Raw genomic sequence first — 56,493 nt, 5'->3', positions numbered from 1 at the left:
CCTTCTCGGCCAGCCCCATGCGCTTGAGCAGTTCCATGGATTTTTCGTTGGCCTCGTCGCGGCTTCGCCCAAGCACCCGTTCCTGGGGCAAACTGATGTTCCGCAGGACCGTCATGTGGGGGAAGAGATTGAAGTGCTGGAAGACCATGCCGGCGCTGCGGCGAAGGGCCGCAAGATTCTTGGGGTTGGGCTTTCGGCCGGCATTGATGCGGTGTCCATCGATCTCGATTTCACCGCTGTCCGGCTGCTCCAGCAAGTTCATGCAGCGCAGGACGGTGCTCTTTCCGGCGCCGCTGGGCCCGATCATGGCCGTGACAGATCCCTCCGGCACTGTCAGGGAGACGTCACGAAGCACCACGTTCGAACCGTAGGCCTTGGCGAGATTCGTCACCCGGACCACGGGGGTGCCGGTCCGGATATTCGGCTCAATCATCAGTTCTTCCATTTCTAAGAGTTGTGCCGGGTCGGTCAATGCTGCGCCCCGGTCCCGTCCGGGGCACCGTCTGCATCTCCAGCCCGCCGTGCCGGTGATCGCTGCCGCCGGCGGTGCAGGCTTCGAAGAGCGCGGTGGCTACCGCTAGGTCCTCCCACGGCATGCCGGTTGTCTTGAACACCGCCGGCCGGTCCGCGGCGACCTCCCGGCGTTTTAGGACCAGGTCCGCAAGGGTGATGAGTTGGGCGGGCCCGGCAATGGCACCCGATTCCATGGCCTGGATGACGTCGCCCGCCTCGCGCGCCGCAGACTCCTTTGACTCCACGCACACCGTGGCCCGGGCGAGGAGACTGTCATCAAGCTCGCGGTGCTCCCGGTCATGCGCGCCAATGGCCACGACGACGGCGGAAGCCTTGACCATGGCCCCGTCAAAAAGTGCCGTGGGCGAAGCCGTGGCACAAACGATGAGGTCGGCCTCCCGCACGGCTTCCGGACCGGCCAGGGCGGCAGCCAGACCGATTGCTTCGGCCTTCTTTACCAGCCGTTCCGCTGCCTCCACGTTGCGGCCGACAATGTCCACGCAGGCCAACTCAAAGAGCTCGGCAAACGCCACGATGTGGGCCCACGCCTGCACCCCGGTGCCAAAGACGACCAGACGCTTGGGCCCAGGCCCAGCCAGGAGCATGGCGCCCATCGCAGAAACAGACGACGTCCGCAGTTCGGTCAGCGCGACACCGTCCAGCACAGCCAGCGGCCGCTGGTCGTGGCCACCGAACAGGACATAGAGTCCCTGGATGACCGGCGACTCAGACGTCGCGTTGCCCGGCGTAATTGTCAGGAGTTTGGTTCCGACGTACTGGCCGTTACTCGCCGGCATCTGCATGAACGTCCCGGCGGCCGTTTCTACCCTGGTCCGTGGGGCGCCCATTTCGGGATCGAACCCAAATGCCAGGACCGATTCCATGGCGGCCACCGCCTCGCGCACTGTCAGTGCCGCGGCTACGGTCCCGCCGTCGATGAACAGGGGTGCTGGCGGTTGCCCCGAAGGGCCGGTCGGTGAATCCATGGAATCGATCCTTAGCTCGCAGTTCCGGACGTTGGTGTCAGGGTTCGCTCCTACTTCACGAGGCGCGGTTCCCCGGTTTCGACGGCTGACTGGGGCAGGCCGTAGGACTTCACGACCTCCGCGATCTTGCCGCTGGTCTTCATGGCCTTGATGGAGGAATTCACGGCCTTGGTCATGTCCGTGTTGTCCTTCCCGATCGGGAATCCGATCTGCGCGGGTTCCTTGGATGCAATGACCCGGGAGTCCGCACTGGCTCCGGCAACCTTGTACTTGGCATCGGCCTTGTACATCTGGACGGCCGAGCCGAATCCGTCGATTCCGGCCTGGATGCGTCCGGCCTTGAGGTCGGCCTGCATCTCCACTGCGCTGGGGTAGATGGTCAGTTTTTCACCCATGACCTTCTTCATGTCCGGCACCCACAGGTAGCCGTCGACGGTGCCCACCTTCATGGTCTCCAGGTCCTTGACGTCCTTGACCCCGGACTCGGAAACGATTCCCATCTCGTCCGTGTAGATCGGATCGGAGAGGCTGACGATCTCGGCCCGGACGGCGGTGCGGTAGTAGCAGCCGATGGCCACGTCGGCCCGCCCGCTCTGGACGGCCGGGATGGTCCCCGCGTAGGACGTCGGCTCGACCTTGATGTCGAGGCAGTTCTTGGCGGCGAATTCCTTGATGATGTCTGCGTCGACACCGGTGAGCTTGCCGTCCTTGTTTGACGAAAACGGCGGAAACTCGGGCGCGGCAACGGTGAGGAAGCCGGCGGAAATTGTCTTGAACGTTGTTTCGGGCTGGCAACCCTTCGAGACCGCGCTCTCGGCCGCCCCGCCACATCCGGACAGCGAGAGTGCGAGCACGGCAATGGAAGTGCCGCCCACCAGGATTTTGCGAGTGTTCATATTGACCCCTTAGATCAGAGCTGAAGTTTGGTCCGAGCCCAACGATTCGATGCCATCGCCAACGATCAAGCTAGTGATATATGACACACTATCGATTGTCGATTACCAATCTCCATCCATTCCCGGTGGATGTCAAGCATTGAAACCGCCGCGGAATACGTTGAAACAAGTCGGAAATCATCACAACCCTTCCCAGTGGCGCGCATGTTGTGACTTAGTGTTAGCCGTGAGGACCACCGTCTGAGGAGTGAAATGCAGGGACAGCGAATAGCCGTTGCGGGGATATCCGAGCTTGGCGAAGGCCGGGTCACCCTCAAGGACGAGGCCACCTCCATAGTTCGGCACGCCCTCATGTCCGGCACCATGCAGCCAGGAAAGATCTACTCAGCCAACGCCCTGGCCACCCAGCTGGGCGTCTCCAACAGCCCGGTCCGCGAGGCCATGATGGCCCTGAGCGAAAAAGGCCTCCTCGAAGTGGTGCGCAACCGGGGGTTCCGGGTCGTGGAAATGACCCCGAAGGACCAAAAAGAGGTCTATGACCTCCGCCTGCTGATCGAGGTGACCGCAGTGGGCCGCGTCGCCGAACAGGGAGTGTCCCCCGCCGACGCCTTGCGGCTCACGGACCTGGCAGAGGCAGCGCTCGCGACAGCCAGGCCCGACACGATGGTCGACTACCTCGAACATGACCAGCAGTTCCACCTGGCCATAGTCGAGCTCCTGGGCAACACCCGCATGACGAAAATCATTGAAAATCTTCGGGACCAAAGCCGGATCAGCGGCTCCTACCACCTGGCCGAGCGCGGACTGCTCGCCACCAGCGCCGCCGAACACGGACCCATCCTGGCCGCCCTGATTGCGGGCGACCGGAAGCTCGTGGAGTCCCTCATGGTCGAACACCTCAGCTACTCGCTGCCCTAACAGGGCACCCCTGCCGTCCCGCACACCCTGCTGACGGCCGCGGCAGGCGTCCTCCTGCCAACAGGTGGCATGCCCAGCGCACGGTGCGCCCGTCCACATTCCCGGCCACTGCGCTGCAACGGAGAATCCGGCGGAAAATTTTGCTTGACGCAGATCACATTCGACTCCAAGATGGTTATATATAACCCGTTACCGATAGTTGATACCCGCCACTGGGCGGGTATGGCTTCCGCAACTGAGACAGGACGATCAATGTCAAATGTGGTGTCGCTCCAGCTTCCCCCCGGGACCCAACAGCCTTCACATGCGGCCGTGGTCATCATCGGCGGCGGGATCATGGGAACCAGCATCGCGTTCCACCTGGCCGAAGCCGGCGTCCGCAATATCGTTCTGGTCGACCGGTCCGATCTCGGTGCCGGATCGTCCGCCAAGCCCCTCGGCGGGGTGCGGGCGACGTTCTCGGATCCGGCCAATATTGTCCTCGGCCAGCGCAGCCTGCGGGCCTTCGAGGGCTTCGGCCAGCGCTTCTCCACCGACATCGGGCTGCGGAAGGTCGGCTACCTTTTCCTGTGCCGCAGCGAATCCGAAATCCTGGACTGTGAGCGCAGCACCGTCATCCAAAACGGTCTCGGCAGCAACAGCCGGATGATTTCTCCCGCCGAGGCAGTCGACATCAATCCCTTCCTGCGCCAGGAGGCCCTCATCGGGGCCTCGTTCTCACCGGAGGATGGATTCGCGGAACCGGGGAAAGTGGTCCGGGCCTATGCCGACGCGGCCGCAGCTTTGGGTGTGTGCATTCTGGAGCACACGGAAGTCATGGATGTGGCCGCTTCGGGCGGGAACATCAGCTCGGTGACCACCAATCGAGGCACCATCACCACCGATGCCGTCATCTGCTGCGCCGGCGCCTGGTCCCAGCGTGTGGGCGACATGGTCAACGTCAGTCTGCCGGTTGTCCCGGTGCGGCGGCAGATCGGCATGACCCGCCAGATGAGCTCGCCGATGCCCACCGTGCCGTTCACACTGGACCTGTCGACCACGCTGTACTTCCACAACTACCGCAATGGCATGCTCCTTGGCATCTCCAACTCGAACCAGGAGCCTGGCTTCGCCCGTGACTTCACGCACGAGTGGCTGCCGGAGTTCAACGCAGCCGCCCGCGTGTGCGCCCCTGCCCTGGCGGCCCCTGAGCTTGAGTGCGGCTGGGCAGGACTGTATGAGAACACGCCGGACCACAACGCCCTCATCGGTGCCTCCAGTTCGGTGGGGGGCTTCTACTACGCCACGGGATTCTCCGGCCATGGCTTCCTGCAGGGACCGGCCGTCGGCGAACTCGTCCGGGACCTCTACCTGGACCGGGAATCCTTCATGGACCACACCTCGTTCTCCGCCGAGCGTTTCCACACAGCCGACCAGCTCATTCAAGAAGTGCACATCATCTAGCACGGAACGCCACCGCGTGCCCTGCCCCCACCATCACGTTCCCCCACGACATTCCTGAAAGGACCCACGCCATGACTGAACTTGAAACCTGGGAACTTCGAGCCGAGTTCGCGCAGCGGCTCTCCGCCATGTACGGGAGGGAAGTTCCCGCGTACAACACGCTCGTCGAGGTTTCCACCGAAGTAAACGAAGCGTACGTGGCCAAGCACGGCGCCGAGGCCGAGAGGCTGGGCAGCATTTCACGGGTGACGGCGGAGCGCCACGGCGCCATCCGCGTCGGCTCCCCGAGGGAGATGGCCCAGGTTGCACGCATTTTTGCAGCCTTCGGCATGTACCCGGTCGGGTTCTATGACCTTCGCGATGCGTCCTCAAGCTCCGTGCCCGTGGTTTCGACGGCTTTCCGCCCGATCGATGGCGCTGAGCTGGCGAAGAATCCGTTCCGTGTCTTCACCTCCATGCTGGCGGCGGAGGACCCGCGGTTCTTCGACCGCGAACTGCGCGCCGAGCTGGCCGAATTCATCGGCGCCCGGCAGCTGTTCGGTTCCGAGCTGCTTGGCCTGGCGGACAGGGCCGCCGGAAGCGGCGGTCTCCCGACGGACGACGCCGAACAGCTGCTGGAGCTGGCCACCGCGGCCTTTGAACTCTCCGGGGACCCTGTGGACTACGAGTGGTACAAGAGGCTGGAGGCAGTCTCCGCCGTCGCCTCCGACATCGGCGGGGTTTCCACGACCCACATCAACCACCTCACACCCCGGGTGCTGGATATCGATGAGCTGTACCAGCGCATGCAGGCGCGCGGCATCAGCATGATCGATGAGATCCAGGGACCGCCGCGCTGGGATGGACCGGACCTGCTTCTGCGGCAAACTTCCTTCCGGGCGCTCGGTGAACACCGAGTGTTCCGCTACGCGGACGGGTCCACCAACGAAGGTGAACTGCGGGTGCGCTTCGGCGAAGTCGAGGCCCGCGGCATTGCCTTGACGGTGGCCGGCCGCGACCTCTACGACCGGATGGTCGCCGAATCCGACGCCCGGCTGGCCTTGGCGCCGGCCGGAACCACGCGCGTCGAGGTTGCCGCCGGGGTGTGGGCGGAACACCTTCCCCGCACCGAGAAGGAGCTGGCCCTGCAAGGGCTGGCGTTTTTCACCTACCGGCTCGACGACGAGGCCCTGGACGGCGCACCCCTGACCGGCACGGCGTCCCTGACCGATCTCATAGAAGCCGGAATCGCCGTCCCGGAACCCATTGTCTATGAGGACTTCCTCCCCCGCTCGGCCGCGGGAATCTTCCAGTCGAACCTGACCGAGGAGGGTTCAAAGGACAACGAACAGACCGGAACCAGCTATGACATCCACCGGATGTCCCAGATAGTCGGCTCCGAGGTCCACGACCCGAACGACCTCTACCGGCGGCAGCAGGACGACTCGATCGCTGTCCTGGCACGCCGCCTGAACATCACCGTCACCCGCTAAACAGCCCCGCAGACCAAACAACCACAGGAGATCACGATGACTGAAACTCTCACCCACACGTCCGAACTGGCAGCGATCGTCCGCGGCGCCCTGGAGGCCTGCGGCGTCAATGTTGACGGCCTCGGCGGCCCGCACGAGGCATCCTCGCCGCTCACCGGCGAGGTCCTGATGACCCTGCCGGTAAACACACCGGCAGAGATCGACACGATGATCGGCCGGGCGCACGAGGCGTTCAAGACCTGGCGCGATGTGCCCGCGCCGCTCCGCGGCAACCTGGTCAAGCGCTGGGGCGAGCTGCTGACGGAACACAAAGAGGACCTGGCCAGGATTGTCACGGCCGAGGCCGGCAAGATCCAGTCCGAGGCTCTCGGCGAGGTCCAGGAAATGATCGATATCTGCGATTTTGCGGTCGGCCTGTCCCGCCAGCTCTACGGCAAAACCATGCCCTCGGAGCGCCCCGGCCACCGTCTCATGGAGACCTGGCATCCCCTGGGCGTTGTTGGGATCATCTCCGCGTTCAACTTCCCGGTTGCGGTCTACTCCTGGAATACGGCGCTGGCCCTGGTCTGCGGCGACACCGTCGTATGGAAGCCCTCGGGCATGACCATGCTCAGCGCACTGGCCGCCGACGCCCTGCTGGCCCGCGCCGTCGCGGACGTCGACGCACCCCAGGACCTGCACAAGCTCGTCCTGGCCAATCGCTCCGGCGGCCAGGTCATCGTCGATGATCCGCGCGTTGCCCTGCTCTCCGCCACCGGGTCGGTCCGGATGGGCCAGGAAATCGCCCCGCGCGTGGCCGGCCGTTTCGGCCGGGCCCTGCTCGAACTCGGCGGGAACAACGCAGCGATCATCGCGCCGTCGGCCGATCTCGATCTGGCCCTGCGCGGCATTGTCTTCGCGGCCGTCGGAACCGCCGGCCAGCGCTGCACGTCCATGCGCCGTCTCATTGTGCACGATTCGATCGTTGACGAACTGACGGACAAACTTGTCAACGCCTACGCCACACTGCGCATTGGGACCCCCCTGGATGAGGGGAACCTGATCGGGCCGCTGATTAACAAGTCCAGCTTCGATGGCATGCAGAACGCCATTAAGTCGGCGCAGGAGCAGGGCGGCACCGTCCTCTGCGGCGGCGGCCGGGTGAACGCCGGCGACGAGCCCGGCGCCTACTACGTGGAACCGGCGATCGTCCGGATGCCGGCGCAGACGGCCGTCGTCAAGGACGAGACCTTTGCACCGCTGCTTTACGTGATGACCTACACGGACTTCGACGAGGCCATCGCCATCCAGAATGACGTTCCCCAGGGTTTGTCCTCGGCGGTGTTCACCAACGACCAGGCGGAGGCCGAACGCTTCATGTCGGCCAGCGGATCGGACTGCGGCATCGCCAACGTCAACATCGGCACCTCGGGGGCAGAAATCGGCGGCGCGTTCGGCGGCGAGAAGGAAACCGGCGGCGGCCGCGAGTCCGGTTCCGACTCGTGGAAGGCCTACATGCGCCAGGCGACCAATACCGTCAACTACTCGGGACAGCTCCCGCTCGCCCAGGGCGTGAAGTTCCTCTAGAAACCCGTGCGGAGACGGTGCCGGTCCGGCCGGCGCCGTCTCCGCAGCCCGCCCCTGCCACATCAGGTACCTGCCAGCACACAAGGAGTATCCAGCGATGACCAGTCTGTTCGACATGATGGATGAATGGGGACCGGAAAAGATCGTCACGGTCAGCGACGCCAAGACCGGAATGAAGGGCGTGCTGGTTATCGACAACACCGCCCGCGGCATGGGCAAGGGTGGCACCCGGATGCAGCCCGGCGTCACCGTCGAGGAGATTTCCCGCCTGGCCCGGGTCATGACCTGGAAGTGGGCCGGCGTCGACCTGTTCTTCGGTGGGGCCAAGGCCGGCATCCGGGCCGATCCCAACTCACCGCACAAGGAGGCAATCCTCCGCTCCTTTGTCCGGGCCCTGAGCAATGAGGTTCCGTCCGAGTATGTCTTTGGCCTGGACATGGGGCTGACGGAAAACGACGCGGCCATCATCATCGATGAATTGGGCGACCGCGGTGCAGCGGTCGGGACCCCGTACGACCTCGGCGGCGTACCCTACGACCAGCTGGGCATCACCGGCTACGGCGTGGCTGAAGTCGCCGATGAGGCGGCGGCGACCATCGGACTCCAGGGCCAGCGCGTGGCCATCCAGGGATTCGGCGCTGTGGGGCATGCCACGGCTGCCCGGCTTCATGAGCTCGGCTACAGCATCGTGTCGATTTCCACTGCTGAGGGCGCGCTTCACGATCCCGCCGGGCTGGACATCCCCAGGCTGCTGGCGATGCGGGCGCGGCTCGGCGACGGATTGGTCAAAGAGTTTCCGGAGCTGGCCATTCCGGCCGGCACCGAGTTGTTTGTCGACGCCGAAATCGCGGTCCCGGCTGCCCTGCAGGACGTCATCCACGCGGCAAACGTTGGCCGCATCTCGGCCAAGCTCGTGGTCGAGGGCGCCAATCTTCCCACCAACGCCGCAGCGCAGGAGGCGCTGCGCGCGGCATCCGTGACAGTGGTGCCCGACTTCGTCGCCAACGCCGGCGGCGTCGTCAGTGCGGCCTTTGCCATGGAGTCACGGTATTCGCCGTTCCGTCCCGAAACCGAGCAGATCTTCACCACCGTCTCCCATAAGCTCCGTACGAACACGGCCATCGTCCTGGCGGAGGCGGAGAAGCTGGATTCCACCACCCACCATGCCGCCCGTTCCCTGGCCCAGTGCCGGGTCCGCCGCGCCATGGAGCTGCGCGGCAAGCCCCTGCAGTACTAGCCGCACCCACGCACCGCCGCAGGACAAGGAAGAGCTCCACGCATGAATATTGACCAGATTGTTGAAGAACTGAGCGCTGCAGTTGCCGGCATCGTTGACAGCAGCACCCGTCGGCGTGCGGAGTATTCGACAGACGCCTCGAACTACCGGGTGGTGCCCCAGGTGGTTGTCATGCCCCGGGATGCGGACGACGTGGTCGAGGCGGTCAGGATTGCCCGCCGGCACGGCCTGGCAGTCACCGGCCGTGGCGCGGGCACGTCGTGCGCCGGAAACGCGGTGGGGCCCGGACTGGTGCTGGACTTCAGCAGGTTCATGAACCAGATCATCAGCATTGATGCGGAGAGCCGGACCGCGGTGGTACAGCCTGGCGTCGTCCTCAGCGACCTGCAGCGGGCCGCCGCTGTCCACGGGCTGCGGTTCGGGCCCGATCCGTCCACATCCACCCGCTGCACCATCGGAGGCATGATCGGAAACAACGCGTGCGGCCCCCATGGGCTTTCATACGGCCGGACAGCGGACAACGTGCACCGGCTGCGCTGGCTGACCGGCGCGGGACAGGTGCTGGAGCTTGGCTCGGGCAAGGACGCCACGGCCCAGATCCCGGGACTCGATGAGTTCATCGCCGCCAATCTGGACGTGCTTCGGCTGGAGTTCGGCCGGTTCGGCCGCCAGATCTCGGGCTATAGCCTTGAGCATCTCCTGCCCGAGAACGGCGGGAACCTGGCCGCTGCCCTGACCGGGACGGAAGGAACCTGCGGCGTCATCCTGGAGGCCGAGGTCCGGCTGGTTCCGCAGGCGGCGGCCCCGGCGTTGGCAGTGCTGGGATATCCGGATATGCCTGCTGCGGCCGACGCGGTCCCTGGCCTGCTTCCGCACCATCCGCTGGCCCTGGAGGGCCTGGATGCGCAGCTGGTCAACGTGATCCGCAACGCCAAAGGCGGGCACGCCGTTCCCAGCATGCCGGCGGGGAACGGCTGGCTCATGGTGGAAGTGGGCGGAGCCACGTCGGATGAGGCGGTAGCTGCCGCAGAGCGGATGGTCCAGGACGCCGGCGCGATCGACTCAATGATCCTTCCGGCCGGACCGGCGGCCAGACGGCTGTGGCAGATCCGGGCCGACGGCGCCGGGCTGGCCGGGCGAACCGCCGCCGGGAACCAGGCCTGGCCCGGCTGGGAGGATTCGGCCGTCCCGCCCGAACACCTGGGCGACTACCTTCGCGATCTTGAACGGCTCATGGCCCGCGAGAACGTTACGGGGTTGGCCTATGGCCATTTTGGTGACGGCTGCGTCCACGTCAGGATCGACTTCCCGCTGGACCATGACGCCGCCGTGATGCGCCGCTTCCTGACGGCCGCAGCGGACCTCGTCGCCAAGTACGGCGGCTCGCTCTCGGGAGAACACGGGGATGGCCGGGCGCGCGGCGAACTGCTGAAAACCATGTATTCGTCCCGGGCCCTGGCCGCGATGGCCGGGTTCAAAGCCCTCTTCGACCTCCAGGACATTTTCAACCCGGGTGTCATCATCAAGCCTGACCCCTTCGACGCGCACCTGCGCCGCCCGCAGGCCGGCAACCTGCTGGCCTCAGATGGTTTCGCATTTGCCCACGACGGCGGCAACATCACCAATGCCCTGCACCGCTGCGTCGGCGTGGGAAAGTGCCGGGCCGACCTCCGCGACGAGGGCGGGTTCATGTGCCCCTCCTACCTCGCCACCAAAGATGAAAAGGACGCGACCAGGGGCAGGGCGCGCGTCCTGCAGGAAATGCTCAACGGCGGCATCGTGGACATGTCCTGGAAGTCCCCTGAGGTCCACGAGGCCCTCGATCTGTGCCTGAGCTGCAAGGCGTGCGCCAGCGACTGCCCCACCGGGATCGACATGGCGATGTACAAGTCGGAGGCGCTGCACCAGAGTTACAAGGGCCGGCTGCGTCCGCTCAGCCACTACACCCTCGGCCGGCTGCCCACCTGGCTGGGACTGATCGGACCGTTCGGCCCCCTGGTCAACAAGGTCGCGTCCATCGGTGTCCTCCGCCGGACCATGCTGCGGCTGGCCGGCGCGGATCCCCGCCGGTCCCTGCCGGCATTTCCCCGAGCACCGTTCCATTCCCTGGTGAAGTTTCAACGCTCAACTCCGAAGACAGCGCGGATCCCGGCAGCGCAAGGCGCTGCGGGACAGCACACAGCGGGTCCTCCGCCCCGGGTACTGCTCTGGGTGGATTCGTTCTCCGATGCGTTGAGCCCGGATGTCCCCCTTGCCGCGATCAGGGTGTTGCAGGCTGCGGGATGTGATATCGAAATTGCCGGCCCCGGCGCATGCTGCGGACTGACACTGATCTCAACCGGACAGCTGACCGCGGCCAAAGCCGCCCTCAGGAAGACCCTTGACGTCCTGCACCCGCATGTGGCCGACGGCAGGACCGTCATCGGACTCGAACCGTCCTGCACGGCGGTGCTCCGCTCTGACCTGCTCGAACTGCTGCCCGACGATGAACGCGCCGGGCAGGTATCCGCCCGGACCCAGACCGTGCCGGAATTCCTGACGTCCATCAACTGGCAACCGCCTGCCAGCGGGGAACGGATTCTTGCGCAGCCCCACTGCCATCAAAACGCCGTCATGGGGTACGGGAAGGATTTGGAGCTGCTGAAGTCCATGGGCTGCGACGTGGACACCTCCAGCGGATGCTGCGGTCTCGCCGGGAACTTCGGTATGGAAAAGGGCCACTACGAAGTGTCCGTGGCCATTGCCGAACAGGGAATTCTGGGCAAGATCGCCGATGCCCCGGACCGGGCCATCCTCGCCGACGGGTTCTCCTGCCGGACCCAGGTGGCCGATCTGGCCGGCCGCGACTCCCGCCACATCGTCCAGATCATCGCGGAGGCACTGGACAGCTCCGCGGCTGCCGCCCCGAAAAACGCCGATGAAGCCACGGCTCTCCATTAAGGGACGACCCCAGGTTCATCACGGGACGGTAGTCCGGCCAGGATGCTGTTGCTAGCATGTGGGCGGGGTGGCTCATGAAAAGCAGGACCGCGGAGCGCGCATCGGCCGACGCGATGGCCGCAGTTGCAGCGTACGCTGTCGCGGGCAGCTTGCTCGCCTCGGTGCACTCCCCCGGCCTCGGTCTGCAGTCCGTCGGCCTGGGCGCCGGCGCGGTGGTCATCGGAGGGGCCGCCACCTCCGTGCTGCGGCGCATTCCCCGCTACTCAACGCCCGCGGACCGGGTCACACTGCTGCGGGCCGTCCTGGTGTCCCTTTGCGCCGTCTTGGCCGTTCCGGTGTTGTTCACGGGTTCCCCCCACGACCCGCTCCTTGTCGCCATGGGGGCCGCTGCTTACCTGCTCGACGCCGTCGACGGGGCTGTCGCCCGGCGCACCGGAACTGCATCCGCGGCGGGAGCTCGACTTGATACCGCCACCGACGCCGCGTTGGTGCTTGTCCTGTCCGTCGCAGCCGCGGCTGGCATCGGGCCCTGGACCCTCGGCATCGGAGCCCTGTACTACGTTTTTTTGGCCGCCGGCCGCTTTCGCCCCCACCTTAAAACGCCGCTTCCTTCGAGCGCGGCGCGTAAGGGGATCGGGGCCTTCCAGCCGTTCGCGCTGCTCCTTGCCTTGACGCCGGGCATCCCCCCGGCTGCTGCGTGTGCGGCGCCGGCAGTGGCCTTTCCGCTGCTCATGCTCTCCTTTGCCCGCGATGTCGTCGAGCTGGAACGGCGCCGCGATGGACAGCACGGCCTTTCCGGGCGCGAAAGACGAGCAGTCCGGCCAGGCCCGCCACGGTGATGACACCGAATCCGATGATGGTGGCCGAGACGCCGAAAGCCTCCGCACCCAAGCCCAGCAGGGCCGAACCGAACGGGGTCGTGCCCGCCAGCAGGAGCACAAACAGGCTCATGACCCGGCCACGCAGCCGGTCCGGCGCCAGTCCCTGGAGCCGGGTGTTGACTGTCGTCGTGAACACCGTGCCGCTGAGTCCGGCCAGCACCATGAGCCCAAGACTCACCGGGTAGGACCGTGAGATGCCGAGGAGGATCAATATCAGCGCAAGCACCCCGCCCGAGGTGATCATCCGGCGGTCGTTGCTGCCGCCGATGACCACCAGGCCGACGCCGGCCACGAGGGACCCGGCACCGAACGCCGACATCAGCGCGCCGAAGCCGACGGATTCCACATTCAGCACATCGCGCGCCAGCAGCGGCGCTGCGACCGGCCAGTTGTAGCCGAACGTACCGACGACGGCCAGTACCGCGAGGACAAAAAGCACATCGGGAGTATGAAGGACATAACGCAGGCCCTCCCGCAGGGCACCGTGACGGGCCGGTCTGGCCATGGAGACGCGAAGCTCGCCGCTGCGGAGGGCAAGCAGGGCGCCCAGTGCCGCGGCAAAACTCGCCGCGTTGACGAAAAAGACGGCTGCCGCCGAAAAATGCGCCACCGCCAAGCCACCAAGGGCAAAACCGATCATCCGGCTCGAGTTGAACTGCACACTGTTCATCGCCACGGCATCGGGCACCAGCGTGGGGCCCACCATCTCGGGGACAAACGCCTGCTGTGCAGGATTGTTGAACGCGTTCGACACCCCGAGGGTGAATGCCAGGACGGCCAGCTGCCAGATTTGCGGGGACCCGGCCAGCGCCAGAAAGCCGAGCAAGAGCGCCTGCACCGTAGCGAGCGCCTGGGCCGCCAGCATTATTCGCCGCTTGGGGAGACGATCGGCCAGGACTCCTGCCGGCAGCACGAACATCAGCAACGGCAGGAACTGCATAGTGGTCACCAGGCCCAGGACAGCCGCTGACCCGCTGATGTCCAGCACAAGCCAGGCCATCGCCACCATCTGCATCCAGGTGCCTGTGCCGGAGATGAGCTGGCCCGTCCAAAAGAGTGCGAAGTTCCGCACGCGCAGCGCCCGCAGCAGATCAGCTGCGCGCCGGGGCGGCGGAGCCCCGGGTTCCCTCCCGGCCGCCGGCAGGCCGGTGCTCTCAGGCGGAATCACCGAACCGCGTCCCCGCGGCGTCGGCCTGATGGGACATCCGTGGACGCGCAACCGGCAGCAAATCGGTAAGTCATCATGAACTTCAATGTAAGGGTCTGATGCCCTGCAGCACCGTCCCCTTTCGCCGGGGGTGAGGATAATGCGCGCGCCGCAGTTGTCAGAAGAGGTCAGCCAGGTCCTCGTTGGCCTCGTCCAGGTCAAAGGCCTTGGGATCAAGCGTTTCGCCCGGCAGCATTCCCAGCCACTCCCGATATTCCTGGTGCTCTTCGTGGCTTGGATCGTTGACTGCCTCGACGACGTTCGCCCAGCCCCACGTGCCGCCGCTGTCCTCCGCCGGCGCCGCGCCGCGCCCGGCGGTGCACCGCGGCAGCTGCCCGCCGCCGTCGTCCGGCAGAATTTTCTCGGCCTTGATGGCGAGCACCCAGTTGTCGCCAAAGTCGTACGTATAGCTCATGGTGCTGCCCGCGGCCGGCAGCAGCTCGCCGACGGTCACCTTCGATTCGTCAAGGGAGGCATCGCCGTAGAAATCGCTGTCGCCGTCCAGGTTCACCGGCGCATACGCGGGTCCGCGGAATCCTCCGGCGCGGAACTCGTGCAGGTGGCAGTCGAACCAGCCGAACAGCGCCTGGATCACCTGGTGCAGCTGAGGCAGCGGCATGCCGGCAGGAACCAGGACACGCCGCCAGACCGGCGGCTTCGAATTATTGAGCATGACCTTCAGCTGCAGAATCGGCGCTCCCGCCGCCCGCGGCGCTTCCCTGACCGCGGATATTGCCGGTGCTGCCTTGCCCGGGACTGCCTGGCGCTGCTGGAGCGGCTCCCTCCCGGCATCGTCATCAGGCACCTCCCCGAGTCCCAGGTCTGCGAGAACCCAGTCGTCGTCGAAAACATTCGCAATGCAGCGGATGAGGGCCGCCGGCACCCGGATCTGCGCGTCGATGGTCAGCAGCCCCAGCTCGGCGAGCTCCTCCAGACGAGTCATGGCCACACCGGTCAACAGATCAGCCATTGCCCGTTCCGCAGGCGGCGCGAGGGCTGGTGCGGCCATGATCCGCGCTGTTTCCGGCGGATCGGCCGATGCCGCCGCGAGCAGGATGGAGGCCTGCACACTGGAGACCAGCCTTTCCCACGGCTGCGCCGGATCCCAGCCGAGCACCGCCGTCTCCAGGAACAGGTCAACGATAAACACCAGTTCCCCCAGCAGGCCGGAATCCCCGCCCGTCCGGAACACACCGGCTTCCGCCGAGGGAACCACCTTCGCCGATTTGATCTCAAGCAGCTCGGCCGCCTCCAGCACGTTCCACAGAAGGGCCAGCAGCGGCACCTCGTACATGCTGCGGACCGTTGGCACTTCATCAGCCGGGCCGCCGGTGCCCGGCAGTGGAGAAACCGACCGTTTGGTCCCGCCCCGGACGACGACGCCGACGCAGGCGGCGGCCGCCTCAATGTCCCGCAGCCGGAGCGCGCCGGTGGCTGTGACGGGCTTCCCCTCCCCGATCCACTCCAACAGCGCCGTGACCCTCTGGATAAGCGGCAGCTGGGAGAAGGCCGCCAGGGCCTCCTCATCAGGGATATCCGGCACGGCGACGAGACCACCGCCGCCGTCGTCCTCCGCAATCGTGTCGAGGAAGTCCATGACTGCCGCCAGCTGATCCTCTGAACCGCTCCACCGGCCCGTCTCGACGAGGAACTCGACGAAGGCGCCAACGGAATGGACGACGTACGTCGTGCTCTCGAAGGCATCCGCCTCGCCGGACGCGGCGTCGGCTACGTCGCCGTCGCCGTCGCCGTCCAACGCGGCCAGGATTTCGTCCGACACGGCGACTGACAATCCAAAAGGTTCAAGGCTCGTCACGTCAGCCGCGGCCGTGGTGTCCATGTAGCGGCCCAGGACGGCCTTGATCGGCTCCAGGCATTCCAAAGCCGCAACCGCCGAGCCGGGTGAGACCTCCTCGAACCAGCGGACGAATGCCGGCGTGAGCGCGTCCACGGCACGGTCGGCCCGGACCGCGCTCAGGGATTGGGGTGCGGAGGCCGGGGCGCCGGTGACGGACGCTGCCTTGCCCCGGTGACGGTACTTGCCGTTCCTGCCGTTCTTGCCCATGGTGCCCCTGCCTGCTCGCGGACTTCTACTTCCGACGGTACCGACCCTTTGGGCCGCATGCCAGTTCTGCGCCACCGGATGTGGATCCACCGGCCGCTTGGCCCATGATTGAATCATGGCTATGCCCGCACCTGCTGCCCTGCGCTTCCTCACCTGCCGCGCCGTCCTCTTCGACATGGACGGCACGCTGGTGGATTCCACCTCCATTGTGGAACAGGTATGGAGTGAGTTCGCCGACCGCTACGGCCTGGACTCCGCCGAGATCCTGCGCACGTCACACGGCATCCAGGCCATCGACACTGTCCGCCGTTTCGCCCCGGCAGGTGCGGACATCGAAGAGCTTGCCGCGGAGCTGGGCGCCGCGGAGCGCGTCCGGATCGAGGGGATCGTGCCGCTGCCCGGCGCCGCGGAACTCCTGGGCATTCTTCCACCCAACGCCGTTGCCCTGGTGACGTCGGCCGACCGGATCCTGGCGGACATCCGCATGGACGCAGCCGGGCTGGGAATGCCCGCGACCGTTGTCACCGCTGACGTGATCACGCGGGGCAAGCCGCATCCAGAGGGGTATCTTCGGGCGGCCGAACTGCTGGGGGTGGATCCTGCGGACGCCCTCGTCTTCGAGGACGCGCCTGCCGGGATCGCGGCCGGCTTGGCTGCGGGCATCCGCACCGTGGCAGTAGGCCCGAATACCGGCCCGCTCCCCGCCGGTGTTCTGCACATCCATGACTACACTTCTGTGCGCGCCACTCTGGAAACTGAAAACGCCGGCTGCTTGACTATTTGTTTCCGGCTCTAGGTTGTGGCTGACCCGTTACAACGGCTCGACGGCGACGAAGGACGGCTTCGAGGCCTTCAAGGAAGAAGCCTCGGTGCCAATGCATGGTCAAATCTGTGCATCGCAGCGCTAAATGGCGGCTTTTCTGCAGCACTAAATGTAGCCTCTCCAACGGACGTACCGGCGATTGTGCCGCGTCTTGTCGGCGACGTCTCCGGTTACCGAGGCTGTGAGGCTGTTGGCGATGCGGGTGCGGGCGAGTTCGGCGGCGCCTGCGCCGTCGCCGGCGATGACGGGAGCTTTTTGCCTGCGGGGTTCGGTGGTGGGCCATTCTCGTTGCGGAATGCGGCACGTCCTCAGTGGTTATGAGAGGCCACCTTCATTGACGAGGTCCGTCCACCGTTTCCGTCGCGGCCTTGTGTGGGCACGGGTCAGCTCACGCATCGCCTCGTAGCGGGGTTGGTCCATGAAGACGCCGAACCATTTCCATTCAACTCCGGACAGGATGTCGTGGCCCGTCATCACGGACCCGTCCCGGTAGTCTCCGGCCGGAGGCCTGGGTATACCAGTGGCGATCACCTCGCCGATGTCCGGGTTGAACGCCGAGGCTTTCTTCGCTGTGAGTACACCAAACAGGTTCGGCCGTATCCGCGGCGGCCCTTCCCGGAGAGCCGTAGGAACTTCACTGTCGGTATGCAGGGGCGGGGCGGTGGCCATCAACTCACGCGTCGGCAGCTCCCCTGTGTCCTCCCACAGCAGCAGTTCCACCACCGGATTTTCGGTGCCGGCTGCGGTCCGGCCAGTTTCACTCGTAGCCTGTCCAGCACTTGCTTCCGTTGTTTCGCCAGGCCCGGGTGCACCGCTTCCGGGCCGCGGCCAACGCAAGCCAAAACACCACACCGTCATCCGGGTCGTCCGCCTGCGCCGCATAAGAATGGACGAGCTTTGCCGTCAGTTCCTCGGGCAGGATTCTGTCGAGAATCCCTTCCCGCCAGTCCGAACGCACGTCAGCGGCTACGTCATCGGAAAAAATCGCAGTACCCCAGCTACCCATACAGAGAGCATAAACACGTCCACCCAGCCACTACGGATGCCGACAGGCCTGGAGCTCAGAGCCACGGGCCGGAGAATGTTCGGCGATGTCGTCGGCGTAGGCTGTAGCTGTGAGCCAACCGCTGGACAAGGGTCCGTTCTATCACGGCACGAAAGCCAACCTCCGGGACGGTGACCTCCTTAGGGCGGGCTTCAGGTCGAACTACCGTCCCGAAGTCGTGATGAATCACATCTACTTCACCGCTCTTCCGAACGGTGCGGGACTCGCTGCGGAACTCGCGCCGGGTGACGGCGCCCCGCGCGTCTACGCCGTCGAGCCGACCGGGGAATTTGAGGACGACCCGAACGTCACCGATAAGAAATTCCCCGGCAACCCCACCCGGTCATATCGCAGCAGTGCCCCGCTCATGGTCGTAGTCGAAGTCACCGATTGGACACGGCAGGCGCCCGAGGCGCTACAGGCGTGGAAAGAACGCCTGTCAGCACTCCGTGCGGACGAGCGAGGCGAAATCATCAACTGACGAGAATCAACGCTCCTTCAAGGGCATAGAACGTACGCGGACCCCTGAGAGGGCGACGGCATCAGGGTTCGCCGCCGTCAGCACGGATTTGGCCCATGACAGAGCTACCGTTGCCCTGATTGCCCACGGGGCTTGTTCGATTTAGTCCCTCCTCCCCACTGGAGCTAGTCGGCCCGACTCGGTAGCGTGCAATGCATGGCCATTAAACTTGAGAACGTCGGCATCGCCGTTCGCGACCTCGAAGCAACAATCGCCTTTTTCACTGACCTCGGTCTCACGGTCGTCGGCCGAGACACGGTCAGTGGTGAGTGGACCGACACTGCCGTGGGCCTTGATGGCAACCACGCCAATATTGCGATGCTCCAAACACCAGACGGTCACGGTCGACTGGAGCTCTTCGAGTACATCCACCCCGAAGCAATTGAGTCGAGCCCGACTCGTCCCAACGAAATTGGCATGCATCGCGTCGCCTTCTCCGTCGACGACCTTGACGAAGCCCTTGAGATCGCCGCGAGGCACGGCTGCCGGCCGCTACGCGGCGTGGCGACCTACAAGGACGTCTACAAACTCACGTACGTTCGTGGTCCCAGCGGCATCATAGTGATGCTCGCGGAGGAACAGAAGACGAAGAACTGACGGCCGAATCGGCGTGGCGCCCCTGGTTTAGGCCCGGCTGCTCATTTGCGCCGCGCGTCAGCCTCGACCCTCGGCCGGCTGCGACCGCAAGATCGGCCCGGCCAACGACCCGGCTCCACGGCGGCCTCCCAGCGGCCCGGGTCCCAAGACCTTTGGCCCTGTTGAGTTGAGCTGGTCCTCCGTTGAATGGATGAATCCGTCCTAAGGAGTTGGCATGGTGGAGCGAGCAGACGCAGTGATCATTGGAGGAGGACTGGGAGGCCTGGCCGCAGGAGTCACCCTTGCGGGCCAGGGCCGGCGGACGGTGATTCTGGAACAGAACTCAGCCCCTGGCGGCTACGCCACGTCCTTCCAGCGGGGGCCCTACCGCTTCGACGTGGCCCTACATGCGCTCAACGGGTTGGCCCCCGGAGGAGGCGCAGATGCCATGTACCGGGCCCTCGGGATAGCAGACCGTCTCCGGCTGCACCGGCTGGATCCCCTCTACGTCCTCCGCGGAGGAGGGCCCGGGATCATCGGTCATGCCGATGCCTTCCAGTACGAATCCCAGCTCCTGCGCATCTTCCCCGAGCAGACGGAAGGAATCCGGGCATATCTGGACGAGGCCCTCGCCATCTACCGGGATACCCGGCGTCTCGAGGTGGACATGGCTGCCGGGAGGACGCCAGCCGCACCCGGGGACATGGCACGACACTATCCCGCCATGGCCCGGGCCAGCAGCGAAACCTGGGAGCAGATGATGCTGCGGCACGTCGGCGGGCAGAAGACCCGCGCCGCGCTCGCCGCCCTGTGGAGCTACACCGGCCTGCCGCCGTCCCGATGCTCCGCGGTCGTGGCCGCAATCCTCACCTCCAGCTACCAGGAACACGGGGGCTGGTACCCCGAAGGCGGTGCACATTCCGTCAGCAGCGCGCTGGCGGAGGTCTTCGGCGAGCGCGACGGCGAGATCCGGTGCGGGGAGTTGGTGAACGGATTCGAGTTCAGCGACGGCCAAGCCACCGCGGTCACCACCTGCGAGGGACAGCGGGTGGAGGCCGATGTGTTCATCTCCAACGCCAGCGCACCCACAACGCTCCTGGACCTGGTCGGCCGGGAACGCCTGCCGTCCGATTACGTCGAACGGGTGGAACAGCCGAAGCCGTCGTACACATTGTTCACCGTTTACCTCGGCCTGGGCCGGGACCTCTTCGGCGAGCAGGGGCTTCCGCACGAACTCTTCATCGACCCCTCGTATGATCCCGAGGAAGCCTGGCGGGCCGCGCAGCGCGGAGACTGGGCCCGCACGTCGATATTGCTTACCGATTACACCCGTGTCGATCCCGGCTGTGCCCCCGAGGGGCATGGTGTGGTGGTGCTGACCGCCATCGCCCCCTGGGACTATCAGGACACATGGGGCACCGGAGGCGACACGGCGGACTATCATCGCCTTCCCCGCTATCTGGCGCTGAAGGAGCAGGTAGCCGATGCCCTCGTGGCGAGGGCCGACGTCGAGGTGCCCGGCCTCAGGGACGCCATCGTGCATCAGGAAGCTTCCACACCGCTGACCAACTTCCACTACACCCGCAACCCCGGGGGTGCCATCGAGGGCTATGAGAACTCGCCGGCGAATTCCGGGGTTGGCTGGCTTCCCCAGGACACACCCGTCCGGAACATCTTCCTGGCCGGGGCGTGGACCAATGGCGGCGGCATGAACCCGGCCATGGGATCGGGAATCGCCGCAGCCGCTCGGGCCGTGGCCCTGCTGGAATCGCAGACCGCCACGGGCTGACAACCACACAGGAGTCTCGCGGGCCGGAACGCATCCGGTTCTTCCGGGTCCTGTTCCCTAATGTCCCACGATGAGGGGAAGATCTCGTGGCACGCATCTTCATCACCGGCTCCGCCGACGGGCTGGGCCTGGCCGCGGCACGTACCCTTCTCCGCGGCGGCCATGATGTCGTCCTGCACGCCCGAACGCCGCGGCGCGCAAACGACCTCGGCGACCTGGCCGCACAGGCGGCCGGCGTCGTCGTCGGCGATCTCAGCAGCGCGGCGGAAACCCGCTCGCTGGCCGACCAGGTAAACAGCATCGGCCGAATGGACGCCGTCATTCACAACGCCGGCAGGTACCTGGAACCCGCACGGGGAACCACGCCCGAGGGGCACGCCCGGACACTGGCCGTGAACACCTTGGCGCCGTACCTGCTCACGGCACTGATCGACCGGCCGGACCGCCTGATTTACCTCAGCAGCGGCCTGCACCGAAGCGGCAGCGACTCACTGGAGGACATCGACTGGACCGCACGGCGCTGGAACTCCGGCCAGGCGTACTCCGAGAGCAAGCTGTACGTCACCGCCCTCGCCCTCGCTGTCGCGCGCCGCTGGCCCTCCGTGCTGGGCAACGCGGTCGACCCGGGCTGGGTCCCCACCAAAATGGGCGGCCCCGGAGCGCCCGACGACCTGGAAATGGGATACCTGACGCAAACATGGCTGGCCACCAGCCACGATCCCGCCGCTCTCACCAGCGGCGGATACTGGCACCACCAGCAGCGCCACCCACCCGCCCCCGCAGCCCTCGACCCCTGCTTCCAGGACCGGCTCCTGGATGAACTCGCTGAACTGACCGGCATCAGACTGTTTCGATGATCTCCGGGAGTAGCCATGAACAGACTCACCACGTTTTTTGCCGCTACGGCGATGGCGGCCGCACTGTCCCTCACGGCGGCCCTCGGCGCCGTCGCCGCCGACGCTGACGTTGTCGCAGCCCCCGTTGCTGCTGCCCAATATGCCTCGACCCAGCCCGCAAAGATGCCCGTCGGGGTCCCGGGCGCATGGACCCAGACCTTCGGTGATGAGTTCGACGGAACCACCCTCGACACGAACAAGTGGTCCCGTTCCTGGTTCGTCGGCAGCCGATTGAACGGGGTCAAAACCGACCCCGCAAACGTCTCCGTCAGCGGCGGGCACCTATCGCTGAAGCTCTCGAACTCCGGCACCGGCGCTCTAGTATCGTCGAACCCGAAGGACGCCGCCAAGACCGGATACGAGTTCAGGACCGGCTATGTCGAGGCCCGCATCTCTTTCCCCGGCAAGGGACAGGTGCTCCACAACTTTCCCGCTTGGTGGACCACCGGGCAATCCTGGCCGGCAACGGGCGAGATCGACATCGCCGAAGTGATCAACGGAAGGCTGACGTCCAACTACCACTCAGGCCCGGGAGCTTACCCCCAGGGCGCAATTCCGGGCTATTGGGGCGAAGATTTCCACACCTACGGCCTATGGCGTAAGGACAGCCTCGCTGAGGTCTACGTGGACGGCGTCAAGGTCAAGTCCATCCGCACGGACGACGGCAACGCCCCGCAATACCTGGTCCTGAATGTCGGCCAAGCCAACACCAGCGCCGCTTACGGGAAGGCGTCCACAGTGAAAGTCGACTACGTCAGGGCCTGGGAGTAGGAGCAGGGCCGGCCCGGCACCCCGGAACGGTCGCGATGCCGGGGCTGTTACTCTCCCCGGCCCCTTCGCACATGGGAGAAGCATGGATTCGCAAGGGGACGTACTCCGCGGACGCGTGGCGGTCGTGACCGGCTCGACACGGGGCCTGGGGTTTGCCATGGCCGGGCTGCTGGGCCATCAGGGCGCGACGGTGGTGCTGGCGTCCAGGTCCGACGTCGACGTCGCGGCCGCCGTCGAACGGCTGCATGCGGAAGGGATCGCGGCGTCCGGACGTCGCTGCGACACCGGTGAGCTGGCCGACGTCGAGGCCCTGCGCGACGAGGCCCTGAGCCGCGGGACGCTCGACATCTGGGTCAACAACGCCGGGACCTCCGGCGTCTTCGGGCCCACGGCGTCCACGCCGGTCGACGACTTCACGCGGGTGGTGCGCACGAACATCCTCGGCACGTTCCACGGGGCAAGGGTTGCGCTGCCGGTGTTCCTCGGCCAAGGCCACGGGGACCTCGTCAACGTCTACGGCCAGGGCGACCAGGGCCCGGTGGCGCTGCAGAACGCGTATGCGTCGAGCAAGCGCTGGGTCCGCCAGTTCACCGAGACGTTGCGGCTGGAGACCAAAGGCACCGCCGTCCGGGTGCACGGCATGAACCCGGGGCTGGTGGTGACGGACATGCTGGGGCACGTCACGTCCCAGCCCGGCTACGAGCACCGCCTGGGCGGGCTGCAGGTCGTCGTCGGGCTGTGGGGGCAGACCCCCGACGACGCCGCGCGCCCCCTCCTGGACCTCGTCACCTCGGACGCCGCCCAGTTCAGGTATCTGACCAAGACCACGATGGTGTCCCGCGGGGTGCGCAACCTGCTGGCCGGACGCCTCCGCCGCGCCAACCGCATGCCCCTGGACGTCACCGTCCTGGACCCCGACCGCCAGGGCTGACGGCCTGGCGGATTCCTTCCGTCACTGCTTGGGCAGCGTTCCGATTTGGCCGCCGCCCCTGTCATAAACGACAAGCACACTCCCATCCACTTTGGCGGTGTCCGCATGCGATAGCCACGTATCGACATCGCTGCAGGCCATGGAAGTGGATGCGATTGGGCCGAAGCCGAAGACATCGCCCGAAATCGATCCCTTGCCCGTCAAACGATTGCAGCCGTCTGTTCCCTGGAAGGAACCGTCGTCGGTGATCGTGAGATTGGGCTGACCACTGCCGGTCTGCCCCCAACCGCCCGCGAACGATGTCAATGCCGGACCAGAGCACCCCGTGAGTGCCACTGCCCCAACGCCAGCAACCAGCGTGGCAACAACCAGAAGACCGCTTCGACGCAATCGGCTCATGCCGCCATGCTAGACCGCGGGGCCTCGAGGCGGAAGCATCAATTGACGTCCCCACCACCCACGACGCCCCGGCTGGGGTGACGCACCCGGTCGGGTGCGTACCGCGCGTCGGCGTGCCCGGCACTGGCCGGGTCTAGGCTGGTTCTGCCAGCTGCGCCCGGACTGCCCAGGCGCTTCGGACCTCCGAGAGCGAGCAGCGCATGAGCAGTTCCGACACAGTCCTGGCCAGCCTGGATTCCGAACTCGGCTGGATCCGCGAAACGTACACCGAGTTGCACCGGCACCCCGAGTTGAGCCTCGAAGAGCACCGGACATCAAAAACCGTCGAGGGCAAGCTCGCCGCGTTCGGCTATTCGGTGAGCCGCGTTGGAGGCGCCGGCGTCATCGGTGTGCTCAGAAACGGAGATGGCCCCACTGTCCTCGCCCGCGCCGACATGGACGCGCTTCCCGTCACGGAAGCCACGGGGTTGCCGTACGCGTCGACGGTGAGCGGGGTCATGCACGCCTGCGGGCACGACCTGCACGTCAGTGCGCTGCTCGGCGCCGCCAAGCTGATGGCGGACGGACGCGGTGCCTGGTCCGGTACCTACATCGCGCTCTTCCAGCCGGCCGAGGAGATCGGGGCCGGGTCCCAGGCAATGGTCGATGACGGCCTCGTCACCAAAGTGCCACGTCCCGACGTCGCCCTCGCCCAGCACGTGATGCCGCTACCGGCGGGGACGGTCGCCACGACGGAAGGACCAGTCCTCTCGGCCGGGGATTCACTCAAAATCACTGTGTACGGGAAGGGCGCCCACGGCTCAATGCCGCACATGTCCGTGGACCCGGTGGTGCTGGCGGCCTCGATCGTGCTCCGGCTGCAGTCAATCGTGGCCCGGGAGGTAAAACCGGGCGAGTTCGCCGTCGTAACCGTTGGCGCGCTGCACGCGGGGACGACGTCGAACATCATTCCGGACCGTGCCACCCTGCTGTTGAACATCCGCACCTATGACAACCAGGTCCGGGCCAGCGTGCTCGCCGCGATCGAGCGGATCGTCAGGGGCGAGTGCTCCGCCGCCGGAGCGTCCCGCGAACCTGATTTCGAGTACTACGGGCAGTTCCCGCTCACCAGCAACGACGCGGCCGTGACGGCGCGGGTGCGAACCGCGTTTACCGCCCACTTCGGTCCGGACGCGGTGCATCAGGCGGAGCGGCAGACGGCTTCCGAGGACTTCAGCCGCATTCCGGAAGCCTTCGGCGTGCCTTACACCTTTTGGCTCATTGGCGGAGCCGACCCCGAGGCGTACCGGGCAGCGGCTGCTGGGGGAACGGTGGCACAGGACATTCCGGCGAACCACTCCCCCTTGTTCGCCCCCGTGATGGACCCGACCCTGTCCTTCGGGGTTCAAACCCACGTCGTGGCCGCGCTGTCGTATCTGGCTGACAGGTAAGTCAGCTGTCCTGCGGGGTCTTGTCCTCGTTCCCAGGATGCCCGCCTGAGCCCTTCCCCGGCTGGCCCTCCGGTGCCGTTCCGGCGTATTCTGATCACACATTTTGAGCCCGATAGCTGGTCAAACATGGCGCCGAAGAAACGAGTCGGATCTCGTCTGGCCGCGGCCCTTTGGAGGGTCCTCGGATTCCTGACAGTGAGCGCGATCTGCGGTGTTCTGGTCGCAAGCCTGGCGGTCCCTGGCGTCGCTGCTGCCGGCGTTGCCGTCAGCAGGTCAATCATCTTCTTCAACCACCTCCCCGCCGAGCTCGCGGTTGAGCCGCCGTCGCAGTCAACCAAGGTGCTGAGCGCGGACGGGAAGCCGATCGCCACCTTCTTCGCGGAGAACCGCGTGAAGATCGGGCTGGACCAGATGTCCCCCTACATCCGGGACGCGATTGTCGCCATCGAGGACAGCCGTTTCTACAAGCACGCCGGCGTCGACCCGCAGGGGATTCTCCGGGCGCTCACCGCCAACCTGACCGGCGGCAGCAGACAGGGCGCTTCCACGCTGACCCAGCAGTACGTAACGAACGTGATCAATGAGTCCCTGTTGTCGGCGGACAGGGGCGATCAGGTGGTCCTCAGCGGGCAGAAAAGCATCGGCGACAAGGTGCGGGAGATGAAGCTCGCCATCGAGCTGGAAAAGAAATACTCCAAGGACCAGATCCTTGAGGGCTATCTCAATATCGTGTTCTTCAACCGGGACGCGTATGGCATCGAAGCCGCAGCCCGGCATTTCTTCAGTACCTCAGCAAAGGACCTCACCCTGCCGCAGGCTGCACTGCTCGCCGGCCTGGTCAACAGCCCCAGCTATTACGATCCCACCGCGCATCCGGAAAACTCCGTCAAGCGACGCAACCAGGTCCTGGACAAAATGCTCAGCGAGGGGAAAATCCTTCAAGCCGATCATGACGCCGCCGTCGCCAGCGGGGTCGAGCTGAAAATCACGCCCGCAAAGCAGGGGTGCTCTGCGGCTGACATGGCACCATACTTCTGCGACTACATTTCGCACCTGATCCTCAACAACCCGGCGTACGGCGTCGACGCCACGGATCGCGAGAAAAAGCTGTACCGCGGCGGCCTGACCATCACCACCACGCTGGACAGCCGGCTGCAAGCGGCCGCGCAGGCGCAGGTCGACGCCACCGCCGGCGCCAACCCGGACAAGTGGGGTGCGTCGCTGGTCACAATTGCGCCGGGCACCGGGAAGATCCTGGCGATGGCGCAAAACACCGTGTTCCTCCCCGAACCCGGGAAGTTCGATACCCAGCTGAACTTTAACGTGGACGCCAAGGACGCCAGTGGCAACGACCTGAACGGCGCCGGCGGGTTCCAGCCCGGGTCCACGATGAAACCGTTCACTTTCGCGGAATGGCTCAACGAAGGCAAGTCCATGGTCGCCGAGGTGGACGCCGCCCGGCGGACTTATCCCCTGGACTTCCCCTGGAAGTCCAGCTGTGGAAAGGTCCTTGGCGCCTACGATACGGCCCAAAAGTCCCTCGGCGCCACGGACGATCTCCAGAACAACGACGAGGGCTACTACCGCAAGATGCCCGTCAATTACGGGCTCTACAACTCCATCAACACGGCGACCTTCGCCGAGGCCGCGGAACTGGACTTCTGCGGCATCCAGAGAATGGTGGATGCCGTGGGCCTTCACAGCGCCGTGGACAACGCGCAAGTGAACATGCATCAGCTGGGCAACCTGCTGGGCGCCATTGGTGTGGCGCCGCTCCACCTGGCCAATGCATTTGCGACGTTCGCCGCTGAGGGCAAGTACTGTGCCCCGATCGGCATCGCGGACGTGACCGATGCATCAGGACGGAAGCTTCCGGCCGAGACCAGCGACTGCCGCAGCGCGGTCAAGCCCGAGGTGGCCCGCGGCGTGAACTCCGTGCTCCAGGACGTGCTGAAAAAGGGGTCCGGAATCTACATCGAGCCCAAGGTCCAGAATCAGGTCCCCGCCGCAGCCAAGACCGGCACTTCCAACACCAACGGCGCGACCTGGGTGGTCGGCTACACCAGCGGCCTGGCCACCGCGTCCTTTTTCGGGGACACCCTGGAGGGCCAGAAACGGCCGGGCCAGAACGTCACCATCAACGGCAAGTTCTACAAGAACATTGACGGCTACATGCTCGCCGGCCCGCAGTGGGCAAATTACATGCAGCAGGTGGCCGGACTGTACCCCGCCGCGCCGTTCGCCCCACCGCCCGAGTCCATGACCAAGCCTGAACCGCCGCCTCCGTGAGGTGCGGCGCCGCAGCAGGGCGCCGGGCGGACTCAGTAGGTGTAGAAGCCTTCGCCTGTGGAGACGCCGAGCTTGCCCTTGTCGAGGTAGTTGTCCTTCAGGTACTTCGCGAATGCTTGCGAGCCTGCGTCCGGGGAGGACGCGGCGATGTTGTAGGCGGTTCCCAGGCCAACGACGTCGTAAATCTGGAACGGTCCGCTCGGCGCTCCGGTGGCAATGCGCCAGGTTTTATCGATCGTTTCCGGGCTGGCGATGCCCTGCAGCAGCAGACCGGCGGCCGCGTTCAGGAGAGGGACCAGAAGCGAGTTCAGGACGTAGCCGGCTTTCTCCTTTTTGATCTCGATCGGCTCCAGCCCGCTGTTCCGGGCGAACCCGACGACGGCGTCGAACACCGCCGGATCGGTTGCGGCGGTGCCCATCACCTCGGCGATGTTCTGCACCCAGATGTTGTTGGCGTAATGGATAGCGAGGAAGCGGTCGGGGCGGCCGGTGAAATCTTTGAGGTCGCTGGGCAGCAGGGTTGAGGAGTTCGTGGCGAAGATCGTCTTGGCCGGGGCGAGCTCCGCTATCTTGCGGTAGAGGTCCCGCTTGAGCTCGAGCAGTTCGGGAACCGCCTCGATCACCAGGTCTGCGTTGGCGACGGCGCTCCCGAGGTCAGCGGTGAGGCGGAGGTTGGCCAGAGCCGCCTCAGCTTGGCCCTCCTCGGCGCCGGCAACCTTCTGTGCCCGGTAGATGCCGGCGAGGTGCGCGAAGCGGGCCCGCGCCTTTTCGAGGGCTTCGTCGTCAATGTCGTAGGCCGTGACAGCGAATCCGTGGAACGCGGCCTGGTAGGCGATCTGCGATCCGAGCACTCCGGTGCCGAGCACGGTCAGCGTCTTGATTTCGGGCATTTGAGGTGTTCCTTCTGACGTGGGGGTTAGGGGCGGCCGGGGTTGACGGACCCGTAGATACTGCGGATCCAGATGGTTGAGAGCACGTCCAGGGCGCGGGACTCCACGATGGCGGGACTCTCCTGGTTGAGGACCGCGGTGATAACGCGCTCGTTCATCAGGTTGAGGCTGACTGCGAGGTCGTGGGCGTCAATGCCGCCGGGTGCGGCCCCCCGGGCCTGCTCAGATCTGATGATGTCAGTTGAGAAGTCGGCCCAGGACTGCATCGACCGGGACCAGAGCGCCCGCACCTCATCGTTGCGGGCTCTCGCCGCGATCGCCGCAGTGGCGACGCCGCGGTGGTTCACGAACACCTCGACGAACATCCCAATGGAACGGGTCCACGCTCCTGCGGGATCGGTTTCGAAATCCCGCGGGAGCTCGCCCACCCGGTGTTCCACCTCGGTGATGACACGGTCCAGAAGGGCCAGCAGAACCTCGTCTTTGGAGGAGAAGTAGAAGTAGAACGTGGGGCGCGAGATCCCGGCGCCGCGGGCCAGATCCTCGATCGATATGTCGTCGAAGGCGCGCTCGCCGAGGAGCGCCTCGGCCGTGACCAGTATTGCGTCCTGGCGCTCATCCCCCGAGACCTTTGCGGTACGTCTTCCTCGTTGAACCATGGGCCCATCCTAGCCCGGGTTCTCGACACCGTGTTGACTCTGTCAACTTGAAGTCGATAGTTTGGCTTTATGAGCGAACACGTGGATGTGTTAATTGTCGGAGCCGGGCTGAGCGGCACAGGTTTTGCCAGCCGGTTGAAACGAGACGTACCCGGTAAGACCTTCACTATTCTTGAGTCGCGCGGCGCGGTGGGAGGCACCTGGGATCTTTTCCGATACCCGGGCATCCGCTCCGACAGCGACATGTACACGCTCGGCTACTCGTTCCGGCCCTGGGCCGGCGCCAAAGCCATCGCCGACGGCGATTCGATCCGCGACTACATCGAGGCGACGGTGGCGGACGAGGGCCTGGCATCGCGGATCCGGCTGAACCACCGGGTGGTCTCGGCCGGGTGGTCCAGCGAAACCGCGCTGTGGACGGTCACGGCCGTCCGCACGTCCGACGGCGAATACCGGCACGACGGTCCGGCGTCGAGCACTGAGACGGTCACGTTCACCTGCTCATTCCTGTCCGTCTGCTCGGGCTACTACCGCTATGACGAGGGCTTTAGTCCGGCCATCGAGGGTGCCGAGACCTTCGCCGGATCGATCGTCCACCCGCAGCACTGGCCCGCTGACCTCGACTACGACGGCAAACAGGTGGTGATCATTGGCAGCGGGGCCACCGCGGTGACGCTCGTGCCGTCGATGGCGAAGTCGGCTGCCAAGGTCACCATGCTGCAGCGCTCCCCCACCTACATCGCCCCCGTGCCGTCCCGGGACCACCTGGCCGACCGCCTCCGGGGCAAGCTGCCCGCGCAACTGGCCTACGACGTCGTACGGGCCAAGAACATTCTCTTTTCGATGCTGACGTACCAGCTCAGCCGGCGCCGGCCGGAGACGATGAAGGCAATCCTCCGCAAGTCAGCCATCGCCAAGCTGCCGGAGGGCTTTGCGATCGACACGCATCTGGCCCCGTCCTATGAGCCATGGGACCAGCGGCTCTGCGCGATCCCCAACGGCGACCTCTACCGCGCCATCAGCGCAGGCACGGCCGACATCGTGACCGACAGGATCTCGCGGATCACCCCGGACGGTATTGACCTGGTTTCGGGGGGATCGATCCCGGCCGACGTGATTGTCACGGCAACAGGACTGAACCTGCTCGTCATTGGCGGCATGACCCTCACCGTCGACGGCGAGCCGGTGGACGTAGGCAAAACCCTGACCTACAAAGGCATGATGCTCGACGGCGTTCCCAATTTCGCGCTCACGGTCGGTTACACCAACGCCTCCTGGACCCTCAAAGCGGACCTGGTGGCAGGCTATATCTGCAGGCTGCTGAAGTACCTCGACCGCCGGAACCTGCAATGGGTTGCGCCCAAGGCACCCGCCGACGTCGCGAACGCTGAGCTGACGCCCCTGATCGATCTGAAGGCCGGCTACATTCTTCGCGACGCCGGAGATCTTCCCCGGCAGGGCACCGGCTCGCCATGGCGGCTGCACCAGAACTACGTGCGCGACTTCGCCCTGCTTAGGGCCGGCCGGCTGACGGACCATGTTCGTTTCGGCCGGCGCGGGCAGCCGGTGGCTGCGCCCGGACGGGGAACCCCGGCGCCCCAGGACCCTCTCGCGCTCCCCGGAACTGGATACATCGACGTCGCCGGCACCCGCCTGCGCTACCGGAAAACCGGCGACGGGGACCCGGTGCTTCTGCTGCACGGCATCGGCCAGAGCCTCGACGACTGGACCGAGCAGCACCAGCGCCTCTCGGCGCGCCACACCGTCTACAGCGTGGACCTGCCCGGCTTCGCCTACTCCGAACGGATCTCCGGGCCGGCCACCTTGGCGAAGCTCGCCGGCGCCCTCCCCGCCTTCCTCGACGCCCTCGGGGTGCACGAGGCGCTAGCAGTGATCGGCAACTCGCTCGGCGGTGCCGTCGCCATGAAGTTCGCTGCCGAGAATCCGCACCGCGTCTCAGCCCTCGTTCTTGCCGACAGCGCCGGATTCGGCAAGGAGGTTGCACTGGTGCTGCGCCTGCTCACGGTCCGGCGACTCGGGGAACTGCTCATGCGTCCCGACGTGAAGGCTTCCCGCCGCACGGTCCAGTCGATCTTCTACGACAAGGACCTGGTGACGGATGCCCGCGTGGAGCATGCTTTCGCTCTGTCGCAACGGGCGGCGCACCGACGGTCGGTGCTCGAGATCGCCAGCGATCTCGGAACGATCTCCGGCATCAGGGCCGGATGGCGGACGGCCCTGGTGGAGGCCTTGGCGCCGTTGGACATTCCGACGCTCGTGGTCTGGGGCGACCACGATCACGTTCTCCCGTTCAGCCACCTCGAGTCGGCGACCGCGGCCCTGCCACGCGCCGACTCGCACGTCTTCCCGAACACGGGACACATGCCGCAGATCGAACGGCCTGATGAGTTCGCCACGGTTGTGGAGGAGTTCCTGTCCCGGGTCATGGCGGGCCGCCGCACGAAAGGCGCATCTCTGGCTTAGAGGTGCGCCCTTCGTGCGACCCCACGATGACGGGGCGGTTCAGGCGTTCGCGACCCCGGTCGCCATCGACCGGATGAACTCATGGTCCTCCTGGGATATGACCGTCTCGCCGTGCTGTCCACTGGCAAGGTTCTCGCCCGCCGCTTTGGAGACAACTGCGGTGATGGTCCTGGGAAGGATCTGGCACCCGGGGTTGTCAATGAGCCACTTCCGCGTGGCCGGGTCCAGATGGTCCCAATGGTCCTTAATGTGCATCTGAGGATGCCGCCTTCCTTCTCGATGTGCGGTTCGGGGTGGAACATGGCGTGCTGCGAGGGGATGTGGTGCCCGCCCCAGCCCACAAGTCAACGCAGTTCCCATGAGGAAGACTAGGGCCATAATCCCCGAAATTCCCCGGTGTCGGGCCTGACAAAAAGGCTTCAGGTTTTCGGTGGCAAAAGATGCCCTCCGGAGGCAAAATCAAGTCATTGGCCTGCGCTGGAATCCATGGCCACGCAACTGCAGGGAGCACAGGGGGCACAGGTGCTGGTGATCGAGTCGAGGGTCGATGTCGCGGGGTTGACGGGCCATGACGTCACCGACTTTATGGTGGCCTGCACCGATCAGCAGTACCGGAACTGGTGGCCCGGAACCCACCTGGAGCTCCACGCGCTGGGGCAGCCCCCAGGCGGGGTGGGTGACGTCGTGGTGATGGACGAGTTCGTCGGCCGGCGCCGGTTGCGGCTGCGCGGAGTTGTGGAGGCGGTCGAACCGGGCCGCAGGCTCGTGTGGCGCTTCCGCAAGGTCGTGCCTCTCCCGGCCCGCCTGTCTCTGAAGCTCACCCCGGTGCCGGGCGGAGTGTCGGTGCACCACACGATTACCGTCGGGTGGCCCGGGATCGGCCGGCTGCTGGACCCGCTGCTGCGGCTGTACTTCACGCCCGGGTTCACCGCGGACCTGGATGCCCACGTGCACTCGGAGTTCCCCATGCTGCGGGACTACCTCCGGCCCCAGTCCGCTTCTGGCCCGGACAACTGACTGGCAGCCCCAGCCCTCTCCTCAGTACGCGAGCGCGCCGGTCAGTTCCCCGGCCACAAAGACGGCGGTCATGGCTGCAGGGGGCTGACGGTGCGGTATTTGCCGCCGGTGGCGATCACCTCGCCGGACCGCGCCCCTCGTCCCACGAGCCGCACCACGCCCCGCCATGTCAGCCACTTTGCGGTCAGGATGCCCATCAGGCCCGAGGTGACTGCCCAGTACCGGTCGTCGAGCACGAAGATGCCGCGGGTGCCGGTGGTGCTGGCGGTGGTGGCCACCAGGTATTTCCCGGCGAATCGGTCCCCGATACGGCTCGGGTCCCCCACGAACTCCTGGGCACCCGCGAGGGTCACTGCCGGATCGGTGGCCACCTCGTCGAAGTGGGCCATGAGTTCGCGTTTGTTCGTTACCGGCAACAAAGTGACGTCCCCGATATGCTCGGGCAGCCCCTGGTAGCGGTCCCGGTAAAAGGCCGAGTGCTGCCGGGCGTAGGCGACCAGGTCAGCCAGGCGCGCCCTCTGCCGGTGCCGGATCGCCTCCGGGCCTTGCCGGTGTGCCCGGTGGGAGTCCCACCACACCCAGGCAGTGTTGCTCCCCCGGTCCCCGGAACCCGACCTCCGTCGTGTCTGCATGGCATGACGGAGGTCGTCGCCACCCCCGGACAGAGCCATTCGGCAGGGGAGCGCCCGATGCTCCTGTGTGCGCGATCAAACGCGCGGGACCTTGGTCTCTGGGAGCGGGCCAGAGAGATACCTAGCGTGGGCAGTGACGGATGGCCGATGCACCCCGGACTCGGCACGAGTCACCACTTAGTAGGAGAAAAGAAGATGTCAAAGCTATCGAAGGGCACCGCCTCGACCCACCAGGAGTTCCCCGGCTATGTGGACGCTTACGAGCAGGAGATCGGTGACTGGACGGTGAGCTTGGAAAGAAACCTTAAGGACATGGATCAGGCGCCTTTCTTCAAGGGTGCGCCGAATGATCTGTGCCAGGCGAACCACCTCGGCTACGTAATCAAAGGGAAGTTCGGCGTCCGGAGAGGCGACGGGGTCGAGGAGATCTTCGAGGCCGGTGACGCGTTCGTCATCGAGCCTGGGCACACGCCGCTAGTGTTCGCCGGGAGCGAATTTGTGGCCTTCACCCCCGCCGAGGAGGCGAAGCAGCAAAGCGCGGTGATGATGCCAAACATCATGAAGTTCGCCCAGGAGCAAGGCATCGAGCTGCCGGGACCAGAGACGTCCTAGTTCCAAGTTCCGTAACATGTAAATGCGTGACGTGCGTCACAGAGACTGGTTACCGGCGGCAATCTCGGTATTCTGGAAGAGGTCAAGCAAGCGGCCGTCAGTGCTTCGTAGAGGACCTTTTCCCTATGACCACCAAACTTGCAGTCACCGTTGCCGTCGACATGGACGCGACGACCGTCACTCTTCGACCTACCGGAAGACTCACCCCCAACAATGTCCGTGCCCTGGTGGCATTAGTGGGGCGCGCCGGCCGCGTCCTGCCCGGCTTTGCCGTTCATTTGGACCTGGAGCTGCTGCATACCAACTCCCCGGAGGCGCTTCGGACCCTCACGGAATCCGGAGCCAAAACCCTCCCCCCATATCCGCTGGACGCCCGCTTCGGGTACCGCCGTCCGGACCTCGCGACGAAGCTGGCCGCGTGACAGGGAAGCCCGGTCCGGGGCGCCGGGACCCGGTGTTCCACACCTTCAGGAGGTGGCCCCTGGTGCCGACAGAAGACCTTGTGAAGCTAAGCTACTCGCTGCGACAGGTCCAGGAACTCGGAGGAGCAGCTGCCCCCGGCGAGCTCCTCGGCCTCGTCGATCACGAACTCCATCAGCGCGCTCACCCCGTGCAATCGGGGCATACCACCGGTACCAGCCCGGGACCGGAATAAGACCGGCGGGATATGGCCCGAGCCTGTTGGGGGTGGGCCATGTCCTGTCGTTCCAACGGCGGACCGGGACTGCGATCCCGAGGACCGGGCTGTGGCGTTGACCGCATCCTACGAGGCCGCGCCGTTCCTCGCCAAGATCCACGCGAGGAAGATTCCCGAGACAATGCCCGAGGATGCCCGAAAGGGATGTACGCCGACGCGCGGCGGTTGGTGACGGCGTCGGCGTCCTTGGCGCAGGACCGAACCGGCCCCCAACGTGCGAATAACCGCCGGCGGTCGACGCCGTCGCCGTCTAGCTCCCCGCCGCGGAACTGACCACATGGCTCACGGACCGCCAGCAACAGCCACGACCGGACCATTTTTCCGGTCTCTACCCGGCACGACAGCTGAAGTGGCGGGTCCGTGACAGGACAATGCTGCCCGGGTCGCAGTGAAGGCCGCCAACGCCCTGGCGGGCAACGGGCCAGGCGAGTCAAACTCCCAGCAGCCACGCTAACGGCACCGGCCCCCGTTGATACGGCCAGCCGCCCCCAGACTGTTGACCTCACTGACTGACATACTTTCTGCCATGGCTATCGGACTAAAACTAGACATCGAATTCTCTGGACCCGAGGGCCAACGTGCCACATTCGGGGATCTCAAGCGTTTCGTAGCGCGCGCAGAAGCCGGCGGTTGCAGCGACCAGGACGAGCTCCACCTGGAAATAAATGAAGACGACGAAATCACGGGCTTCTCGCTGTACCTCGATCCAAACTCCTGAATCATCCAACGGACTCACCGCGTCCGCACGTTCGGCCCCCCAGGTTTCAGGTATCGCGCCCTCTCCCAAACGGTCTAAGGGCTGCGGCCGAGAGGAACAGCGCGGTCAACCGGAACGCGCCGGCTGCCAGGAGGACCACGGTGAGCAAACGAAACCCGCCTGGAACATCAGGAACGCCAGCGCACGGCCGGAATCTCCATTGTCAGGACCTTCGTCTCTGACGAACTCGGCCGCGGGCAGCGATCCTAAGAAGAGCCCGCCGCCCAAGGAGGCAACCGATCTTGTCCGCAGCGTCGGGGCCCTGCGCCGTTTCCATGGAGTCCCCGACGAACCCACGAGGATGTTTTACCGCATACCGGGGCGGCCTCGTCACGGCGCGTCCCGAACGGCTTGAGACAACCATGCGGTGCGGGGTCCTTCGCCCCCGGCGTGGAACGAATGGAGGATCAGATGGGGATATGGCGAAGGGCCAGCGTGTGGATACGGGCGGTACCGTGGTTCCCCTTCCGTGCCGGTGCCGGACCCGGGACCGGGGACAGGGATTTCATTACTGTGGACGGCGGATTGTTCAACTACGCACCCTCAGCCGAAGCGGTGGTCCGAAGTCTCGACTACGCCGGCCGGAACGAAACCGTCATCGACAGGGCGGCCAACCGCTATCCGCTGCTCGATGATGGGAACGGGCACCTCCAGCTCGGGCAATCCTCCGGCAAAGCCGATATTGATTGGCTGCGGGAGGCCTGGGACGCCGCACAGCAGGAGGATCCCCAAAGGTACCCGCTGGAACGCGTGTTGCCGGACGCTGATATCGAATTTCTGGCCTCCCTCTTCGAAATGCTTGAAGAAACGACTACCGGGGTGATCGAAGGCTGGACCTGGAACGTGCGACAGTCCGGCCGGATACACCATCTGGAATCACTGGATGATGTCAACGACCTGCTGCGCAAAGCGACTGACCTGCCGGACACCATCGTGCAGGACCCCTACGAACATCTGTACCGGCCCTACCGGATGATCCGGGGCACGCTGGCACTGACCGACCGGCACTACCTCGTGTACCGCGAAGAGTTCCCAGAGGATGTCCCTGGCACCTGAGCTTTGGCCGGCTCCGGCTGGGGACGTTTGAACCCAGAGATGGCCGCCGGGTGATCCAGAGGACACGGCGGTAGACCGGCCCCATGTGTGGCAGGCCTCGGATTCGGCGGCGGGGCGTGGGAGGATCGGGGTATGGAAAACACCCCCGAGGTCCTCCGATACGCGGCCTTTTCCACCACGCCAAACGGCGGCAACCCTGCCGGTCTTGTCCTGGATGCCAGCCGTCTGGATGACGCCAGAATGCTGGCGGTGGCGGCCGCCGTCGGGTACGCCGAAACGGCCTTTGTGACGGAGCAGGGCGTCGACAGGGACCCGCGACGGAGCCGGGTTCGGTACTTCTCGCCGATCGCCGAGGTGCCGTTCTGTGGCCATGCGACGATTGCGCTCGCCGTTGCGCTGAGCGGTCGCGACGGGGCTGGATCCTTCACCTTCGACACCCTTGTCGGCCCCATCGTCATCGAGACAGCCGGCGAGGGCGCCGACATCAGCGCATCGTTCACGGCCGTTGAGCCACAGCTGGCCGAATTCGACGACACCGTCCTGGCCGAACTCCTCGGACTGCTCGGCGCCGGGCAGGGCGATCTCGATCCGGCCTATCCGCCGAGGATCGCGTATTCGGGAAACTGGCATCCGGTGCTGGTCTTCGCCGACCGTACCCTTTTCGATTCCTTTGGCTTCGATCCGGAGGCGGTGCGCAGCCTCATGGACGTTCAGGGCTGGGCCGCAACGGTGACGATCATGCACCGTATTGCGGATGGCGAATTCGAAGCCCGGAATCTGTTCCCGGTGGGGGCCATCACGGAGGACCCTGCCACGGGGTCCGCCGCGGCTGCGGTCGGCGGCTACCTGCGCATCCTGGGATTGGTCGAGCCCCCATCGAGGGTCCTGATCCACCAGGGACGGCACGTGGGCCGGCCGGGCCTGCTCACCGTGGACATTCCGGCTGCCGGCGGGATGGTGGTCAGCGGCAAGGCCGTCCGGATTCCCGGCCACCCCTGAAAAGCGCTGCTGGGCGGCCAGTCTCACCCGTCGTCATCCGCCCGGTGTCCTCCAGCGTCGCTTCCACGTGAGCGCGGTTCGGGGCGGTTGCGACCACCCCGCAAGCTTGTCAGCGACGGCCCACCTGCGAAACGCTTGCACGCCAGGTCCGTCACCACGCTTCCTAGTAGGCTCAATCCCACATGTGACTGACAGGAGGGTGCAGTGGCCGAGACTCTGACCGGGACTATGGTGGCCGAGGTGATGGCCGAGCTGGCCGCGCTCGAGGACCCGAGGGCACGAGAGGTGAACGAGAAGCATGGTGACGATCACGGCGTGAACCTCGGCAAGCTGCGCGCGCTCGCGAAACGGCTGAAGACTCAGCAGGAACTCGCCCGCCGGCTCTGGGAGACCGATGACACCGCGGCGAGGCTGCTGGCGATCCTGATCTGCCGGCCTAGGGCGTTCGAGGGTGAGGAGCTGGACGTTATGTTGCGTGAGGCGCGGACCCCCAAAGTGCTCGACTGGCTCGTGAACTACGTGGTGAAGAAGAACCCGCACGCCGAAGAGCTGCGTTTGGCCTGGTTTGCCGATCCGGACCCGGTGGTCGCGAGCGCCGGGTGGGCGCTGACCACCGAACGCGTTGCGAAGAAGCCCGAGGGTCTCGATCTGGCGGGGCTGCTGGACATCATCGAAACGGACATGAAGGACGCCCCGGACCGCCTGCAGTGGGCGATGAACCACTGCCTGGCTCAGATCGGGATCGAGCACGGCGAGCAGCGCGCCCGCGCAATCGGCATCGGTGAACGCCTGGAAGTGCTCAAGGACTACCCGACGCCCCCGGGCTGCACGTCTCCGTTCGCGCCCGCCTGGATAAATGAGATGGTGCGCCGCCAGTCTGATCCGTAGGACGGTTCGCGATCTGCCGGGATTCCCGCCAGCTTGGTGCCAAGGTTACTTAGTTTATCTTTTTGTCTAGAAAAAGGCAGAGAGGACAAACGAGAAACCCCCGTCAGTCATCACGAATGCCGGGGGTTTCTGCTTCGTGGATCAGTCCTGCCCCTTTGTCACCAGTTTTGCTGGCCATCTGAAGTTACGGCTCGCTCGTCCAACGAGGAACACCGGATTCTCAGCGCTCAGCCGGCACCCTGGCCCTCGCGGCCCACCTCCTCCAGAATCCTGGCTGTCGGCGGTGCCGACATCAGCTGCCCTATCACCTCTGGTTTGTTCCACACTTGGCCGCGCAGCCGTTCAAGAAAGACGGTCGCAACGTCCTTGGTGTCGAAGTCAAGGAGCACGGCCACGCTGTTTTGGTCCTCCGTATCCCGGAACACCCGGACAGACCGGGCGCCCGAGGCGGCGCGGCCTGCGGGATCAGTGTCGAAGACCTTCTTCCATGCCTCGTAGTCCCGGACCGGATAGCTAATCTGCAGGGTGAACATCGTCGTTCCTTTCCCTCGCGCTGTGTCAGGACCAAGATAGGTCTTCAAGCGTCATCCCGGTAGGGCCGAAGGGCGGCCGTAATCCGGTGCTCCGCTGCTGTCCTGGCAAGAAATGGCTCCGGCCCGTTAGTTAGAACTGACCCTCCCTGTGGATGGACGAGGTACTGGGTCCTCAGCACCCCCAGCACCCTCAGGGGACGATCCTTCCGGTAACGGTGTCGACGCGGACAGTGCCACCAGTAAAGGCAGGCTTCGTGCGAGGCCACAGCATGCACTGGACGGCCCCCACCGACGCCGACACCACCAGCACGTGCACCCCCATCCCACGGGACGATCTGACCATCCAGAAGGCACTTACACGAGTACCAGGCGCCGGATATGATCTGACGCCTGACACTGGCGGACGCCCGCGTCAGGACGGAACCGTCAACGAAACTAAACAGGGAGACGTCACTATGACAAACAAGCGTGCTGTTCTGGTTACCGGCGGCGCACGAGGGATAGGGCGATCAATTTCCGAACATCTGGCAGAGAACGGCTGGATGGTTATTGCGACGTTCAACACCGGTCGTGAGGAAGCGATGGAGCTGAGGCGTACGCACGGCGTCGAGGTCCGGCACCTCAATATGACGGACAGATCGGCATCGTTGGGCTTCGCTCGTCAGATCCGCAGCGAATTCACTTTGGATGCGCTGGTGAATAACGCCGGGATCCTCGAAAAGGAAGGCTTCGAGGAATTCACATTAGGTGCTTGGGATCGAGCCCTCGAAGTGAACGTCACGGCGCCCCTGATCCTGGCCCAGGAACTCGGTCGGCACATGGGCACCGGCGGCAGCATCGTGAACATAGCCAGCACGGACGCTGACATCGGGTCCTTCAGAAGCATCGGCTACTCGGCCAGCAAGGCGGCTCTCCTTTCGATCACCCGAAGTCTCGCCAACATCCTTGGCCCCCGCGGAGTTCGGGTTAACGCGGTGACGCCGGGCTGGGTAGACAACGGCATCACCGCGGATTCATACGAAGCGGCAAACCTCACTCCGCTGGGACGCAACGGAGCACCTGGAGACATAGCCAAGGTCGTCGCATTTCTTCTAAGCCCGGAGGCAGCGTTTATCACTGGTGCATCCATCGTCACAGACGGCGGGTACTCCTGCGTCGACTACTACATGCAGAAGGAAAACGACCTTCTTGGTTAAGACCTTCCCGCCTACCGGGAGCGGAACTCAGCCTCTCGAGCGCGCCCGCAGTAGGCAGGGCTATCGTCCACGGAGTTCAAGCAATCTGATTTCCCGGAACTCCAGGATGGTGAAATAGCATGCGATCACCGCGCACCCAAGCAACACCAGCAGTGCAGCGTGGTTGCGGATCCTTACATGGGCTTGCCCCGGCAATTCAGGCCGACCAGGCGAACGGTGCCGAGAAGGAGTTCTTCCCGGCGTTGTCCCATGCCATCCCGAAAGCATCCACCGTGGACGTGATAGCCCGTCCGGCCGCCAGCGTGTCGGCGGGGAAACCGGCTCCGCTAACCTTCACCCCGGCGCCGGTTGTATCGAGGGGAGAGACGAAGTCCTCCACTGCCATGTCGACGGCCCCGCCGATCCGGACGCTGTGCCCGCGGCCCTCATCGGCGTAGGTGAATTCGCGGGACTCCATGCCCAGCATTTCCCCGATCAACGGACCCAGACCCTCCATCGGCCCGCCCAGCTGCCCCCCGAACACCTTCCCGAGCGCTTCTGCCTGCTCCGGGGAAGCCGCTGCATCCATCAGGACCCCGACTTTCCACCCGCCCTCGCCCATCACCGCAGGCGTATCAGCCACCACGCAGACGTTGAGGCCGCCGACGTCGACGCCGTTAATCTCGCCCCGGCGGACGTGGAAAGCCAGCGCGGCGTTGCAACGGTCATTGTCCGCAGGCAAAGGTCAGGCCGGAGGTCGAACAGGGGCAGACCATAACGCAATTGCAATTTTCGAAGTAAGTGCCTTCGATTCGCCATGTCATCTGAGGCTCCCTCCAAATGGAAACCCCCCATGCTCACGGTTTCCCTCCGGCCACAGTCGGCGTCAACAAGAAAAGCCGCTGCACTGCAGTGGTTGTGGCGCGGGACGGGAGGCAGGGCATGGGCAACGGCAGTCTTTACCGGTCCGCGGGCGGCAATTCCGCACACTCCCAAGTGCCCGGAACATCAAGACCGTCATTCCCGAACCCTGGGACCAGAGCGCCAACCGCAAAACGCAAAGGCGCCCGCGGCGGCCGCCCGTGGACTTCGACGGCGAAGCCTACAAAGGCCGGTCCGTCGTCGAGCAGTCCTGATCTGGCTACGCCAATAAAGTGACACGGCCGACGGCCTAGTCCCCCACCACGATGCGCCCGACGATCAAGCGCATGATCTCGTTGCTGCCCTCCAGGATCTGGTGGACCCGCAGGTCCCGGGCGATCTTCTCCAGTCCGTACTCGGAGAGGTAGCCGTAGCCCCCGTGGAGCTGGATCGCGCTGTTGGCGACGTTGAACCCGGCATCCGTGGCGACCCGTTTGGCCATGGCACAAAGCTTGACGGCGTCGGGCGCCCCGCGGTCCAGCGCGTCCGCTGCCCGCCAGAGCAGCGCCCGGGCGGTGACGAGTTCCGTTTCCATGTCGGCGAGCTGGAACAGCAGGGCCTGCTGGTTGATCAGCGCACCGCCGAACGCCTGCCGATCCTTGAGGTAGGCCACCGATTTATCCAGGGCCGTCTGTCCGCCGCCCAAGGAACAGGCCCCTATATTGATACGGCCGCCATTGAGCCCCTTCATCGCAATCCCGAAACCGCTGCCTTCCTCGCCAAGCCGGTTGGCAACCGGAACCCTGACATTGTCAAAGACCACCTGGCGGGTGGGCTGGGCGTTCCACCCCATCTTCTTCTCGTTCGCCCCGAACGACAGGCCCGGCGAGTCCGCCGGGACGACGATGGCGGTGATGCCGCGGCTTCCGGTGTCGGCCGTGCGGGCCATCACGATGTAGTAGCTGGAGGACCCTGCCCCGGAGATGAACTGCTTGACGCCGTTCAGCACATAGTCTCCGCCGTCACGCACCGCTTTGGTGCTCAGCGCTGCAGCATCGGAGCCGGCACCGGGCTCGGTGAGGCAGTAGCTGCCCAGCGCCCGCATGGATGCCATCTGTGGCACCCACTCTGCGCGTTGTTCATCGTTTCCGAACGAGTCGATCATCCACACCACCATGTTGTGGATGGAGATGTAGGCGGCAATCGTCGGATCGGCCTTGGCCAGTTCTTCGAAGATCAGCACCGCATCACTGCGCGTCAGCCCGGAGCCGCCGAACTGCTCCCGGACGTAAATGCCGCCCATGCCCAGCGCGCCAGCCTCGGCCAGCACGTCCACCGGGAAGTGCTTGGTCTCGTCCCACTTCGCGGCGTGAGGAGCCAGCGCCTCGTTGGCGAAGTCCCGCACCATCTGGACCAGCGCCTGCTGGTCCTCATCATGTTCAAACATGCCCAGTCCTGTCGAAGATGTGGATTGTGACCTCACAATAGTAGGAAGACCTAGTAATTACTAGGTCTTCCTACTTCCTGATGAACCCGACAATTCTGCCGTCGGGTCCCGGACGAAAAGCGCTGAGCCCAGATTGAGTCGAGAGCTGTTCAGGGAACAAAGGCCCGCACGGTGGATTAGCGCGCAGGGCCTTTTCCGCAGTCTTGGCCAACGAAACGACCCCGCACGCGTCTGTGTGCGGGGTCGTTTCGTTTTTCGAAGGGCTCACAGGGAGGACTGCGGACGGGCCGAGGGTCGACGTCCGTCGAGTGTCTGTGGAGACCGGTAACCTCGTGATCATGACTGAAAGCCCGCAACTGGTGAACCGAGCACGCGATTGGATCGCCAGAGCACGTTCATTTCACTACCAGCAGCTCAACAGGCACCGCCGGGTGAGGCGTTTCGGAAAGACCCGCCTGACTTTCACCACTGGCCAGGCCATCACTAACTGGAGCGCCTTTTTTGTTGCCGGGTCGACGGGCTCAGCAGGCTTACCAGACTGGGCTGTCTTGGGTGTTTTGCTTGGGGGCTTCCTGGGAGGCAAGTTCTTGTTTCCCGTCCCGGTCAGCAGTATCGCCAGTCGGAGAGGCCCCGCCGATGTGGTCAGTAAAAGCGCTATGGAACTCGACAGCATGACCCCGGAGGAAATACAGGTTTACGAGAACAATATGGTTCTAAAGCACCGGCTCAAGGACCCCGGAGGGCTGGGGACCGCACAAGCACTTCAGCGCCAGCGAGAGTTGTCCTGTGCAGCGGAGGAGACTGCTGGCGTGGTCACTGGAAGCCTGACCGGGCTGTCATTGGTTGACACTCGGGCCTTCAGCGCCGCTGCTGCACAGCATGAGCGTCTCAAGGGCCGGTGGCTGGCCTATGAGGTTGACCCGCACCTGCAGTTCGACTTTCCGGCGATGTCCGATGCTGCTTTCCCTGCCACCGCGGCCATGATCAGGGCAATGCGGGAAGCCGAGCAGGCAAAATCAGAAGGCCATCCAGCGAATTACCAGTCCGCTGCGGCGGCATTCGGCAAGGCCCTGACGGCAGCCGAGGCTGCCGCCGGAGTTCCCCGGAAGTAGGTCACCGGACTGCCGAATCCCGGTTAGGCGCGCATGCAGCCCCTTGGAGTCATTAATGTCGCCGTCGAGTCAGCTCACTCATCCACGGACTGGCCATTTTCACCCTGCAATCCAGCAGCTCAACACCGGACGGCCACCTCCCGGTCGATATAGGCTGGACGGGACGCCGGCCCCGCCCGGGCCAGCCCGCCAGCCCGCCGACCCGCCCTGGCCGGCCGGAAACGGACGGAAAGGCTTCATCGCCATGAACGAACCTGACTGGGTCCAACACGCCATTTGGTGGCACGTGTATCCCCTCGGCTTCGTCGGCGCGGAGAAGACCGGAACTACGGAACCCGCCGCTGAACACCGCTTGCTGGGCCTTGTCCCGTGGCTCGACTACGCGGTAGAGCTCGGGGCGTCCGGGCTCGCCCTTGGCCCCATCTTCGAATCGGAGACGCACGGCTACGACACCACGGATTACTTTCGGATCGATCCCAGGCTCGGTTCCGAGCAGGACTTCGACACCCTGGTGGCCGAGGCACACCGTCGCGGGTTGCGAATACTCCTCGACGGCGTTTTCAACCACACCGGGCGTTCCTTCGCGCCGTTCCAGGAGGTCCTTGCCCGCGGGCCGGCGGCGGACACCGCCTCCTGGTTCTCGCTGGAGTGGCCCAACGGTGCCGCGGCCGGCGTCGAACCGACGTATCGCGACTTCGAGGGCCACCACCACCTCGTGGCGCTCAACCACGAGGAGCCGGCGGTCGCCGACTTCGTGGTGGACGTCATGGAGCACTGGCTGCGCCGTGGTGCGGACGGTTGGCGACTCGACGCCGCCTATGCCGTGCCGTCGTCGTTCTGGGCCGCAGTGACAGCGCGCGTCCGGTCATCCCATCCGGACGCGTACTTTGTGGGCGAATACATCCATGGCGACTACGCAGCGGAGGTCCGGTCCGGCGGACTCGATTCCGCCACGCAATACGAGCTCTGGAAGGCTGTCTGGAGTTCCCTTAACGACGCGAACTTTTACGAACTCGCAGCCGCCTTCGAACGACACAACGCGCTCCTCGGCTCCTACGCACCGCTCACCTTCATCGGTAACCACGACGTCACGCGCATCGCGAGCAGGCTCACCGATGCAGCGCTCGTGCCGCACGCCGTCGTCGTCCTGCTCACAGTCGGCGGAACGCCGTCCATCTACTACGGCGACGAACAGGGCTACCGGGGCGTCAAGGAGGACAGGGCAGGGGGCGACGACGACGTGAGGCCGCTCTTCCCGTCCGCCCCCGACCAGCTCTCGGCGCTGGGAGGACCCATCTTCGCCGTGCACCAGGAGCTCATCGGGGTGCGGAGACGGAACCCGTGGCTGCACCGAGCAACCACGGAAGTCCTCCAGCTCGCCAACGAGGTGCTTGTGTACAGCGCCGCGCTCGACGGTGATGCGCTCGTGGTCGCCCTGAACCTCTCGCATGAGACCCAGCGGATCAGCTCGGCGGGCGCCGCCTCGCTACTCGCCGGTCAGGCGACACTGGATGTCGGCGCGAACGCTGTCATGGTCCCGCCGCGGGGGTGGGCTGTCCTCGGCTAAGACCGCGACGAGGACAGAACACTCGACTACAGGATCCTATTTAGTCGATCACCAGCGCGATTGGAAGAATGTCGACGTCGGGTCTCGGGCGGAAAAGGCTCGCCCAGATGCACGGGAGTGATTCTCAGAAAACGAGGGCCCCGCATGTTGGATTCAACATGCGGGGCCTTGTTCGTTGACCGCCGAGGACTACGTTGATGCTCACAATGGTTGCTGCTGCGATTCTTGTTGCGGTTCCATCTAAGGTGACCGGGGAATGGAACGACGAACGGAGGAGGACGGACCTAGAAGTCCCAGTCGTCATCCTCAGTATTAACAGCCTTGCCGATCACGTAGGAGGAACCCGACCCGGAGAAGAAGTCGTGGTTCTCGTCAGCGTTCGGCGACAGTGCCGACAGGATTGCCGGGTTCACGTCGGTGACGGAGGCCGGGAACATGGCCTCGTAGCCGAGGTTCATCAGCGCTTTGTTGGCGTTGTAGTGCAGGAACTTCTTGACATCCTCGGCCAGGCCGACGGAGTCGTAGAGATCGTGCGTGTACTGGACTTCGTTCTCGTACAGCTCGAAGAGCAGCTCGAACGTGTAGTCCTTGATTTCCTGCTTGCGCTCCTCGGACAGGCCTTCCAGGCCCTTCTGGAACTTGTAGCCGATGTAGTAGCCGTGCACGGCCTCGTCGCGGATGATCAAGCGGATCAGGTCGGCCGTGTTCGTGAGCTTGGCCCGTGAGGACCAGTACATCGGCAGGTAGAAGCCCGAGTAGAACAGGAAGCTCTCCAGCAGCGTCGAGGCCACCTTGCGCTTCAGTGGATCGTCGCCCTGGTAGTAGTCCATGACGATCTGGGCCTTCTTCTGCAGGTTCACGTTCTCGGTGGACCAGCGGAACGCCTCGTCGATCTCCTTGGTGGAGGCCAGCGTGGAGAAGATGGAGGAATAGCTCTTGGCGTGCACGGACTCCATGAAGGCGATGTTCGTGTAGACAGCCTCTTCATGCGGGGTGATCGCATCCGGAATCAGCGAGACGGCGCCGACGGTGCCCTGGATGGTGTCCAGCAGGGTCAGGCCGGTGAACACGCGCATGGTGAGCTGCTGCTCGTCCGGGGTCAGCGTCGCCCAGGACTGCACGTCATTGGACAGCGGGATCTTCTCCGGCAGCCAGAAGTTGTTGACCAGGCGGTTCCAGACATCCACGTCCTTGTCGTCCTGGATGCGGTTCCAGTTAATGGCTTCAACGTGGCTAAGCAGCTTGACCTTCTCGGTCATGTCATCCCCTAAAAGTTGGGTTGGTTCTCTAGTTAAAGCGTACGACGGCGGGCGGACGCCCGCCGTCGTACTCAAGCAAAATCAACCGATATCGGTTACAGCATGCAACTGACGCAGCCGTCCACCTCAGTCCCTTCCAGCGCGAGCTGGCGGAGACGGATGTAGTAGATGGTCTTGATGCCCTTCTTCCAGGCATAGATCTGGGCCTTGTTGATGTCGCGTGTGGTGGCGGTGTCCTTGAAGAACAGCGTCAGGGACAAGCCCTGATCCACGTGCTGCGTGGCGGCGGCGTAGGTGTCGATGACCTTCTCGTAGCCGATCTCGTACGCGTCCTGGTAGTACTCCAGGTTGTCGTTCGTCAGGTACGGCGCCGGGTAGTACACGCGGCCCAGCTTGCCTTCCTTGCGGATCTCGATCTTGGACGCCACCGGGTGGATCGAGGAGGTGGAGTTGTTGATGTAGGAGATCGAGCCCGTCGGCGGGACGGCCTGCAGGTTCTGGTTGTAGATGCCGTGCTCCATGACGGAGGCCTTCAGCTCGCGCCAGTCATCCTGGGTGGGGATGTGGATGTGCTGGAACAGCTCGGCAACCCTGGCGGTCTGCGGGACCCATTCCCGGTCCGTGTACTTGTCGAAGAACTCGCCCGAGGCGTACTTGGACTTCTCGAAGCCGCCGAAGGTCTGGCCGGTCTGGATGGACAGCCGGTTGGAGGCGCGGACCGCGTGGAACACCACCGAGTAGAAGTAGATGTTGGTGAAGTCGATGCCTTCTTCGGAACCGTAGTGCACCCGCTCGCGGGCCAGGTAGCCGTGCAGGTTCATCTGGCCGAGGCCGATCGCGTGGCTCTGGTCGTTGCCGCGGGCGATCGAGGGCACCGAGGTGATGTTGGACATGTCCGAGACGGCAGAGAGGGACCGGATGGCCGTCTCGATGGTCAGGCCGAAGTCCGGCGAGTCCATGGCCTTGGCGATGTTCAGCGAGCCCAGGTTGCAGGAGATATCCTTGCCGGTCTGGTCGTAGGACAGGTCATCGTGGTACGTGGTGGGCTGGGAGACCTGGAGGATCTCTGAGCACAGGTTGGACATGATGATTTTGCCGTCGATCGGATTTTCCCGGTTCACGGTGTCCTCGAACATGATGTACGGGTAGCCGGATTCGAACTGGATCTCGGCGAGGGTCTGGAAGAACTCGCGCGCCTTGATCTTGGTCTTCTTGATCCGGGAATCGTCCACCATCTCGTAGTACTTCTCGGTGACCGAGACGTCGGAGAACGGCATGCCGTAGACGCGTTCAACGTCGTACGGCGAGAACAGGTACATGTCCTCGTCCTTCTTGGCCAGCTCGAACGTGATGTCCGGGATGACGACGCCGAGCGAGAGGGTCTTGATACGGATCTTCTCGTCCGCGTTCTCACGCTTGGTGTCCAGGAAGCGGTAGATGTCCGGGTGGTGCGCGTGCAGGTACACCGCGCCGGCACCCTGGCGGGCACCGAGCTGGTTGGCGTAGGAGAAGCTGTCCTCGAGGAGCTTCATCACGGGGATGACGCCGGAGGACTGGTTCTCGATCTGCTTGATCGGCGCGCCGACCTCGCGGATGTTGGTCAGCGCGAACGCCACGCCGCCGCCGCGCTTGGACAGCTGCAGGGCGGAGTTGATGGAACGGCCGATCGACTCCATGTTGTCTTCGATGCGGAGCAGGAAGCAGGAAACCAGCTCGCCGCGCTGCTTCTTCCCGGCGTTCAGGAACGTCGGGGTGGCCGGCTGGAAGCGGCCCTCGATGATCTCGTCGACCATCTGGGTGGCGAGCTGCTCGTCGCCGCGGGCCAGGTGCAGGGCCACCATGCAGACGCGGTCCTCGTAGCGCTCCAGGAAGCGCTTTCCGTCGAACGTCTTCAGCGTGTAGGAGGTGTAGAACTTGAACGCGCCAAGGAAGGTCTCGAAGCGGAACTTCTTCTTGTACGCGCGGTTGTAGAGATCGCGGATGAAGTTCATCGTGTACTGGTCGAGGGTCTCGCGCTCGTAGTACTCGTTCTTCACGAGGTAGTCGAGCTTTTCCTCAAGGTCGTGGAAGAACACGGTGTTGTTGTTCACGTGCTGCAGGAAGTACTGGTGCGCCGCCTCGCGGTCCGCCTCGAACTGGATCTCCCCGTTCGGGCCGTAGAGGTTCAGCATGGCGTTGAGCTCGTGGTAGCCCAGGCCCTGGAAGGCAGCCGGCATGACCGGCTTCTCACCGGGGACGGTGTGCTTCTCGACGGCTACTTCTGTTCTTGCGACAGTCGTGTCCAAAATTCTTCCAATCCTTGTTGTACTCGGCTGACGTCTTCCGGCGTCCCCATGAGTTCGAAACGATATAGGTGCGGGACCTGGCATTTCGCGGCGATGATGTCGCCGGCCATGCAGTAGTTGTCCCCAAAGTTCGTGTTGCCCGCCCCGATGACACCCCGGAGCTGTTGCCGGTTGCGCGGATCGTTCAGGAAGCGGATGACCTGCTTCGGAACGGATCCCTCTCCCCCGGTGCCTCCATAGGTGGGAAGCACCAGCACGTAGGGTTCGGTGGCCACGAGCGCGGGTTCCCTCGGATGGAGGGGGATCCGTGCCGCGTCGACGCCCAGCTTCCTGACGAAGCGTGCGGTGTTCTCAGAAGTGGAAGAGAAGTAGATGAGGTGGCTGGTGGTCGTTCGGGCGGCATCTGCCGCCACCGGCGTCCCTGCTGCCAGCGGCGTGTTGGCTGTTGCCAGTGCCATGGGAGTAACTCACCTCATCTGACGTGTATTTCTGCGAAGCGGTTCAGGCTACGGCGTAGGCCTGAGCCAGTTCCTCGATCTTGTCGGGGCGGAAACCGGACCAGTGGTCCTGGTCGGTGACGACAACCGGGGCCTGCATGTAGCCGAGGGCCTTCAGGCGCTCGAGGGCATCCGCATCCTGCGAGATGTCGACGCTCTGGTAGGTGATGCCCTTCTTATCCAGCGCGCGGTATGTCGCGTTGCACTGAACACAGGCCGGCTTCGTGTAAACCGTTACGGTCATGGTCCCTGTCCCCTTTGTTGAAGTCTTTGGTACTGCGAAATGTGTGTTGCTCAGGAGCTGCGGCTGTTGAGCTGAGTCTCTGGTGCCAGTAGTCCGGGCGGGCCGCTCCGGGACAGGAATCCTGATCCGTTACTGGCCTTGCCTGGCGAGCACTGCTGCTCCGCTGGAACTGTATGTCGATACTACATGTAGTGCAAGAGCCCGATGTGGACCCCAAGATGATGTATTACAAGTATGTCATTTAATGCACCGCCAGTCCACAGGCGGGGTGCCTCAAAATGTCCGGATTTCCGCCATTTTGCAGGACGAAATCCACAGGCTGTGGAGTACCTTTGCACAATTAACTCCCCTGCGTGTCGCGTGGTGGACGGCGTGTCGCGGGCGGAACGCACAGGGGTCCGGAGTGCGGTTAAGCACTAGATGTAGTGTCCGGAAACACGCAGAAGGCGGGCACCCAGGGGGTGCCCGCCTTCCACGGCGTGAGACGTCTAACAGCGGCCGCTAGTCGGTCGCCGCGAGGGGACCTGTCATTGAGCGGACCCGTTGCTGGCCTCGCCCACTCGCCGGCGGTCCAGGACGATCTGCTGCACGTCTAGGTACCCGGTCTCGAAACCCGCCCGGGAGTAGCAGAGGTAGAACAGCCACATGCGCTGGAAGATCTCGTCGAAGCCCAGGGCCCGGACGTCGGCGGAGCGGGCCATGAAGCGCTCTTCCCAGAGCCGCAGCGTCTGGGCGTAGTGCTCCCCCATGGCGAGCCGTTCGCGCACGCGCAGTCCGGTCTGCTTCTCGGTGATGTCCTCGATGGCGCGGACGGAGGGAATGACGCCCCCGGGGAAGATGTATTTGTGCACCCAGGTATAGCTGGTGCGGGTGGCCATCAGCCGGTCGTGGGCGATCGTGATGGCCTGGATGGCCACCTTCCCGCCGGGGGCGAGGACGCGTTCGATCGTCTGGAAGTATGTAGCCCAGTATTCGAAGCCCACGGCTTCGATCATCTCGACGGAGACGACGGCGTCGTACTCGCCTTCGACGGCCCGGTAGTCCTTGAGCTCGATCGTGACGGCGTCGGTGTAGCCGGCGTCGGCGATGCGCTTGCGGGCCAGCTCCTGCTGCTCGCTGGAAAGGGTGACGGAGTAGACGGTGGCGCCGCGCTGGGCGGCCCGGAGGGCGAGCTCGCCCCAGCCGGTGCCGATTTCCAGCACCCGGGTGCCCTGGGTGACGCCGGCCTTGTCCAGCAGCCGGTCGATCTTGGCCTGCTGCGCGGCCGGGAAACCGTCCCAGGCGACGGACTTCAGCGCCTCGCCCGATTCCGGGAAGAGCGCACTGGAGTAGGTCATGGTCTCGTCCAGGAACGTGCCAAAGAGCTCGTTGGAGAGGTCGTAATGCCGGGAGATGTTTGAGCGGGTGTTCTGCTCGGTGTTGCGTTCCTTCCGCGGCTGGCGCGGCAGGTAGAACGCCCGGAGCTTCTGCAGCGGCTCGGGCACGAGCGTTCCGACGCTGGCGGCAAAGACCTCCATGACGGCCGTGAGGTTGTCGGCGTCCCAGTCTCCGGCCATAAAGGACTCGCCCAGGCCGATCAGCCCGCCGTCGCCGAGCCGGGCAGCGAAGGCCTCGGGACGGTTCATGGTCATGACCGGGTACGTCACGCCGGGTGTGGCGGCCTTGCCCAGGACGGTGCCGTCCGGGTAGCGGACCTCGAGCGGCAGCCGGCGGACCGCGGCTTTGAAGATGGCGTCCGCGGCCCGGCCGGCCACCCGGGCTTTGAGGCTCGCCGGGACGGTGGCGATGCTGGGCCAGATGGCGGCGTCGACCACTGCGGGCGGCTGCGGGACGGTGTAGGGGGCTGCGGCCTCATTGGCCCGGCGCGCGGCGGCGCCTGATCCGGTCGCTTCGGTCATGGTCACTGAACTGCCTCCTGTGAAGAGTGGTGTGGTCGTTTGATGATGGGCAGCCGGCGGGCCCAGAGCTTGATTCCCTGCCAGCGGATCTGCGCGGAGACGCGCAGCGGTGCCAGCGGGACCGCGAGCGCCGTGGCGAGGATGTTCCGCACGCTGGCCTCGTGGCGTTCGCCGTCCATGCTGGCGATAAAGGGCTGCTGCCCCTCGCGTTCCAGGACGATCGAGACGGCGAGCCGGTCGGCCGGTTCCGGCAGTTTCATCCGGTACTGGCCCTCGACGTCGTTGAACGGTGAGACGTAGAACGCCTTCGGCACGCTGGCCCGGCCGGCGGCGTCGGTTTCGAGGAGGTAGCAGTGCCGTTCCCCGTAGGTGTTGTGCACCTCGGCGAGGACGCAGCGCAGCTCCCCGGCGGCGTCGTGGCACCAGAACAGGCTGAGCGGGTTAAAGACGTGCCCGAAGACCCGGGCGCTGGCCAGCATGGTGATCCGGCCGCCGTCGAGGTCTATCCCCCGGGTGGCCAGGAACGCCTCCACGTTGCCGCGGAGCGTGCCGCCGGGGTCGCCCAGGTGGTCGGCCACGCGGAAGCCGGCGAGCGGACGGAGCAGGCGGGGCAGCGCGGGGAGCCGGTCGACGTCGACATACCAGCTGTAGCTGCGGTAGGTGAAGGCGTTCTTCAGCGGGGTGCGCCGCACGTGCGCGATGGAGGTGCGGTAGATGGCAGCGGTGGCGTTCATGAGCCCTCCGCGGAGACGCTCTGCAGGTCCGGGTCGACGGCGACGGCGCGGTACTCCTCGTTCAGGGCGACGGCGGGATCGTCCCAGCTGCGTCCGAGCCGTTCCGCGGCCTTCACCCCGGAGAGGGCGCCGTCCTCGTGGAAACCCCAGCCATGGTAGGCGCCGGCGAAAGCCAGCCGGTCATCGCCGAGTTCAAGGATCCGCTGCTGCGCCCGGAGGGATTCGGGGGTGTATTGCGGGTGCTCGTAGACCATGCGCTCCAGCACGGCGTGGTCAGCGATCAGCTCGGATTCGCCCAGGCTGACGATGTAGCGCCCGCCGTCGGCGGGGTCGAGGCGCTGCAGCCGGGTCATGTCGTAGCTGACCAGGACCTTGTCCGGCCGGGCGTCGCAGGAGGGCAGCCGGTAGTTCCAGGACGCCTTGGCGTTGTCACTGGACGGCAGCACGGCGTCATCGCGGTGGAAGACGGTGTGGTTGACCGAGTACGGCATCCCGCCGAGCGCGGCCTGCTCTGCGGGTGAGGCGTCGGTGAGCATGCCCAGCGCCTGGGCCGGGTGGGTGGCGATCACGACGGCGTCGAACGTCTCGGTGGTCAGCGTTCCGGTACCGGTCACAACAGTCAGTTCCACCCCCTCCGCGTGGCGGCGCACTCCGGTGACCGGGCTGGCGGTCCGGATTTCCGGCAGCGTGGCGGCAATCTTGTCCACGTAGCTGCGCGAGCCGCCGGTGACGGTGCGCCACTGCGGTGAGCCCGAGACGCCGAGCAGGCCGTGGTGGCCCAGGAAGGTGAAGAGGTAGCGGGCCGGGTAGGCCAGCGCCGTGGTGGGGTCGCAGGACCAGACGGCACTGACGATGGGTGTCATGAAGTGCGAGATGAAGTAGCCGCTGAACTTTTCCCGGGCCAGGAATTCGCCCAGGGTCAGCTCCGGTTCGTTTGAGGGAGGCGTCTCGGCGAGCAGGGCGCGGGCCCGGCGGTAGAAGCGCATCACCTCAAGCAGCATCAGCAGGTACCTGCCGCGCAGCAGGGTGGAAGGGCGGGGCAGGATGCCGCGGCCCCTGGCCCGGGCGCCGGCGTACTCCAGGCCGCAGCCGTCGCAGCGGACGGACATGCTCATTTCCGAGTCCTGGGTTTCGACGCCCAGTTCCGCGAAGAGCCGCAGCAGCGTGGGATAGGTCCGTTCATTGTGGACGATGAAGCCGGTGTCGATGCCGAGCACCGGACCGCCGGCCTGCGGCACGTCGTGGGTGTGGGCGTGGCCGCCGAGCCGCGGGTCGGCTTCGAACAGCGTCACGGTGTCCTGCCGGTTCAGGACATACGCGGCGGTCAGACCCGCCACCCCGCTGCCGATCACGGCTACGCGCCGGCCCTGTGGGATCCCTGCTGCATCTGACACTGATCTGCTCCTGTTGGCTTCGCCTGATCGTCCTGGTAAATCGTCTTACGGGCAATTCGTCGCCGAGGGGCTGCTGGATGTGTGCGACTTCCAAACTTTTCTGTCCCTGCCAATGTGCCAGAATGAAGCGGGATTGCGGTCCCGCCTCACCGGAACCAGGCGAAGGGCACCCCCATGATTAACCCCGTCCATCTGCGGACCCTTGTCGAAGTCACCCGGCTGGGCTCCTTCGCGGCGGCCGCCACCCGGCTCGGCTACACGGCGTCGGCGGTATCCCAACAGATGTCCGCGCTGGAACGGGACACCGGCGTCGAGCTGTTCCAGCGTTCCGCCCGCAGTATCCAGCCCACCGAAGCCGCCCTGGTCATGACCCGGCACGCGGCCAAGGTCCTCACAGACATCGAGGCGCTGATGGCGGCGGCCTCCCGCACCGCGGACACCACCCGGCAGGAACTCCGGCTGGGCATCTTCCCCAGCCTGGCCACCTATGTGCTGCCGCGGATCCTGGCGAACCCGGCCTGGAAGAAGCTCGGCATCGATCTGCGGGTGTCCGTGGCGGAGCCCGCCCAGACCATCCAGGGCCTGCGCACCGGCGGCGAACTCGACGTCGCCCTGGTGTACCAGGTGGGGCAGTCCGGCCTCGCCTGGCCGCATACCGTGAACCGGCAGTGGATCGGCGACGACGACTTCCGGGTGGTGCTGCCCGCCGCCTGGGGCATCGGCACGGATTCCAAGGTCGCCGCGGACCACCTCTCCGACATGCCGTGGATTGTGCACCACCCGGGCACGTCCGACGCAACCGTGATCGAGCGGCTCTTTGCCAGCTGCAACCTGCACCCCCGGGTGGTGGCCTACAGCGATGACTTCCACGCGAGCCTTGAGATGGCCGCGGCCGGGCTGGGCGCGGCGCTGGTTCCCGAGCTGGCCCTGCTGCACCGCCCGGCCGGGGTGGTGGTGCTGGACGTTCCCGAGATCCGGCTGGCCCGCAACGTCTTTGCCCTGCTGATCAATGAGAAACAGACCGCGCAGGTCCAGCTCTTCGTCGAACTGCTGGCCGACACCTTCAACTCCCCGGCCTTGAAGCCCGCACCGAACCCGTCCGTCCCGCGGAAGGGCTGAGTCAGCGCTTCCGGAGGAGCTTCCCGAGGCGCTTCCCGAGGCCCGGCCCTGCCCCGGCGAGTGCGCTGATAATCCGGTGCTTGGTCCTGGTGTACGGCGGGTAGATCAGTTTCAGTGTGTCCGGCCGCAACGGCTTGGCCAGCATGGCCCGCTCGTGCGAGAACGTCCGCAGCGAGTGCTCGCCGTGATACGCCCCCATCCCGCTGCCGCCGACCCCGCCGAACGGCAGGCCCGGGACCGAGAGATGCGCCGCCGGGACGTCGAAGCAGAGCGCCCCCGAGGAGGTCCGCTCCGCGAACGCCCGGCGGGTGCCGGCGTCGTTGCTGAACACGTACAGCGCCAGCGGCTTGGCGCGGCCGTTGATGAAACGGATGGCCTCCTCGCGCCCGGCCACCGGGACCAGCGGAAGCAGCGGCCCGAAGATCTCCTCCCCCATGACGGCGTCCCCGGGCGCGGGCCGGAGCAGGGTCGGGGCGAAGTGGCGGCTGGCGGCGTTCCGTTCGCCGCCGTGGACCACGGTGCTGCCGTCGGCGAGGGCGGCGATCCGGGCGAAGTGCCGGTCGTCGACGATCCGGCCGTAGGACCCGCTTGCGGAGGAGTCCGGGCCGAAGAGTGCTCCGATCGCCTTGACGAGTTCGCGCTCCAGCGGAACCAGCACCTCCTCGGTGGCCAGAATGTAGTCGGGCGCCACGCAGGTCTGCCCGGCGTTCAGGAACCGGCCCCACGCGAGCCGCTTGGCCGCCTTGGCCAGGTCCGTGGAGGAGTCCACGTAGGCCGGGGACTTGCCGCCCAGTTCCAGGGTCACCGGCGTCAGGTTCTCCGCCGCGGCGCGCAGCACCACCTTTGCGGCGGCTTCCCCTCCGGTGAAGAAGATGTGGTCGAAGGGCATCGCCAGCAGGGCGGCGGTTTCCGGGATGCCGCCCTCGACCACCTCCGCCGCGCCGGCCAGGTACACCGGGATCCAGCGGGCCAGGGCCGCCGAGGTCGCGGGGGCGTGTTCGCTCGGCTTGAGCACCACGGTGTTGCCGGCGGCGAGGGCGCCGGCCAGCGGGGCCAGCAGCAGCTGCAGCGGGTAGTTCCACGGGCCGATCACCAGCACGACGCCCAGCGGGGTCAGCTCGGTCCAGGCCCTGGCCGGCTGGACCGCCAGCGGCACGGGCACGCGGCGCGGCCGCAGCCATGCCTCCAGGTGCTTTTCCAGGTGCCCGGTTTCGGCTGTGACAAATCCTATTTCCGTCAGCAGGGCCTCGGTGCCGTGCTTGCCCAGATCGCTGCCCAGTGCGTCGGCAAACTCCGTGCGGCGCTCGGCCAGCATCCGCCGCAGGCTGGCCAGTTGCTCCAGCCGCCAGGCCAGCGGACGGGTGGCCCCGGTGTCGAAAAGTTCACGGGCGCGGGCGACGGCGGGGGCAACGTTTTGCATCCGCTCAATGTACCGGCACCGCGAGTCCGGAGGGGTGCGGTAGCGGATAAAACCTTGGGAATGCTGGAATGGAGCGGTTTTGAGGACTATGTTGAAGGTATGAACAAGGTAGCGAGCAAGCACTTCGGAGAGGTCGAGCTCAACCACGGAAGGGACCACAATTTCACCGCCAAGCATGAACTGGCGGGCCAGACCGTGGAGCTTGACCTGAATGTCAACGCGCATGACCACTTCGACGAAGCGGCCCTGCACAAGGTTGACTACCGGCTGCGCTTCCTCCCTGAACTTGTGGACCAGGTCCGCGAAATGATCGCCGAGGAGCTTGAGCAGGACGGCACCAGCCCGCAGGAGTACCGGCACTTCCACTGCAGCGCGATCAAGGACGAGCACCTCAAGGCGGTCTTCGGTGTCGAGGACAAGGACCAGCTCACCGACGCGGTCTTCCTCAAGGCGCTGAAGCTGGGCCATGTGGGCATCTTCCCCGGCCAGCCGGAACGCTACTTCGTGCTGGACTTCACGCTGGGCAAGCACTTCACCGACGAGGTCCTGGTGGCCTCCGCGGACGAGGACGGCGTCGTGGACGACGAGATCCTCTGGGAATCCTGAAACGTACGACGGCGGCCGGCCACCTGTGACTGTCTCATATACACAAATCCGAGCCCAC

At 65.3% G+C, this 56,493-nt stretch carries 52 protein-coding genes (1 of these 52 only partly in view); 29 read left to right on the top strand and 23 right to left on the bottom strand.

Features of this window, described 5'->3' with window-relative positions; genetic code table 11:
• The 3 genes in view from QCD75_RS14905 to QCD75_RS14895 are tightly spaced (at most 50 nt apart) and all read right to left on the bottom strand, a layout consistent with a single transcriptional unit that may run on beyond the window.
• A protein-coding gene (locus QCD75_RS14905) for an amino acid ABC transporter ATP-binding protein (protein WP_301229924.1) crosses the window boundary here: on the bottom strand, positions 1 to 433 show its 5' portion. It extends 341 nt beyond the left edge of the window; the window shows 433 of its 774 coding nt (coding positions 1–433); its start codon is at positions 431 to 433; its stop codon lies beyond the left edge, outside the window.
• A complete protein-coding gene (locus QCD75_RS14900) occupies positions 426 to 1,499 on the bottom strand; it encodes an ornithine cyclodeaminase family protein (protein WP_301229922.1) in 1,074 nt (357 codons plus the stop codon). The genes QCD75_RS14905 and QCD75_RS14900 overlap by 8 nt, the downstream gene beginning before the upstream one ends.
• A gap of 50 nt (positions 1,500 to 1,549) precedes the next feature.
• The gene (locus QCD75_RS14895; protein ID WP_301229920.1) at positions 1,550 to 2,395 is read right to left on the bottom strand and encodes a substrate-binding periplasmic protein; all 846 of its coding nucleotides are present in this window, start codon (positions 2,393 to 2,395) and stop codon (positions 1,550 to 1,552) included.
• A gap of 252 nt (positions 2,396 to 2,647) precedes the next feature.
• Here QCD75_RS14895 and QCD75_RS14890 point away from each other — a divergent pair, with 252 nt between their 5' ends.
• From QCD75_RS14890 to QCD75_RS14860, 7 genes are all read left to right on the top strand, one after another.
• The gene (locus QCD75_RS14890; protein WP_301229918.1) at positions 2,648 to 3,313 is read left to right on the top strand and encodes a GntR family transcriptional regulator; all 666 of its coding nucleotides are present in this window, start codon (positions 2,648 to 2,650) and stop codon (positions 3,311 to 3,313) included.
• Between the two features lie 312 nt (positions 3,314 to 3,625).
• Complete coding sequence (locus tag QCD75_RS14885) at positions 3,626 to 4,756, top strand: NAD(P)/FAD-dependent oxidoreductase (RefSeq protein WP_301229916.1); 1,131 nt, start codon at positions 3,626 to 3,628, stop codon at positions 4,754 to 4,756.
• Positions 4,757 to 4,827: 71 nt separating this feature from the next.
• Positions 4,828 to 6,228, top strand: coding sequence for a 2-oxoadipate dioxygenase/decarboxylase (gene hglS / locus QCD75_RS14880; protein WP_301229914.1), 1,401 nt, complete (start codon positions 4,828 to 4,830; stop codon positions 6,226 to 6,228).
• 36 nt (positions 6,229 to 6,264) lie between these two features.
• Positions 6,265 to 7,794 carry an L-piperidine-6-carboxylate dehydrogenase gene (amaB, locus tag QCD75_RS14875; protein WP_301229912.1) on the top strand — a complete coding sequence of 510 codons (1,530 nt, stop codon included), beginning with the start codon at positions 6,265 to 6,267 and terminating at the stop codon, positions 7,792 to 7,794.
• Between the two features lie 97 nt (positions 7,795 to 7,891).
• On the top strand, positions 7,892 to 9,031 hold the full coding sequence (locus QCD75_RS14870; RefSeq protein WP_301229910.1) for a Glu/Leu/Phe/Val family dehydrogenase: 1,140 nt from the start codon (positions 7,892 to 7,894) through the stop codon (positions 9,029 to 9,031).
• 42 nt (positions 9,032 to 9,073) lie between these two features.
• The gene (locus QCD75_RS14865; protein WP_301229908.1) at positions 9,074 to 11,971 is read left to right on the top strand and encodes an FAD-binding and (Fe-S)-binding domain-containing protein; all 2,898 of its coding nucleotides are present in this window, start codon (positions 9,074 to 9,076) and stop codon (positions 11,969 to 11,971) included.
• A gap of 74 nt (positions 11,972 to 12,045) precedes the next feature.
• On the top strand, positions 12,046 to 12,810 hold the full coding sequence (locus QCD75_RS14860; protein ID WP_301229906.1) for a CDP-alcohol phosphatidyltransferase family protein: 765 nt from the start codon (positions 12,046 to 12,048) through the stop codon (positions 12,808 to 12,810).
• Here the strand turns inward: QCD75_RS14860 and QCD75_RS14855 are convergent.
• Together QCD75_RS14855 and QCD75_RS14850 are read right to left on the bottom strand one after the other, a co-directional pair.
• Positions 12,701 to 14,020, bottom strand: coding sequence for an MFS transporter (locus QCD75_RS14855; RefSeq protein WP_301229904.1), 1,320 nt, complete (start codon positions 14,018 to 14,020; stop codon positions 12,701 to 12,703). The genes QCD75_RS14860 and QCD75_RS14855 overlap by 110 nt on opposite strands.
• A gap of 157 nt (positions 14,021 to 14,177) precedes the next feature.
• The gene (locus QCD75_RS14850; protein ID WP_301229902.1) at positions 14,178 to 16,124 is read right to left on the bottom strand and encodes a plasmid pRiA4b ORF-3 family protein; all 1,947 of its coding nucleotides are present in this window, start codon (positions 16,122 to 16,124) and stop codon (positions 14,178 to 14,180) included.
• Positions 16,125 to 16,239: 115 nt separating this feature from the next.
• Between QCD75_RS14850 and QCD75_RS14845 the strand changes: the two genes are divergently transcribed.
• Complete coding sequence (locus QCD75_RS14845; protein ID WP_301229900.1) at positions 16,240 to 16,920, top strand: HAD-IA family hydrolase; 681 nt, start codon at positions 16,240 to 16,242, stop codon at positions 16,918 to 16,920.
• A gap of 342 nt (positions 16,921 to 17,262) precedes the next feature.
• Here QCD75_RS14845 and QCD75_RS14840 read toward each other — a convergent pair whose 3' ends face one another.
• Together QCD75_RS14840 and QCD75_RS14835 are read right to left on the bottom strand one after the other, a co-directional pair.
• Positions 17,263 to 17,667 (bottom strand): hypothetical protein, encoded by a 405-nt coding sequence (locus tag QCD75_RS14840; protein ID WP_301229898.1) that lies wholly within the window; start codon positions 17,665 to 17,667, stop codon positions 17,263 to 17,265.
• A 37-nt stretch (positions 17,668 to 17,704) separates the two neighbouring features.
• Positions 17,705 to 17,953: a hypothetical protein gene (locus QCD75_RS14835; RefSeq protein WP_301229896.1), complete on the bottom strand. Its 249-nt coding sequence runs from the start codon at positions 17,951 to 17,953 to the stop codon at positions 17,705 to 17,707.
• A 109-nt stretch (positions 17,954 to 18,062) separates the two neighbouring features.
• Here QCD75_RS14835 and arr point away from each other — a divergent pair, with 109 nt between their 5' ends.
• The 6 genes from arr (at position 18,063) to QCD75_RS14805 (ending at position 23,475) form a co-directional block, all read left to right on the top strand.
• Positions 18,063 to 18,473 (top strand): NAD(+)--rifampin ADP-ribosyltransferase, encoded by a 411-nt coding sequence (arr, locus tag QCD75_RS14830; protein ID WP_301229894.1) that lies wholly within the window; start codon positions 18,063 to 18,065, stop codon positions 18,471 to 18,473.
• A 195-nt stretch (positions 18,474 to 18,668) separates the two neighbouring features.
• Complete coding sequence (locus QCD75_RS14825) at positions 18,669 to 19,109, top strand: VOC family protein (protein ID WP_301229892.1); 441 nt, start codon at positions 18,669 to 18,671, stop codon at positions 19,107 to 19,109.
• A gap of 214 nt (positions 19,110 to 19,323) precedes the next feature.
• On the top strand, positions 19,324 to 20,877 hold the full coding sequence (locus tag QCD75_RS14820; RefSeq protein WP_301229890.1) for a phytoene desaturase family protein: 1,554 nt from the start codon (positions 19,324 to 19,326) through the stop codon (positions 20,875 to 20,877).
• Positions 20,878 to 20,963: 86 nt separating this feature from the next.
• Positions 20,964 to 21,734, top strand: a complete 771-nt coding sequence (locus tag QCD75_RS14815; RefSeq protein WP_301229888.1) for an SDR family NAD(P)-dependent oxidoreductase — start codon at positions 20,964 to 20,966, stop codon at positions 21,732 to 21,734.
• Positions 21,735 to 21,749: 15 nt separating this feature from the next.
• A complete protein-coding gene (locus tag QCD75_RS14810; protein WP_301229886.1) occupies positions 21,750 to 22,544 on the top strand; it encodes a glycoside hydrolase family 16 protein in 795 nt (264 codons plus the stop codon).
• 82 nt (positions 22,545 to 22,626) lie between these two features.
• Positions 22,627 to 23,475, top strand: coding sequence for an SDR family oxidoreductase (locus tag QCD75_RS14805; RefSeq protein WP_301229884.1), 849 nt, complete (start codon positions 22,627 to 22,629; stop codon positions 23,473 to 23,475).
• 21 nt (positions 23,476 to 23,496) lie between these two features.
• Here QCD75_RS14805 and QCD75_RS14800 read toward each other — a convergent pair whose 3' ends face one another.
• Positions 23,497 to 23,874: an META domain-containing protein gene (locus tag QCD75_RS14800; RefSeq protein ID WP_301229882.1), complete on the bottom strand. Its 378-nt coding sequence runs from the start codon at positions 23,872 to 23,874 to the stop codon at positions 23,497 to 23,499.
• A gap of 200 nt (positions 23,875 to 24,074) precedes the next feature.
• On the opposite strand from QCD75_RS14800, the gene QCD75_RS14795 reads away from it, so the two are divergent.
• Positions 24,075 to 25,304 (top strand): amidohydrolase, encoded by a 1,230-nt coding sequence (locus tag QCD75_RS14795; protein ID WP_301229880.1) that lies wholly within the window; start codon positions 24,075 to 24,077, stop codon positions 25,302 to 25,304.
• Between the two features lie 126 nt (positions 25,305 to 25,430).
• Positions 25,431 to 27,593: a transglycosylase domain-containing protein gene (locus QCD75_RS14790; protein ID WP_301229878.1), complete on the top strand. Its 2,163-nt coding sequence runs from the start codon at positions 25,431 to 25,433 to the stop codon at positions 27,591 to 27,593.
• 32 nt (positions 27,594 to 27,625) lie between these two features.
• Here the strand turns inward: QCD75_RS14790 and QCD75_RS14785 are convergent, their stop codons facing one another.
• Positions 27,626 to 28,483: a 3-hydroxyacyl-CoA dehydrogenase gene (locus QCD75_RS14785; RefSeq protein ID WP_301229876.1), complete on the bottom strand. Its 858-nt coding sequence runs from the start codon at positions 28,481 to 28,483 to the stop codon at positions 27,626 to 27,628.
• A 26-nt stretch (positions 28,484 to 28,509) separates the two neighbouring features.
• A complete protein-coding gene (locus tag QCD75_RS14780; protein WP_301229874.1) occupies positions 28,510 to 29,142 on the bottom strand; it encodes a TetR/AcrR family transcriptional regulator in 633 nt (210 codons plus the stop codon).
• A gap of 69 nt (positions 29,143 to 29,211) precedes the next feature.
• Here QCD75_RS14780 and QCD75_RS14775 point away from each other — a divergent pair, with 69 nt between their 5' ends.
• Complete coding sequence (locus QCD75_RS14775; RefSeq protein WP_301229872.1) at positions 29,212 to 31,626, top strand: alpha/beta fold hydrolase; 2,415 nt, start codon at positions 29,212 to 29,214, stop codon at positions 31,624 to 31,626.
• 39 nt (positions 31,627 to 31,665) lie between these two features.
• Here the strand turns inward: QCD75_RS14775 and QCD75_RS14770 are convergent, their stop codons facing one another.
• Positions 31,666 to 31,881 (bottom strand): hypothetical protein, encoded by a 216-nt coding sequence (locus QCD75_RS14770; RefSeq protein ID WP_301229870.1) that lies wholly within the window; start codon positions 31,879 to 31,881, stop codon positions 31,666 to 31,668.
• 231 nt (positions 31,882 to 32,112) lie between these two features.
• Here QCD75_RS14770 and QCD75_RS14765 point away from each other — a divergent pair, with 231 nt between their 5' ends.
• Positions 32,113 to 32,643 (top strand): SRPBCC family protein, encoded by a 531-nt coding sequence (locus QCD75_RS14765; protein ID WP_301229868.1) that lies wholly within the window; start codon positions 32,113 to 32,115, stop codon positions 32,641 to 32,643.
• 68 nt (positions 32,644 to 32,711) lie between these two features.
• On the opposite strand, the gene QCD75_RS14760 is transcribed toward QCD75_RS14765, so the two are convergent.
• Positions 32,712 to 33,221, bottom strand: coding sequence for a hypothetical protein (locus QCD75_RS14760; RefSeq protein WP_301229866.1), 510 nt, complete (start codon positions 33,219 to 33,221; stop codon positions 32,712 to 32,714).
• Positions 33,222 to 33,470: 249 nt separating this feature from the next.
• Between QCD75_RS14760 and QCD75_RS14755 the strand changes: the two genes are divergently transcribed.
• From QCD75_RS14755 to QCD75_RS14730, 6 genes are all read left to right on the top strand, one after another.
• A complete protein-coding gene (locus QCD75_RS14755) occupies positions 33,471 to 33,887 on the top strand; it encodes a hypothetical protein (protein ID WP_301229864.1) in 417 nt (138 codons plus the stop codon).
• A 125-nt stretch (positions 33,888 to 34,012) separates the two neighbouring features.
• A complete protein-coding gene (locus QCD75_RS14750) occupies positions 34,013 to 34,309 on the top strand; it encodes a hypothetical protein (protein WP_301229862.1) in 297 nt (98 codons plus the stop codon).
• 801 nt (positions 34,310 to 35,110) lie between these two features.
• Positions 35,111 to 35,302 (top strand): hypothetical protein, encoded by a 192-nt coding sequence (locus QCD75_RS14745; RefSeq protein WP_301229860.1) that lies wholly within the window; start codon positions 35,111 to 35,113, stop codon positions 35,300 to 35,302.
• A gap of 552 nt (positions 35,303 to 35,854) precedes the next feature.
• Positions 35,855 to 36,397 carry a hypothetical protein gene (locus QCD75_RS14740; protein WP_301229858.1) on the top strand — a complete coding sequence of 181 codons (543 nt, stop codon included), beginning with the start codon at positions 35,855 to 35,857 and terminating at the stop codon, positions 36,395 to 36,397.
• 132 nt (positions 36,398 to 36,529) lie between these two features.
• Positions 36,530 to 37,396: a PhzF family phenazine biosynthesis protein gene (locus tag QCD75_RS14735; RefSeq protein ID WP_301229856.1), complete on the top strand. Its 867-nt coding sequence runs from the start codon at positions 36,530 to 36,532 to the stop codon at positions 37,394 to 37,396.
• A gap of 228 nt (positions 37,397 to 37,624) precedes the next feature.
• A complete protein-coding gene (locus QCD75_RS14730; protein WP_301229954.1) occupies positions 37,625 to 38,284 on the top strand; it encodes a DNA alkylation repair protein in 660 nt (219 codons plus the stop codon).
• Between the two features lie 227 nt (positions 38,285 to 38,511).
• Here the strand turns inward: QCD75_RS14730 and QCD75_RS14725 are convergent, their stop codons facing one another.
• Positions 38,512 to 38,817, bottom strand: coding sequence for a hypothetical protein (locus QCD75_RS14725; protein ID WP_301229854.1), 306 nt, complete (start codon positions 38,815 to 38,817; stop codon positions 38,512 to 38,514).
• A gap of 455 nt (positions 38,818 to 39,272) precedes the next feature.
• Between QCD75_RS14725 and QCD75_RS14720 the strand changes: the two genes are divergently transcribed.
• Positions 39,273 to 40,013 carry an SDR family NAD(P)-dependent oxidoreductase gene (locus QCD75_RS14720; RefSeq protein ID WP_301229852.1) on the top strand — a complete coding sequence of 247 codons (741 nt, stop codon included), beginning with the start codon at positions 39,273 to 39,275 and terminating at the stop codon, positions 40,011 to 40,013.
• A gap of 196 nt (positions 40,014 to 40,209) precedes the next feature.
• On the opposite strand, the gene QCD75_RS14715 is transcribed toward QCD75_RS14720, so the two are convergent.
• Together QCD75_RS14715 and QCD75_RS14710 are read right to left on the bottom strand one after the other, a co-directional pair.
• Positions 40,210 to 40,734, bottom strand: a complete 525-nt coding sequence (locus QCD75_RS14715; protein ID WP_301229850.1) for a DUF1326 domain-containing protein — start codon at positions 40,732 to 40,734, stop codon at positions 40,210 to 40,212.
• A gap of 429 nt (positions 40,735 to 41,163) precedes the next feature.
• Entirely contained in the window at positions 41,164 to 42,300 is a 1,137-nt protein-coding gene (locus QCD75_RS14710) for an acyl-CoA dehydrogenase family protein (protein ID WP_301229848.1), read from the bottom strand.
• A 338-nt stretch (positions 42,301 to 42,638) separates the two neighbouring features.
• On the opposite strand from QCD75_RS14710, the gene QCD75_RS14705 reads away from it, so the two are divergent.
• Positions 42,639 to 43,412, top strand: a complete 774-nt coding sequence (locus QCD75_RS14705; RefSeq protein WP_301229846.1) for a hypothetical protein — start codon at positions 42,639 to 42,641, stop codon at positions 43,410 to 43,412.
• Between the two features lie 244 nt (positions 43,413 to 43,656).
• Complete coding sequence (locus QCD75_RS14700) at positions 43,657 to 44,979, top strand: alpha-amylase family glycosyl hydrolase (RefSeq protein WP_301229844.1); 1,323 nt, start codon at positions 43,657 to 43,659, stop codon at positions 44,977 to 44,979.
• Between the two features lie 284 nt (positions 44,980 to 45,263).
• Here QCD75_RS14700 and nrdF read toward each other — a convergent pair whose 3' ends face one another.
• From nrdF to QCD75_RS14665, 7 genes are all read right to left on the bottom strand, one after another.
• Positions 45,264 to 46,238 carry a class 1b ribonucleoside-diphosphate reductase subunit beta gene (gene nrdF, locus QCD75_RS14695; protein ID WP_024368367.1) on the bottom strand — a complete coding sequence of 325 codons (975 nt, stop codon included), beginning with the start codon at positions 46,236 to 46,238 and terminating at the stop codon, positions 45,264 to 45,266.
• Positions 46,239 to 46,333: 95 nt separating this feature from the next.
• Positions 46,334 to 48,454, bottom strand: coding sequence for a class 1b ribonucleoside-diphosphate reductase subunit alpha (gene nrdE / locus QCD75_RS14690; RefSeq protein WP_301229952.1), 2,121 nt, complete (start codon positions 48,452 to 48,454; stop codon positions 46,334 to 46,336).
• Between the two features lie 38 nt (positions 48,455 to 48,492).
• Positions 48,493 to 48,981 (bottom strand): class Ib ribonucleoside-diphosphate reductase assembly flavoprotein NrdI, encoded by a 489-nt coding sequence (gene nrdI / locus QCD75_RS14685; protein ID WP_301229838.1) that lies wholly within the window; start codon positions 48,979 to 48,981, stop codon positions 48,493 to 48,495.
• Between the two features lie 43 nt (positions 48,982 to 49,024).
• Positions 49,025 to 49,264: a glutaredoxin-like protein NrdH gene (nrdH, locus tag QCD75_RS14680; RefSeq protein WP_226759717.1), complete on the bottom strand. Its 240-nt coding sequence runs from the start codon at positions 49,262 to 49,264 to the stop codon at positions 49,025 to 49,027.
• Positions 49,265 to 49,791: 527 nt separating this feature from the next.
• Entirely contained in the window at positions 49,792 to 51,162 is a 1,371-nt protein-coding gene (locus QCD75_RS14675) for a class I SAM-dependent methyltransferase (protein WP_441005494.1), read from the bottom strand.
• 2 nt (positions 51,163 to 51,164) lie between these two features.
• Complete coding sequence (locus tag QCD75_RS14670; protein WP_301229833.1) at positions 51,165 to 51,896, bottom strand: DUF1365 domain-containing protein; 732 nt, start codon at positions 51,894 to 51,896, stop codon at positions 51,165 to 51,167.
• Positions 51,893 to 53,290: an NAD(P)/FAD-dependent oxidoreductase gene (locus tag QCD75_RS14665; protein WP_301229831.1), complete on the bottom strand. Its 1,398-nt coding sequence runs from the start codon at positions 53,288 to 53,290 to the stop codon at positions 51,893 to 51,895. The genes QCD75_RS14670 and QCD75_RS14665 overlap by 4 nt, the downstream gene beginning before the upstream one ends.
• A 174-nt stretch (positions 53,291 to 53,464) precedes the next feature.
• Between QCD75_RS14665 and QCD75_RS14660 the strand changes: the two genes are divergently transcribed.
• Positions 53,465 to 54,409 (top strand): LysR family transcriptional regulator, encoded by a 945-nt coding sequence (locus tag QCD75_RS14660; protein ID WP_301229829.1) that lies wholly within the window; start codon positions 53,465 to 53,467, stop codon positions 54,407 to 54,409.
• Between the two features lies 1 nt (position 54,410).
• On the opposite strand, the gene QCD75_RS14655 is transcribed toward QCD75_RS14660, so the two are convergent.
• Positions 54,411 to 55,829, bottom strand: a complete 1,419-nt coding sequence (locus QCD75_RS14655) for an aldehyde dehydrogenase family protein (RefSeq protein ID WP_301229827.1) — start codon at positions 55,827 to 55,829, stop codon at positions 54,411 to 54,413.
• A gap of 99 nt (positions 55,830 to 55,928) precedes the next feature.
• Between QCD75_RS14655 and QCD75_RS14650 the strand changes: the two genes are divergently transcribed.
• Positions 55,929 to 56,435 carry a DUF2004 domain-containing protein gene (locus QCD75_RS14650; protein ID WP_226759710.1) on the top strand — a complete coding sequence of 169 codons (507 nt, stop codon included), beginning with the start codon at positions 55,929 to 55,931 and terminating at the stop codon, positions 56,433 to 56,435.
• The last annotated feature ends 58 nt before the right edge of the window (positions 56,436 to 56,493 follow it).

It is taken from the genome of Arthrobacter sp. PsM3 (genome assembly GCF_030433895.1).
Lineage (GTDB): Bacteria > Actinomycetota > Actinomycetes > Actinomycetales > Micrococcaceae > Arthrobacter.
The sequence above is the reverse complement of the archived record's forward strand: the minus strand, read 5'-3'. Positions and strand labels throughout refer to the sequence as shown.

Bases quoted from the DNA above. Each gene is read 5' to 3' on its own strand.
- QCD75_RS14900 (WP_301229922.1), bottom strand. From the start codon at position 1,499: ATGGATTCACCGACCGGCCCTTCGGGGCAACCGCCAGCACCCCTGTTC.
- QCD75_RS14895 (WP_301229920.1), bottom strand. From the start codon at position 2,395: ATGAACACTCGCAAAATCCTGGTGGGCGGCACTTCCATTGCCGTGCTC.
- QCD75_RS14890 (WP_301229918.1), top strand. From the start codon at position 2,648: ATGCAGGGACAGCGAATAGCCGTTGCGGGGATATCCGAGCTTGGCGAA.
- hglS (WP_301229914.1), top strand. From the start codon at position 4,828: ATGACTGAACTTGAAACCTGGGAACTTCGAGCCGAGTTCGCGCAGCGG.
- amaB (WP_301229912.1), top strand. From the start codon at position 6,265: ATGACTGAAACTCTCACCCACACGTCCGAACTGGCAGCGATCGTCCGC.
- QCD75_RS14870 (WP_301229910.1), top strand. From the start codon at position 7,892: ATGACCAGTCTGTTCGACATGATGGATGAATGGGGACCGGAAAAGATC.
- QCD75_RS14865 (WP_301229908.1), top strand. From the start codon at position 9,074: ATGAATATTGACCAGATTGTTGAAGAACTGAGCGCTGCAGTTGCCGGC.
- QCD75_RS14860 (WP_301229906.1), top strand. From the start codon at position 12,046: ATGAAAAGCAGGACCGCGGAGCGCGCATCGGCCGACGCGATGGCCGCA.
- QCD75_RS14850 (WP_301229902.1), bottom strand. From the start codon at position 16,124: ATGGGCAAGAACGGCAGGAACGGCAAGTACCGTCACCGGGGCAAGGCA.
- QCD75_RS14845 (WP_301229900.1), top strand. From the start codon at position 16,240: ATGGCTATGCCCGCACCTGCTGCCCTGCGCTTCCTCACCTGCCGCGCC.
- QCD75_RS14835 (WP_301229896.1), bottom strand. From the start codon at position 17,953: ATGGGTAGCTGGGGTACTGCGATTTTTTCCGATGACGTAGCCGCTGAC.
- QCD75_RS14825 (WP_301229892.1), top strand. From the start codon at position 18,669: ATGGCCATTAAACTTGAGAACGTCGGCATCGCCGTTCGCGACCTCGAA.
- QCD75_RS14820 (WP_301229890.1), top strand. From the start codon at position 19,324: ATGGTGGAGCGAGCAGACGCAGTGATCATTGGAGGAGGACTGGGAGGC.
- QCD75_RS14810 (WP_301229886.1), top strand. From the start codon at position 21,750: ATGAACAGACTCACCACGTTTTTTGCCGCTACGGCGATGGCGGCCGCA.
- QCD75_RS14805 (WP_301229884.1), top strand. From the start codon at position 22,627: ATGGATTCGCAAGGGGACGTACTCCGCGGACGCGTGGCGGTCGTGACC.
- QCD75_RS14800 (WP_301229882.1), bottom strand. From the start codon at position 23,874: ATGAGCCGATTGCGTCGAAGCGGTCTTCTGGTTGTTGCCACGCTGGTT.
- QCD75_RS14795 (WP_301229880.1), top strand. From the start codon at position 24,075: ATGAGCAGTTCCGACACAGTCCTGGCCAGCCTGGATTCCGAACTCGGC.
- QCD75_RS14790 (WP_301229878.1), top strand. From the start codon at position 25,431: ATGGCGCCGAAGAAACGAGTCGGATCTCGTCTGGCCGCGGCCCTTTGG.
- QCD75_RS14785 (WP_301229876.1), bottom strand. From the start codon at position 28,483: ATGCCCGAAATCAAGACGCTGACCGTGCTCGGCACCGGAGTGCTCGGA.
- QCD75_RS14780 (WP_301229874.1), bottom strand. From the start codon at position 29,142: ATGGTTCAACGAGGAAGACGTACCGCAAAGGTCTCGGGGGATGAGCGC.
- QCD75_RS14775 (WP_301229872.1), top strand. From the start codon at position 29,212: ATGAGCGAACACGTGGATGTGTTAATTGTCGGAGCCGGGCTGAGCGGC.
- QCD75_RS14770 (WP_301229870.1), bottom strand. From the start codon at position 31,881: ATGCACATTAAGGACCATTGGGACCATCTGGACCCGGCCACGCGGAAG.
- QCD75_RS14765 (WP_301229868.1), top strand. From the start codon at position 32,113: ATGGCCACGCAACTGCAGGGAGCACAGGGGGCACAGGTGCTGGTGATC.
- QCD75_RS14755 (WP_301229864.1), top strand. From the start codon at position 33,471: ATGTCAAAGCTATCGAAGGGCACCGCCTCGACCCACCAGGAGTTCCCC.
- QCD75_RS14750 (WP_301229862.1), top strand. From the start codon at position 34,013: ATGACCACCAAACTTGCAGTCACCGTTGCCGTCGACATGGACGCGACG.
- QCD75_RS14745 (WP_301229860.1), top strand. From the start codon at position 35,111: ATGGCTATCGGACTAAAACTAGACATCGAATTCTCTGGACCCGAGGGC.
- QCD75_RS14735 (WP_301229856.1), top strand. From the start codon at position 36,530: ATGGAAAACACCCCCGAGGTCCTCCGATACGCGGCCTTTTCCACCACG.
- QCD75_RS14730 (WP_301229954.1), top strand. From the start codon at position 37,625: ATGGTGGCCGAGGTGATGGCCGAGCTGGCCGCGCTCGAGGACCCGAGG.
- QCD75_RS14725 (WP_301229854.1), bottom strand. From the start codon at position 38,817: ATGTTCACCCTGCAGATTAGCTATCCGGTCCGGGACTACGAGGCATGG.
- QCD75_RS14720 (WP_301229852.1), top strand. From the start codon at position 39,273: ATGACAAACAAGCGTGCTGTTCTGGTTACCGGCGGCGCACGAGGGATA.
- QCD75_RS14710 (WP_301229848.1), bottom strand. From the start codon at position 42,300: ATGTTTGAACATGATGAGGACCAGCAGGCGCTGGTCCAGATGGTGCGG.
- QCD75_RS14705 (WP_301229846.1), top strand. From the start codon at position 42,639: ATGACTGAAAGCCCGCAACTGGTGAACCGAGCACGCGATTGGATCGCC.
- QCD75_RS14700 (WP_301229844.1), top strand. From the start codon at position 43,657: ATGAACGAACCTGACTGGGTCCAACACGCCATTTGGTGGCACGTGTAT.
- nrdF (WP_024368367.1), bottom strand. From the start codon at position 46,238: ATGACCGAGAAGGTCAAGCTGCTTAGCCACGTTGAAGCCATTAACTGG.
- nrdE (WP_301229952.1), bottom strand. From the start codon at position 48,454: ATGCCGGCTGCCTTCCAGGGCCTGGGCTACCACGAGCTCAACGCCATG.
- nrdI (WP_301229838.1), bottom strand. From the start codon at position 48,981: ATGGCACTGGCAACAGCCAACACGCCGCTGGCAGCAGGGACGCCGGTG.
- nrdH (WP_226759717.1), bottom strand. From the start codon at position 49,264: ATGACCGTAACGGTTTACACGAAGCCGGCCTGTGTTCAGTGCAACGCG.
- QCD75_RS14675 (WP_441005494.1), bottom strand. From the start codon at position 51,162: ATGACCGAAGCGACCGGATCAGGCGCCGCCGCGCGCCGGGCCAATGAG.
- QCD75_RS14670 (WP_301229833.1), bottom strand. From the start codon at position 51,896: ATGAACGCCACCGCTGCCATCTACCGCACCTCCATCGCGCACGTGCGG.
- QCD75_RS14660 (WP_301229829.1), top strand. From the start codon at position 53,465: ATGATTAACCCCGTCCATCTGCGGACCCTTGTCGAAGTCACCCGGCTG.
- QCD75_RS14655 (WP_301229827.1), bottom strand. From the start codon at position 55,829: ATGCAAAACGTTGCCCCCGCCGTCGCCCGCGCCCGTGAACTTTTCGAC.
- QCD75_RS14650 (WP_226759710.1), top strand. From the start codon at position 55,929: ATGAACAAGGTAGCGAGCAAGCACTTCGGAGAGGTCGAGCTCAACCAC.